61 protein-coding genes and 1 riboswitch (1 of these 62 running past the window's edge) are annotated in these 57,671 nt (G+C 45.8%); of the genes, 23 read left to right on the top strand and 38 right to left on the bottom strand.

Going from position 1 to position 57,671, the window contains the following annotated elements; all coding sequences use genetic code 11:
- The 3 genes from DFP81_RS14795 to alc form a co-directional block, all read right to left on the bottom strand.
- On the bottom strand, positions 1-3 hold the 5' portion of the coding sequence (locus DFP81_RS14795; protein ID WP_115898681.1) for an aldo/keto reductase. 897 nt of this gene lie to the left of the window's left edge; the window shows 3 of its 900 coding nt (coding positions 1-3); its start codon is at positions 1-3; its stop codon lies beyond the left edge, outside the window.
- Positions 4-128: 125 nt separating this feature from the next.
- Positions 129-656, bottom strand: coding sequence for an ureidoglycolate lyase (locus DFP81_RS14790; protein WP_115898680.1), 528 nt, complete (start codon positions 654-656; stop codon positions 129-131).
- Positions 657-664: 8 nt separating this feature from the next.
- The gene (gene alc / locus DFP81_RS14785; RefSeq protein ID WP_115898679.1) at positions 665-1,651 is read right to left on the bottom strand and encodes an allantoicase; all 987 of its coding nucleotides are present in this window, start codon (positions 1,649-1,651) and stop codon (positions 665-667) included.
- A 210-nt stretch (positions 1,652-1,861) separates the two neighbouring features.
- On the opposite strand from alc, the gene DFP81_RS14780 reads away from it, so the two are divergent.
- Both DFP81_RS14780 and aroA read left to right on the top strand, forming a co-directional pair.
- Positions 1,862-2,755, top strand: a complete 894-nt coding sequence (locus DFP81_RS14780; RefSeq protein ID WP_181903111.1) for a MurR/RpiR family transcriptional regulator — start codon at positions 1,862-1,864, stop codon at positions 2,753-2,755.
- A 61-nt stretch (positions 2,756-2,816) separates the two neighbouring features.
- Positions 2,817-4,094 (top strand): 3-phosphoshikimate 1-carboxyvinyltransferase, encoded by a 1,278-nt coding sequence (aroA, locus tag DFP81_RS14775; RefSeq protein WP_115898677.1) that lies wholly within the window; start codon positions 2,817-2,819, stop codon positions 4,092-4,094.
- Between the two features lie 81 nt (positions 4,095-4,175).
- On the opposite strand, the gene DFP81_RS14770 is transcribed toward aroA, so the two are convergent.
- Positions 4,176-5,081, bottom strand: coding sequence for a LysR family transcriptional regulator (locus tag DFP81_RS14770; RefSeq protein ID WP_220343014.1), 906 nt, complete (start codon positions 5,079-5,081; stop codon positions 4,176-4,178).
- Between the two features lie 115 nt (positions 5,082-5,196).
- Between DFP81_RS14770 and DFP81_RS14765 the strand changes: the two genes are divergently transcribed.
- Positions 5,197-5,616 carry a DoxX family protein gene (locus DFP81_RS14765; RefSeq protein WP_115898675.1) on the top strand — a complete coding sequence of 140 codons (420 nt, stop codon included), beginning with the start codon at positions 5,197-5,199 and terminating at the stop codon, positions 5,614-5,616.
- Between the two features lie 68 nt (positions 5,617-5,684).
- Here DFP81_RS14765 and DFP81_RS14760 read toward each other — a convergent pair whose 3' ends face one another.
- Positions 5,685-6,338 carry a GntR family transcriptional regulator gene (locus DFP81_RS14760; protein ID WP_115898674.1) on the bottom strand — a complete coding sequence of 218 codons (654 nt, stop codon included), beginning with the start codon at positions 6,336-6,338 and terminating at the stop codon, positions 5,685-5,687.
- Between the two features lie 141 nt (positions 6,339-6,479).
- Here DFP81_RS14760 and DFP81_RS14755 point away from each other — a divergent pair, with 141 nt between their 5' ends.
- The 3 genes from DFP81_RS14755 (at position 6,480) to DFP81_RS14745 (ending at position 10,685) form a co-directional block, all read left to right on the top strand.
- Positions 6,480-7,835, top strand: coding sequence for an FAD-dependent oxidoreductase (locus DFP81_RS14755; RefSeq protein WP_115898673.1), 1,356 nt, complete (start codon positions 6,480-6,482; stop codon positions 7,833-7,835).
- A 9-nt stretch (positions 7,836-7,844) separates the two neighbouring features.
- Positions 7,845-8,969 (top strand): mandelate racemase/muconate lactonizing enzyme family protein, encoded by a 1,125-nt coding sequence (locus DFP81_RS14750; protein WP_115898672.1) that lies wholly within the window; start codon positions 7,845-7,847, stop codon positions 8,967-8,969.
- 93 nt (positions 8,970-9,062) lie between these two features.
- A complete protein-coding gene (locus tag DFP81_RS14745; RefSeq protein ID WP_115898671.1) occupies positions 9,063-10,685 on the top strand; it encodes a BCCT family transporter in 1,623 nt (540 codons plus the stop codon).
- A 54-nt stretch (positions 10,686-10,739) separates the two neighbouring features.
- On the opposite strand, the gene DFP81_RS14740 is transcribed toward DFP81_RS14745, so the two are convergent.
- From DFP81_RS14740 to rsmI, 8 genes are all read right to left on the bottom strand, one after another.
- Entirely contained in the window at positions 10,740-11,219 is a 480-nt protein-coding gene (locus DFP81_RS14740) for a Spy/CpxP family protein refolding chaperone (protein WP_245959183.1), read from the bottom strand.
- A gap of 548 nt (positions 11,220-11,767) precedes the next feature.
- On the bottom strand, positions 11,768-12,193 hold the full coding sequence (locus tag DFP81_RS14735) for a secondary thiamine-phosphate synthase enzyme YjbQ (RefSeq protein WP_115898669.1): 426 nt from the start codon (positions 12,191-12,193) through the stop codon (positions 11,768-11,770).
- A gap of 119 nt (positions 12,194-12,312) precedes the next feature.
- A complete protein-coding gene (gene thiH / locus DFP81_RS14730) occupies positions 12,313-13,476 on the bottom strand; it encodes a 2-iminoacetate synthase ThiH (protein WP_115898668.1) in 1,164 nt (387 codons plus the stop codon).
- The gene (locus DFP81_RS14725; RefSeq protein WP_115898667.1) at positions 13,473-14,249 is read right to left on the bottom strand and encodes a thiazole synthase; all 777 of its coding nucleotides are present in this window, start codon (positions 14,247-14,249) and stop codon (positions 13,473-13,475) included. Before DFP81_RS14725 ends, thiH begins: the two co-directional genes overlap by 4 nt.
- A gap of 1 nt (position 14,250) precedes the next feature.
- Positions 14,251-14,460 (bottom strand): sulfur carrier protein ThiS, encoded by a 210-nt coding sequence (gene thiS, locus DFP81_RS14720; protein WP_181903110.1) that lies wholly within the window; start codon positions 14,458-14,460, stop codon positions 14,251-14,253.
- Positions 14,453-15,892 carry a thiamine phosphate synthase gene (thiE, locus tag DFP81_RS14715; protein ID WP_115898666.1) on the bottom strand — a complete coding sequence of 480 codons (1,440 nt, stop codon included), beginning with the start codon at positions 15,890-15,892 and terminating at the stop codon, positions 14,453-14,455. Before thiE ends, thiS begins: the two co-directional genes overlap by 8 nt.
- Before the next feature lie 7 nt (positions 15,893-15,899).
- A complete protein-coding gene (gene thiC / locus DFP81_RS14710) occupies positions 15,900-17,837 on the bottom strand; it encodes a phosphomethylpyrimidine synthase ThiC (RefSeq protein WP_115898665.1) in 1,938 nt (645 codons plus the stop codon).
- Between the two features lie 185 nt (positions 17,838-18,022).
- A riboswitch (TPP riboswitch) is annotated at positions 18,023-18,127 on the bottom strand.
- Between the two features lie 88 nt (positions 18,128-18,215).
- Positions 18,216-19,076 carry a 16S rRNA (cytidine(1402)-2'-O)-methyltransferase gene (gene rsmI / locus DFP81_RS14705; RefSeq protein ID WP_181903112.1) on the bottom strand — a complete coding sequence of 287 codons (861 nt, stop codon included), beginning with the start codon at positions 19,074-19,076 and terminating at the stop codon, positions 18,216-18,218.
- 32 nt (positions 19,077-19,108) lie between these two features.
- Here rsmI and DFP81_RS14700 point away from each other — a divergent pair, with 32 nt between their 5' ends.
- From DFP81_RS14700 to DFP81_RS14690, 3 genes are read left to right on the top strand one after another with little or no spacing between them, the layout of a single operon-like run.
- Positions 19,109-20,950 carry a penicillin-binding protein activator gene (locus DFP81_RS14700; protein WP_115898663.1) on the top strand — a complete coding sequence of 614 codons (1,842 nt, stop codon included), beginning with the start codon at positions 19,109-19,111 and terminating at the stop codon, positions 20,948-20,950.
- A complete protein-coding gene (locus DFP81_RS14695; RefSeq protein WP_115898662.1) occupies positions 20,901-21,290 on the top strand; it encodes a YraN family protein in 390 nt (129 codons plus the stop codon). The genes DFP81_RS14700 and DFP81_RS14695 overlap by 50 nt, the downstream gene beginning before the upstream one ends.
- Positions 21,291-21,295: 5 nt before the next feature.
- A complete protein-coding gene (locus DFP81_RS14690) occupies positions 21,296-21,889 on the top strand; it encodes an SIS domain-containing protein (RefSeq protein WP_115898661.1) in 594 nt (197 codons plus the stop codon).
- A gap of 86 nt (positions 21,890-21,975) precedes the next feature.
- Here DFP81_RS14690 and DFP81_RS14685 read toward each other — a convergent pair whose 3' ends face one another.
- The 8 genes from DFP81_RS14685 to zapE all read right to left on the bottom strand — a co-directional run bounded on the left by DFP81_RS14685 (position 21,976) and on the right by zapE (position 28,193).
- On the bottom strand, positions 21,976-22,359 hold the full coding sequence (locus DFP81_RS14685) for a ClpXP protease specificity-enhancing factor (RefSeq protein WP_115898660.1): 384 nt from the start codon (positions 22,357-22,359) through the stop codon (positions 21,976-21,978).
- Between the two features lie 181 nt (positions 22,360-22,540).
- Complete coding sequence (locus DFP81_RS14680) at positions 22,541-23,173, bottom strand: glutathione S-transferase N-terminal domain-containing protein (RefSeq protein WP_115898659.1); 633 nt, start codon at positions 23,171-23,173, stop codon at positions 22,541-22,543.
- Positions 23,174-23,274: 101 nt separating this feature from the next.
- Positions 23,275-24,045 carry a cytochrome c1 gene (locus tag DFP81_RS14675; protein ID WP_115898658.1) on the bottom strand — a complete coding sequence of 257 codons (771 nt, stop codon included), beginning with the start codon at positions 24,043-24,045 and terminating at the stop codon, positions 23,275-23,277.
- Between the two features lie 3 nt (positions 24,046-24,048).
- Complete coding sequence (locus DFP81_RS14670) at positions 24,049-25,284, bottom strand: cytochrome b (protein WP_181903109.1); 1,236 nt, start codon at positions 25,282-25,284, stop codon at positions 24,049-24,051.
- Entirely contained in the window at positions 25,284-25,868 is a 585-nt protein-coding gene (gene petA, locus DFP81_RS14665) for a ubiquinol-cytochrome c reductase iron-sulfur subunit (RefSeq protein ID WP_115898657.1), read from the bottom strand. The genes DFP81_RS14670 and petA overlap by 1 nt, the downstream gene beginning before the upstream one ends.
- Positions 25,869-26,100: 232 nt before the next feature.
- Complete coding sequence (rpsI, locus tag DFP81_RS14660) at positions 26,101-26,493, bottom strand: 30S ribosomal protein S9 (protein WP_115898656.1); 393 nt, start codon at positions 26,491-26,493, stop codon at positions 26,101-26,103.
- 14 nt (positions 26,494-26,507) lie between these two features.
- Positions 26,508-26,936 (bottom strand): 50S ribosomal protein L13, encoded by a 429-nt coding sequence (rplM, locus tag DFP81_RS14655; RefSeq protein WP_115898655.1) that lies wholly within the window; start codon positions 26,934-26,936, stop codon positions 26,508-26,510.
- 156 nt (positions 26,937-27,092) lie between these two features.
- On the bottom strand, positions 27,093-28,193 hold the full coding sequence (zapE, locus tag DFP81_RS14650; RefSeq protein WP_115898654.1) for a cell division protein ZapE: 1,101 nt from the start codon (positions 28,191-28,193) through the stop codon (positions 27,093-27,095).
- 129 nt (positions 28,194-28,322) lie between these two features.
- Between zapE and DFP81_RS14645 the strand changes: the two genes are divergently transcribed.
- Complete coding sequence (locus tag DFP81_RS14645; RefSeq protein WP_115898653.1) at positions 28,323-28,775, top strand: Z-ring associated ZapG family protein; 453 nt, start codon at positions 28,323-28,325, stop codon at positions 28,773-28,775.
- 51 nt (positions 28,776-28,826) lie between these two features.
- On the opposite strand, the gene DFP81_RS14640 is transcribed toward DFP81_RS14645, so the two are convergent.
- A complete protein-coding gene (locus tag DFP81_RS14640; protein ID WP_115898652.1) occupies positions 28,827-29,591 on the bottom strand; it encodes a Nif3-like dinuclear metal center hexameric protein in 765 nt (254 codons plus the stop codon).
- Positions 29,592-29,605: 14 nt separating this feature from the next.
- On the opposite strand from DFP81_RS14640, the gene DFP81_RS14635 reads away from it, so the two are divergent.
- Positions 29,606-30,673, top strand: a complete 1,068-nt coding sequence (locus DFP81_RS14635; RefSeq protein ID WP_115898651.1) for a S1C family serine protease — start codon at positions 29,606-29,608, stop codon at positions 30,671-30,673.
- Here DFP81_RS14635 and DFP81_RS14630 read toward each other — a convergent pair.
- The 9 genes from DFP81_RS14630 to DFP81_RS14590 all read right to left on the bottom strand — a co-directional run bounded on the left by DFP81_RS14630 (position 30,667) and on the right by DFP81_RS14590 (position 37,553).
- The gene (locus DFP81_RS14630) at positions 30,667-31,221 is read right to left on the bottom strand and encodes an SRPBCC family protein (protein ID WP_245959182.1); all 555 of its coding nucleotides are present in this window, start codon (positions 31,219-31,221) and stop codon (positions 30,667-30,669) included. The two genes, DFP81_RS14635 and DFP81_RS14630, sit on opposite strands and share 7 nt — an antisense overlap.
- A complete protein-coding gene (gene hisD, locus DFP81_RS14625; RefSeq protein WP_115898649.1) occupies positions 31,214-32,563 on the bottom strand; it encodes a histidinol dehydrogenase in 1,350 nt (449 codons plus the stop codon). Before hisD ends, DFP81_RS14630 begins: the two co-directional genes overlap by 8 nt.
- On the bottom strand, positions 32,564-33,208 hold the full coding sequence (gene hisG, locus DFP81_RS14620) for an ATP phosphoribosyltransferase (RefSeq protein WP_115898648.1): 645 nt from the start codon (positions 33,206-33,208) through the stop codon (positions 32,564-32,566).
- Between the two features lies 1 nt (position 33,209).
- Positions 33,210-34,472 carry a UDP-N-acetylglucosamine 1-carboxyvinyltransferase gene (gene murA / locus DFP81_RS14615; RefSeq protein ID WP_115898647.1) on the bottom strand — a complete coding sequence of 421 codons (1,263 nt, stop codon included), beginning with the start codon at positions 34,470-34,472 and terminating at the stop codon, positions 33,210-33,212.
- A 23-nt stretch (positions 34,473-34,495) separates the two neighbouring features.
- Positions 34,496-34,732, bottom strand: a complete 237-nt coding sequence (locus DFP81_RS14610; protein WP_115898646.1) for a BolA family protein — start codon at positions 34,730-34,732, stop codon at positions 34,496-34,498.
- A gap of 202 nt (positions 34,733-34,934) precedes the next feature.
- Positions 34,935-35,549, bottom strand: coding sequence for an MlaC/ttg2D family ABC transporter substrate-binding protein (locus tag DFP81_RS14605; protein WP_115898645.1), 615 nt, complete (start codon positions 35,547-35,549; stop codon positions 34,935-34,937).
- 9 nt (positions 35,550-35,558) lie between these two features.
- The gene (gene mlaD, locus DFP81_RS14600; protein ID WP_115898644.1) at positions 35,559-36,026 is read right to left on the bottom strand and encodes an outer membrane lipid asymmetry maintenance protein MlaD; all 468 of its coding nucleotides are present in this window, start codon (positions 36,024-36,026) and stop codon (positions 35,559-35,561) included.
- A 1-nt stretch (position 36,027) separates the two neighbouring features.
- Positions 36,028-36,810 (bottom strand): lipid asymmetry maintenance ABC transporter permease subunit MlaE, encoded by a 783-nt coding sequence (gene mlaE, locus DFP81_RS14595; protein ID WP_115898643.1) that lies wholly within the window; start codon positions 36,808-36,810, stop codon positions 36,028-36,030.
- On the bottom strand, positions 36,807-37,553 hold the full coding sequence (locus DFP81_RS14590) for an ABC transporter ATP-binding protein (RefSeq protein WP_425453669.1): 747 nt from the start codon (positions 37,551-37,553) through the stop codon (positions 36,807-36,809). The genes mlaE and DFP81_RS14590 overlap by 4 nt, the downstream gene beginning before the upstream one ends.
- 225 nt (positions 37,554-37,778) lie before the next feature.
- Between DFP81_RS14590 and DFP81_RS14585 the strand changes: the two genes are divergently transcribed.
- The 9 genes from DFP81_RS14585 (at position 37,779) to yjgA (ending at position 44,739) form a co-directional block, all read left to right on the top strand.
- Positions 37,779-38,741 (top strand): calcium/sodium antiporter, encoded by a 963-nt coding sequence (locus tag DFP81_RS14585; protein WP_115898641.1) that lies wholly within the window; start codon positions 37,779-37,781, stop codon positions 38,739-38,741.
- A complete protein-coding gene (lptC, locus tag DFP81_RS14580) occupies positions 38,741-39,307 on the top strand; it encodes an LPS export ABC transporter periplasmic protein LptC (RefSeq protein ID WP_115898640.1) in 567 nt (188 codons plus the stop codon). The genes DFP81_RS14585 and lptC overlap by 1 nt, the downstream gene beginning before the upstream one ends.
- Positions 39,291-39,809: a lipopolysaccharide transport periplasmic protein LptA gene (lptA, locus tag DFP81_RS14575; RefSeq protein WP_115898639.1), complete on the top strand. Its 519-nt coding sequence runs from the start codon at positions 39,291-39,293 to the stop codon at positions 39,807-39,809. Before lptC ends, lptA begins: the two co-directional genes overlap by 17 nt.
- Complete coding sequence (gene lptB, locus DFP81_RS14570) at positions 39,810-40,535, top strand: LPS export ABC transporter ATP-binding protein (protein ID WP_115898638.1); 726 nt, start codon at positions 39,810-39,812, stop codon at positions 40,533-40,535. It abuts the gene before it with no gap.
- A gap of 75 nt (positions 40,536-40,610) precedes the next feature.
- On the top strand, positions 40,611-42,089 hold the full coding sequence (locus tag DFP81_RS14565) for an RNA polymerase factor sigma-54 (protein ID WP_115898637.1): 1,479 nt from the start codon (positions 40,611-40,613) through the stop codon (positions 42,087-42,089).
- An 18-nt stretch (positions 42,090-42,107) separates the two neighbouring features.
- Complete coding sequence (locus DFP81_RS14560) at positions 42,108-42,557, top strand: PTS sugar transporter subunit IIA (protein ID WP_115898636.1); 450 nt, start codon at positions 42,108-42,110, stop codon at positions 42,555-42,557.
- Between the two features lie 11 nt (positions 42,558-42,568).
- Entirely contained in the window at positions 42,569-42,838 is a 270-nt protein-coding gene (locus DFP81_RS14555) for an HPr family phosphocarrier protein (RefSeq protein WP_115898635.1), read from the top strand.
- Between the two features lie 8 nt (positions 42,839-42,846).
- On the top strand, positions 42,847-44,199 hold the full coding sequence (gene mgtE / locus DFP81_RS14550) for a magnesium transporter (RefSeq protein ID WP_115898634.1): 1,353 nt from the start codon (positions 42,847-42,849) through the stop codon (positions 44,197-44,199).
- Between the two features lie 6 nt (positions 44,200-44,205).
- Positions 44,206-44,739: a ribosome biogenesis factor YjgA gene (yjgA, locus tag DFP81_RS14545; RefSeq protein ID WP_115898633.1), complete on the top strand. Its 534-nt coding sequence runs from the start codon at positions 44,206-44,208 to the stop codon at positions 44,737-44,739.
- 67 nt (positions 44,740-44,806) lie between these two features.
- Here the strand turns inward: yjgA and DFP81_RS14540 are convergent, their stop codons facing one another.
- The 7 genes from DFP81_RS14540 to DFP81_RS14510 all read right to left on the bottom strand — a co-directional run bounded on the left by DFP81_RS14540 (position 44,807) and on the right by DFP81_RS14510 (position 53,928).
- Positions 44,807-45,637 (bottom strand): carbon-nitrogen hydrolase family protein, encoded by an 831-nt coding sequence (locus tag DFP81_RS14540; RefSeq protein WP_115898632.1) that lies wholly within the window; start codon positions 45,635-45,637, stop codon positions 44,807-44,809.
- Positions 45,637-49,464: a YhdP family protein gene (locus DFP81_RS14535; protein WP_115898631.1), complete on the bottom strand. Its 3,828-nt coding sequence runs from the start codon at positions 49,462-49,464 to the stop codon at positions 45,637-45,639. The genes DFP81_RS14540 and DFP81_RS14535 overlap by 1 nt, the downstream gene beginning before the upstream one ends.
- Before the next feature lie 19 nt (positions 49,465-49,483).
- Positions 49,484-50,938, bottom strand: a complete 1,455-nt coding sequence (gene rng, locus DFP81_RS14530; protein ID WP_115898630.1) for a ribonuclease G — start codon at positions 50,936-50,938, stop codon at positions 49,484-49,486.
- Positions 50,931-51,539: a Maf family protein gene (locus DFP81_RS14525; protein WP_115898629.1), complete on the bottom strand. Its 609-nt coding sequence runs from the start codon at positions 51,537-51,539 to the stop codon at positions 50,931-50,933. Before DFP81_RS14525 ends, rng begins: the two co-directional genes overlap by 8 nt.
- 21 nt (positions 51,540-51,560) lie before the next feature.
- The gene (gene mreD, locus DFP81_RS14520) at positions 51,561-52,034 is read right to left on the bottom strand and encodes a rod shape-determining protein MreD (RefSeq protein WP_115898628.1); all 474 of its coding nucleotides are present in this window, start codon (positions 52,032-52,034) and stop codon (positions 51,561-51,563) included.
- Positions 52,031-52,816 (bottom strand): rod shape-determining protein MreC, encoded by a 786-nt coding sequence (gene mreC, locus DFP81_RS14515; RefSeq protein ID WP_245959181.1) that lies wholly within the window; start codon positions 52,814-52,816, stop codon positions 52,031-52,033. The genes mreD and mreC overlap by 4 nt, the downstream gene beginning before the upstream one ends.
- 68 nt (positions 52,817-52,884) lie before the next feature.
- Positions 52,885-53,928, bottom strand: coding sequence for a rod shape-determining protein (locus DFP81_RS14510; protein WP_115898711.1), 1,044 nt, complete (start codon positions 53,926-53,928; stop codon positions 52,885-52,887).
- 236 nt (positions 53,929-54,164) lie between these two features.
- Here DFP81_RS14510 and gatC point away from each other — a divergent pair, with 236 nt between their 5' ends.
- Genes gatC through gatB form a run of 3 tightly spaced genes read left to right on the top strand, consistent with a single transcriptional unit; the run spans position 54,165 to position 57,373 of the window.
- Positions 54,165-54,452 (top strand): Asp-tRNA(Asn)/Glu-tRNA(Gln) amidotransferase subunit GatC, encoded by a 288-nt coding sequence (gene gatC, locus DFP81_RS14505; RefSeq protein WP_115898627.1) that lies wholly within the window; start codon positions 54,165-54,167, stop codon positions 54,450-54,452.
- Positions 54,453-54,464: 12 nt separating this feature from the next.
- A complete protein-coding gene (gene gatA / locus DFP81_RS14500; RefSeq protein ID WP_115898626.1) occupies positions 54,465-55,925 on the top strand; it encodes an Asp-tRNA(Asn)/Glu-tRNA(Gln) amidotransferase subunit GatA in 1,461 nt (486 codons plus the stop codon).
- 2 nt (positions 55,926-55,927) lie between these two features.
- Entirely contained in the window at positions 55,928-57,373 is a 1,446-nt protein-coding gene (gene gatB, locus DFP81_RS14495; RefSeq protein WP_115898625.1) for an Asp-tRNA(Asn)/Glu-tRNA(Gln) amidotransferase subunit GatB, read from the top strand.
- The last annotated feature ends 298 nt before the right edge of the window (positions 57,374-57,671 follow it).

The raw sequence follows: 57,671 nt of genomic DNA, 5'->3' as shown, positions 1-57,671 counted from the left end.
CATAACAGAACTTCCTTTCTTATTTTTGAAAACATCCCTATATTCTAAGCCATCTCCTGTTCACCGCAAATGCCTACCGCCGATTCCTGCTCCTTTGAATACCTTACGATGCCACACATCAGCACACGTTATAGAGCCGCATCAATTGTAATTGGGTCATCATCTGGAAAGAAAAATTCATCACAATTAGGGCCGCCACCAATACGATCTACAACCAAAAAATCAGCATTATCGGATAACGCCAACAACGGATGATGCCAAGTCCCCTGATGATAATTCACCCCTTGTTTTGAACTCGCATAAAAGAGCCTTAAGCCCCCAAGGTCAGGCTTATCGTTCTCGCCCTGAGGGGCAACAACCACAAAATAAGCCTGGTCTTGTAACGGCATAAAGGCCTGCGACCCTTTCGGATGTCTTTCGAGCATCCCAATGGTTAACGGGAAAGTTCTAGCTTGCCCACGAAATACACTAATACCAACTCGGGCGGCTTCATGTCCGGCTTGCCCTTCCGCTTCGGCGGTCACCACCGCCAAATCATGAAAGCGTTCTGTGGTCCCACCATTAATTAGGAAAGACCTTGCAGCCTCATTGGCTTCAATGACATCCCCAAAAGGGGCAAATGCCTTCGCTGTTAATGGTTCTGGAATAAGTACCATCTCTCCCCCTAAAAAACTGGTTTACCGATCACACGAATCCGGCTAATCCCCCCGTCAGGGAAAATATTGACCCGTAAATGGGTAATTGGCCCAACTTTCGCTAACGCTTCCCTAAACCTGTGTTCTTGGTCTGCTCCTAGCTTGGACTTTGGTAATAACTCTTGCCAATACAAACTTTGCGCGGCCAAAGTCGTTTCTGGTAAAGCGCCAACATCGGCAACTTGAATAGAACAAGCGTCAGCAAAGTTACCTTTAAAATAAGCCGTATCGATAATAACCTCATCGATTTCACCCCGATGACCTAAGGCTAATATCACCCAATCATTGCCAGGCTCACGGCGGCGGCGAGTCTCCCAGCCATCCCCCATATTGATGCCTCTGCCAGGTAAATTAAGGTTATGCTTACTACCAAAATGCTCATCGTTCGCCTCAATGGCATGCCCTCCTACAGCCATCGCGAACAGGTCTACAGCTTGCCCCTCTAACCCTTGCCACTCCACTTCTGGTTGACCGTATACCCGTAACCGAGCCACGCCGCCATCAGGATAAATATTCAAACGGACATGGGTATAAACCTCATTGCTGGCAATATCCACCCACTTTTGACTGTTTCCTTCTAACGCAACCGTGTCAGTAATCGCGGTCCATTGGGTCTCTTCTGTTGGCATGCTAGAACAACGACAAGCCTCTAACATTGCCGCTGGGGCATAATTACCAGTAAAGTGGCGAGTATCAATCTCAACCTTATTAATCCGCCCGGATACGGCCAGCTGAACAACGCAATAATCATAGCCTTGCTCACGCTTTCGGCGAGTTTCCCAGCCATCCATCCATTTACCATTCTCATCGTATTTACCGGCGATAAAAACCGGATCACTGTCTTGCAACATCCTCTCTTTGGGGGCGAAAAAGTCATCATTGGCATACAGTGCTTTTGCACCCAGTCGCTCTGACGCTAGATTAACACCATGCCAAACGGCAACAGATTGAGACATGAACACTCCTTACAGACGCACAGAACAAACGCTATTCTGGACAAATTATGATTTAACAATATATTGATAATACATCTGTTTCAGAATAATAAAAGATAAAATTTTTGGATCTTTAAATGGCGAATCAAGCACTAACTTGGCGTAAAGACTTCCCTGTCGCCGCGTTTTCCTTCATTATTTGTTTATTCGCGAATTACTATGACTCAAAAGATGCAAGACCAATCTATAGAACAACGAATTAAGCTTATTTATGACCAGCTTTCGCCTACTCAGCAGAAGCTAGCGGCCTGCATTTTGAATCACCAGGGTGATATAGCAACGTATTCTGCTACTGAGCTTGCAAAGCTGGCTGATGTCTCTAAATCCGCCGTCACCCGCTTGTTACAGCGCTTGGGCTACAAAGACTTCAGCGAAGTCAAAAAACAAGTTCGAGCCGCCCGTCGCTGGGGGACCCCTATTGCTGAAAAACAGCCAGAAAACCGTTCGCTTTCAACGCTTTTTCAGGATTATGTGACCTGCGATCAAAGCAATATCCGTCGCACTTTGGAGTCCATTAATAGCCAAGATTACCAAACAGCCGTACGCTGGATTAGCCGTGCTGACAAGGTCTATATTATTGGCTATCGCAACAACCATGCATTGGGCTTACACCTTCGCCAACAACTCACTCAATGTCGCTCAGGAGTACAATTACTGCCGCTGCCTGGACAGACCTTAGGCGAAGAAATTGCAGGCTTTACTCGTGAAGATGTGATCATCATTATGGGCGTACGACGTCGCCCCTCTTGGTTAAAAAATGTCATGATTAGCCTACGCCAAAAAGGCCTCCGGTTACTCTACATTACTGATCACGCAGACGCTAACCCTCATGAAATCAGTGACTTACACTTTCCTTGTGTCGTACGTGGCGTTTCTGCCTTTGACTCCTACGCCAGTGTAATGAACCTAATCAGCATGCTCGCAAGCAGTGTTTATCAAGAAAGTTATGACAGCGCTAATGAGCGCATTCAAACGATCGAAAATGCCTATCAAACGCTCAATGAACTCGACATGGCAGCCCTTAACAATGGCGCCCTGATTGACGACTTTAGCGATAACGAATAAACAGCGGTGCGTGACCCATTGTCAGCACACAAAAACATGTAAACATCTAACGGACCTTATAATGAACTCAATCACACTTGGCCCCCTGTCTCACGCCAATGGCGAAATTCAAATTCCTGGCTCAAAAAGCCTATCAAATCGTATTTTGCTACTGGCAACCCTGGCCACAGGCACGACCAAAATCACTAACTTACTAGACAGTGACGACATCAAACACATGCTGGCCAGCTTAAAACAGTTAGGGGTTAACTATTCTTTAGAAGATCAAGGCACTAGCTGTATTTTGGAAGGGCTTGGTGGGCCAATCAAGGCAGACTTTGGTGATTTATTCTTAGGCAATGCTGGTACTGCCATGCGCCCGTTGACTGCGGCTCTTTGCTTAGGTGAAGGGGAATTTCATTTGCATGGCGAACCCCGCATGCACGAGCGTCCTATTGGTGATTTGGTTGACGCGTTACAAACATTAGGCGTCGACATTCGCTATGAAGGTGAACAAAACTATCCGCCTCTTTGCATTAAAGCCAATGGCCTAGCGGGCGGTGAAGTATCCATCAAAGGTAATATTTCTAGCCAATTCTTAACCGCTCTGTTGATGAGTGCACCACTAGCCAAAGGTGATTTAACCATTAAAGTCGACGGCGAGCTGGTGTCTAAGCCTTACATCGACATCACCTTGCATGCGATGAAACAGTTTGGTGTCGAGGTCGAAAACCAGAACTACCAAGCGTTTGTGGTAAAAGGCCAACAAACTTACCAGAGTCCAGGCGAAATAATGGTAGAAGGGGATGCCTCTTCTGCATCTTACTTTTTAGCCGCTGCAGCCATCGCAGGTGGCAAGATCAAAGTACATGGTGTTGGCAGTGACAGCGTTCAAGGTGACGTTAAATTCGCCGATGTGCTTGCTCAAATGGGTGCCAAGATCACTTATGGCCCCACTTGGATTGAAGCAGAACACAATGAGCTAAATGGCGTCGATATGGACATGAATCACATTCCAGATGCGGCCATGACGATTGCCACTACCGCCTTGTTTGCTAAAGGCCCAACCACCATTCGTAACATTTATAATTGGCGAGTAAAAGAAACAGACCGTTTGTACGCCATGGCAACTGAACTGAAAAAGCTCGGCGCCGATGTGGTTGAAGGGGAAGATTTTATTACAGTGACGCCTGTCGCCACCCTAAACCATGCGGCAATCGACACCTACAATGATCACCGCATTGCCATGTGCTTCTCACTGGTTGCTTTTTCTGACACGCCAGTCACCATCAATGATCCAGGTTGTACCTCAAAAACCTTCCCGACCTACTTTGAGTTGTTCAACACGGTAGCCAGCTAATAGTAAGCCGCCCGCACCTTAGAAAGGCTCGGGCGGCACACTACTTTAGTGACCAGCAAGCAACACCCACTTTTAGCTGTCTTAATTGGTTTCTGCTACCGCTGCAATTTCATTACGTAAGAAGGTCGCGGCTGGACCTATCGCTTTACTACGGCATTTTGCGACCACCGCAGCCACTTTGGCCATGCGATCAGAAGAGTCCCAACGAGCCGGCTTCAGCTCAACCAATTCACCTCGCTCAATTTCGGCAGCCACCATTGGCCTTGGCATACTTCCCCAGCCTATACCCGCCATAATCAAGTTATAGCGCAGACGTGATTCATTTACGCGCCATTGATTTACCCCAACAATACCAAACGCAGGGGAGTCACGTGACGACTTAGGGTTCGACACAATAATCTGCAAATGATCGCGCAATTCATCCCGTGAAATATCGGGGGGCAGCTGTGCTAATGGGTGCGTCGGAGCGACGACAGCAACCAGATCAATGTCTTTTATGACCTCATACTCTAACTCTGCTGGTAAGTTCTTATTGCCAAAAAACGCGCCTAAATCCGCTTCCCCATTGATTAGCTGCTGCACCGCGTCTTGAGCCCAAGCAGTGTTAATTCGTAACTGAACCTTTGGGAAGGCGACTTTAAATTTCTCTAACGCGGGAGTCATCACCGACAGAGATAAAAAATTGTCTATCACCAAGGTAAGCTCTGCTTCTACGCCTTGGGTCATGGTTTCTGTTTGCACTTGAAACTCGGCGAAATCTTCTAAAATTCGACTAATTCTAGGCAATAATGCATAGCCTGCTTCCGTTAAAGAGACCCGATAGCTAGAACGATCAAAAAGCACCACGCCACTTTGCTCTTCTAATTTTTGCACCGTATAGGTAATAGAAGACTGAACGCGATGTAACTTTCGTGCCGCCGCCGCAAAACTGCCCTCTTTCACCACCGTCATAAAAACAGAAAACTGATCCAATGTTATTGCGTTCATCTTGGTCATATTAATTGAATGTCTTATTCGAAAATATCCGATTTTTTTAAATGTAATGCCTTCGCATACTAGCGCCCATTGATACCAACTGAACCCACTTTACAGAGAAAAAAGCATGTCTAGTACAGCAATTACACCCAACACAGTTTCAAAACCATTAAATATCAGCATTTGGATCTTCCAGTTATTGGGTGCTGGGGTATTTGTTATGGCCGGCGTCATGAAAACCATGATTCCTATCGACCAACTATCGGAAATGATGCCTTGGACAGGACAATACCCTCTGTCATTTGTACATTTTTTAGGTCTCGTTGATTTTGCCGGCGGCCTAGGACTGATATTACCATCCCTCACACGCATTGCTCCGCGCTTAACCGTCATTGCGGCGGTCTGCGTTCTTTTGCAATTGATCGCCATCTGCTTTCATTCATCGCGAGGAGAGTTCAACGTACTGCCAGTGAACGCTGTGTATATTTCATTGGCTTTGCTCGTACTATGGGGACGAGGCAAAAAAGCACCTATCTCCTCTCGCTAAATAAAAAAGGCCCCAGAAAAGCCTATTTCATGGGGCCATTTAACGTTATTGAAAAGATGATAAAGTCCTTAACGAGACTGGATAGCTCGATACGCGACATCGGTAAGATAGTCATTTAATTGATGAGAAGCGGCTATCGCTTCTTCCACATCTGTATGGCACACCGCCTTTAATACCGCAGAATGCAGCGCTGCGCCTTGCTTCAAATCAGATGAATCATTCTTAAAAGCGAACCAAAATCGCCGAGACAACCCCTGCAAAGGCGCCATAGCCAATTGCAAATATTCATTTTGTGCCGCACTCACCAATAACTTATGAGTCTGCTTCAGTAAGTCTGCATATCGGTAGTCGTCTTTTTGTTCCGCACATTCTTGCAAACTCAGCGCGAGCATCTGCATTTCTTGTTTTTCAGCAATCGACGCTCGCGTTGCGGCGTATTTCACGCATAACGCCTCAATATCACGGCGTATCTCAAGAATCTTTAGCTGACTTTCTACTGAAATGAGCGGGATCTGTATGCCTCTACGCGCATGTATTTCTACCATTCTTTCGTAAGATAAACGCTGTAGCGCCTCACGTACCGGCGTCCTGCCTAAGTCTAAACTTTCTGCTAGTTGCTTTTCGCTGACCATGCTACCAGGCGTTAACTCACGGAAAATAATCATTCTTTCTAGCTGGTTATAAGCCACGTCGGTTTTATTTGTCTGGTTATTGACTTGCATTTTTATCGCCTAGCACCTTAGGTCATTCGACTTGTAAATGTCAGATTAAATATTGTACCACAGAAAATAAAGTGTATATTAACAAACATACAACTGATATATCAGTTGTATTTCACTGACATATTAAATTTAGAGGTCGTTATGAAAAACTGGAAAATAGTTCATCGTTATGAACAAAAACCAGACCTTCCAGTCCTTGCCAACCTCGATGTATTGGTTATTGGCGGCGGTGCAGCGGGAGTTGCTGCTGCCGTCACCGCAGGGCAAGCGAACAAATCTACTTGGTTAATTGAAAAATATGGTTTTTGTGGTGGCGCTGCCGTCGCCGGGCTCTCCGGTACTATTTGTGGCATGTACAAAGCCACCGATGATGCGCAAAAAGCGCCCGAGCAAGTCGTGTTTGGCTTTACGGAAACATTCCGCCGTGCTCTTAAAGCCAAGAATGGCGTTACAGAACCACAAAAGTACGGTAAAACCTTCACCGTCACCCATGACCCTTTAGTGTGGCGAGAAGTGGCCGACGATTTACTCGAAGCGGCAGGGGTTAATGTCCTTTTTCATACTGCCGTAGTGGGAGTCATCATGTCTGGAGAAACCTTCCAAGGTGTGGTCATTGAATCAAACGCTGGTCAAAGCATTATTATGGCCAACATGATTGTGGACGCTTCAGGTGATGCCGCGCTGATTGCCCGCGCCGGAATGGACTATTTTTATGGCGACCAAGGTAAGATTCAAAACCCTACTATGTTTTTCCGTGTCGGCGGCATCGACCTTGAGCGCTATTTGGATTATTACGGCGATGACACTATCTGCCCACCGAAAGTGACTGAAAACATTATTAAAGCCAACCAATCTAAAGAGTATGACCTTCCTCGCCATAAAATTTGGATGTTTCCAACCACTCGCCCTAATGAACTAATGGTCAATGCCACTCGACTAGCCGGACAAGATGGTCGCATGTTGAACGTCATCGACCCTCAAGATTTTACCGAAGCAGAAGTGTTTGGCCGTCGTCAAGTTCGTGAATACACTCGCTTCCTAAAAAACTTTGTCCCTGGTTGTGAAAATGTCTATGTGGTAGACACTGGCGTGGAAGTGGGGATCCGGCAAACTCGCTCCATTGTAGGGGTAGAAATGCTCACCAATAACGATGTTGTGAATTGCCGAAAACGCTCTGATAGCATTTGTCGTACACCTTGGCCCATTGAATTGCACGCTGGTGATCGTCCGAAATTACATTGGTTACTCGACGATTATTACGACGTCCCCTTCAACACACTTATCCCTATTGTGGGTGAAAACATTATTGTTGCCGGCCGTTGTTTAAGTGCCGAGCATGAAGCGCTCGCTTCTGCCAGAGTCACCGCTCAATGCTTTGAGTATGGTCACGCTGCAGGGGTCGCAGTCGTCAAGGCAATGAACGAAAAACGTCGCATCCGGGACCTAAATGGCGAAGAAATTGCGGCAGTAATGAAACAAAATGGCAGCGCGCTGTAAGGAGGAGTTATGAACAGCACAGTAATCAAACGGGTGGAACTTTATGCGGTAGCAGACCGTAATGCACCCCCTATTCCATGGGCAGATAACCAAGAACCCTTGTTGTATACCAATAATATTGTGCGCCTAATCACGCAAGACGGCATCGAAGGCGTTGGGGCCACCATTAGTTACACAGAAAATGATTTTGACCGCTGTATTATTGAAGCAATGAGAACCATAGTGCCAGGCTTAATTGGCAAAAACCCTCTTATGACAGAAGCGTTGAGCCAATGGCTAGGAGACCGCTGTTCATGGGGTGGCCTACCTGCTAAATCCCCCATTGATATCGCCGCTTGGGATATCAAAGCCAAAAAAGCCAACATGCCACTGTACATGTTATTAGGTGGGGCGCGTCATAAAATCCTGTCTTATGCCTCTTCCCCTATGTTCAGCACAGTCGAAGAATACTTCCCATTCATTGATGATTGCATTGCTCAAGGTTTCACAGCCATCAAATTGCATTGCTACTGCGTATATGAAAAAGATGTACAACTGGTCACTGAGATACAGCGTCTTTATGGGCATAGCAATATTCGCTTCATGCTGGATACAGCGACTTTTTATACGCCAAAAGAGGCAATGAAAATTGCCAAGTTATTAGAAAGTTATGATTGGGAATGGCTAGAAGCCCCTGTCTCCGATTATGACTATAAAACCTACCAACGCCTTGTTAAAAACACCGATCTGGAAATTTCCAGCCACGGTAACTGCTTGTTAACACTGCAAGAAGTCACTCACGCTCTGTCTAATGACCTATGGTCTGATGTCAGACAAGATGCCACTGTGTGCGGCGGAATCACCCAGCTTAATAAGTGTTTTGCTATTGCTGAAGGCCATTCTAAAACCTTAGAAATTCAGAGCATGGGTTACACCTTGACACAAGCAGCCAATTTGCACGTTGCCTTGGCACACCACAACTGCAAATACTTCGAACAATTTTACCCTTACGAGAGCTTTGAGCTGGCGTCAAAAACTACCATACGCACCGCAAAAGACGGTTATGTCTATGCGCCAGAGGGCAATGGCTTGGGCATTGAAATGGACTGGGAGGCAGTAAAAGAAGCGTCTATTGCACACTATGTTTTCGAGTAAAAAATCAAAACAAAAACAATAAGATCTAATGATCATTAAAAAACTAAGCACTGCTGCTCCAAACAGATATCAGTGCAACGTCGGAAAAACATTATGACAATTATAAAAAACAGTAATCTCGACCGCGTGGCGATTTTGGTTTCATTATTGATAGTCGGCGCCGTGTCCGCCTATTTTCTATCCCACCCTGATGCAGCGATTCATATCGCTGGACAAATATTCACCCTAGCTTCTGAAAGCTTTGGTGTACCTATACTTTGGTATGCTTTTGGTTTAGTTATGATTGCCGCATATTTTGTCTTCTCAAAATACGGCCATATTCGCATGGGCGATGAAAAACCTGAATTTTCAACCTTTTCCTACATTGCCATGATGGCGTTGGCTGGCGTCGGTTCCGGCACGGTATATTGGGCCTTTCTGGAGTGGTCCTACTATATTAAAACGCCGCCCTTTGCGATGCCCGCAGGCTCGGTTGAATCTGCCGAATGGGCCGTAACTTACAGCATGCACCACTGGGGCATTACCGCCTGGTGTATCTATGCGGTTACCGCCATCCCTGTTATGTACTCTTATTATATTCGCAAGCATCGCTCGCTGAAATTGAGCGACATAGTTATCTCGATGATCAAAAACCCTATCGTGGCTAAAATCATCGGTCGTACGATTGATATCGTTTACCCGATTGCCGTGGTTTTCAGCTTAATTATTGTATTGGCACTGGGCGCACCGATTATTTCAGCCGCCGTGGCATTACTATTTGGCATCCAAGATACGCTCACACTGAAACTGTCGATGATTTTTATTGTCGCAGTATTACTAATCTCAAGTTCATTTTTGGGTATAGAAAAAGGCATGCAAAAGATCAGTAGCTACGGTGCTTATTTTGTAGCAGGTCTTGCCGCTTATATTTTCTTTTTTGGCCCGACTCAATTCATTCTGGAAAATACCAGCTCGTCTCTAGCTATTTGGGGACAGAACTTTGTCAAGATGAGCTTGTACGCTGACGCCATCAATCAAGCTAAGTTCCCACAATCTTGGACGGCTTATTTCTGGGCATACTGGATGATATTCATCCCGTTAATGTGCATTTTCGTCACCAAGGTATCCAAAGGGCGCACCATTCGAGAAGTGATTATCTGCATGGTCGGTGGCGGCACTGCTGGTATCGCTTTGCTATTCTCTGTGGTGGGGTCATTTATGATGAAAACTCAACTAGATGGTAAAGTAGAGATTAGTAAAATGGTATCAGACGGGCAAGCCAGTCTCGCCATTGTGAATGCCTTAGGCACCTTGCCATTATCCTCCGTCATCCTTAGTATTTTTATCATTTCTACTTTTCTACTGCTCATTACCACTATGGATGGTTCTGTGTTTACCGTCGCCTGCAACACTCAGAAAAAACTGGATGACAATGCCAATCCTTCAACCCTGCTAAAAATATTTTGGTGTTTGATGATAGTCGCCATCCCTGCGGTGTTTATTAGTGTCAATGCCCCTGTTTCTTCAATGCAATCTGCGATCTTAATTTTCGCCATCCCGCTATTGATGCTTACCGGCTTTATGCTCTACAAGGTATTTGGCTATATGAAAGAAGATTATGGCCATCTAACGTCATTGGAAATTCAGGCAATGCACAAGCTAGCACAAACAAAAACCGTAGAAACAACAGCGGATGCACCTTCTGTATCTCCCTTAAACAAAGTCAAAAACGTCTAATCCAGAGACAAAAACGGCCTCATAAAGAGGCCGTTTTTAGCATCCGACTTACGACTAACTTTGTTTCGCGGAGTTAGGCGCTTGTTTACCATAGTTTTCCAATATTTTGATTTGCTTAGGCGTTAACAGTGCGTATAAATCAGCACGACTTTTAGCGTATTCAATGGTGAGTTTTTCGGTGATATTGCCACTTTCACTGGCCAATTTATCAACCTTTTTCATATAGCCTTTATCATTGGGTGACAGGCTATTTAACTCATGGCGTTTTTCACTTAGCTTCATTTGCAATTGACGAATATCTTGACCATCGGTCTTAAACAAGTGCGCGACTTTCTTTTCTGTTGCCGCATTCAAGTTAAGCTTTTTCGCCATATCAGACGCCATACTATCAGCAATTTGTTCAGTAGTTGGCGCGGCATTATGGGCTTTTGGCAAGGGTTTCTGTGTGTCTGCAAGAACGCTTGTTGCTGTGCCTGCCATGATAGCGGCACTCAAACCAATCACACCCAAGATACCCACTTTTCTACGATTCATCATCATGACTCCTTACGCCCTTAGTTACTGAATTAGTGCCTTTCATTATGGCGATAAATACGCCAAGCATTACCAAAGACGGAGGAAGAAGATGCTAATCTTGTCATTAGACTGTAAAAGACCGCTAGCAATAGCACAACGCAGAATATTAGCCGAACGCATAGATGGGCAAGCATTCAGATTCTGGCGAATAAGAGACATGTAACAGGTATCAAAAACCTATATACCACATAAAAAAAGCCCCGACCTTTTACAGCCGAGGCAACACTCAACGATTATCACTAAACATATCGTCTTTAAGACTCAACTGTTATCTGCATCATCCTCAGGTAACAGCCTTACACATATCATTGCATTGCTCTAGGGAAGAGAACAAACTTGCTAAGATGAAATCATTGTAGAACGACTTTATGTCATTGTGTGTCAGCGCGATGATATCACAGAGTAAATCTTGTCAGCCGGACGTCAGGGCGACTCCTTTATCTCACTTATTTCAATGGATTTTTAGCCATAGCGTCAGGATACAAGGGTTAGTAGAAGATAGACCTCTATAACGCTTCTCCTTGTAAGGTAATAAGAAGTGAGCGCTGACCACCATAATCTCTGTGCTCGCCCAGATAAACCCCTTGCCAAACCCCCATGTTGAAACGGCCATTGCTAATCGGTATCTGCACACTGGCACCAAGAAGGCTGCTCTTTATATGGGCAGGCAAATCATCATCACCTTCATAATTGTGGCGGTAATAGGATTCCCCTTCGCGCACCGTCCGGTTAAAAAAACTTTCAAAATCTTCTCGTACCGTGATATCCGCGTTCTCATTAATGGTCAAAGACGCTGAGGTATGCTGGATGAACACATGACACAGGCCGATTTTTATCGATTTCAACTCTGGAATCGCTCGGATAATATCCTCTGTGATGAGATGAAAACCTCTTGGCTTTGCTGGCAGAATAAGCTCTTTCTGATACCACATAATCAACCTTGCTGATGATGACTTAAGACAAAAAAATAACCCCACATACTGGCTTCATTGAGAGCAGTACACGGGGCTATCCTATACTATTACGCACCATGAATAAAAAAGCAGATGGCTCAATGACTCAATGCTGGGTCCCAATCTTTCCAAATGACCTCCCGCCCTTGGCGACGGATCATATTGGCAATCTCACTTACTGATCGCTCATCACTGATTTCAAATTGCTCTAATGCTTGCTGAGCATCATCGGCATAACCACCAGGTTGAGTTTTAGACTCTGCGCTCATGGTGGTAAACCCCATACGCACAGCATGGTCTCGAAATTGCGCCGACTCTCGCGTTGATAAACTCATTTCCAGATCGGCATCAAACAAACGCCAAGCCGCAATTAATTGCACCAGCTGACGATCAGAAATCACCGACTTAGGCTCTATGCCACCAGCACAGGGACGAATACGCGGGAACGCGACACTGAACCGACTGCGCCAATAACGTTTTTGCAAATGACGTAAATGCTTAGCCATCATCAAAGAGTCCGTGCGCCAGTCTTCCAGTCCCAATAAAACCCCTAATCCAATTTTATGGATACCTGCCTGACCGATACGGTCAGGGGCGTCGAGGCGATAATTGAAATCGGACTTATTACCCCGTAGATGGTGTTCTAAATAGGTCTTACGATGATAGGTTTCTTGATACACCAGCACCGCGTCTAAGCCGATTTCTTGCAGCCTCTTATACTCGCTAGACTCTAACGGCTGCACCTCCATAGAAAGCTGACTAAAGTGTGGCTTAATGAGCGGAACCATGCGCTCAAAATAGGGCATGGAGACTTTGTTTGTCTCACCTGTGACCAATAAAATGCTGTCAAAGCCTTTGCCTTTGATGGCCGCAATTTCATTGGCAAGCTGCCCTTCGTTGAGGGTCAAACGCTTGATCGCATTGCTCATGGAAAAGCCACAATAAGTACATTCGTTTGCACAAGTATTCGATAAATAAAGTGGCGCAAACAAGCTCACCGTATTACCAAAGCGCTGCTTTGTTAGTTGCTCCGATTTGGCCAACATCTGCATCAAATAAGGTTCCGCAGCCGGTGAGATAAGCGCGGCGAAGTCATTGATATCGAGGCGTGTCTTCGCCAACGCTCGCAGCACTTCAGGCTCCCCCATAGCGGTATGTAACTGGGTTGTTTGCTGCCATGACTGTGACGCTAACTCTGCACTAAATTGCCCCTCTACTTCTGGGCTTTGAGAGCAAATATGTATCGGGCTAGCATGACTCATGACAAGCTACCAATAAAATCGGTAAACGGACTGGAGGCGACGGCCTGCTGGCGTTTTTCCCCTAATCCAGATTCGTACGCCAGGCGCCCTGACTCGACCGCCATTTTAAACGCCAAACTCATTTGTGCTGGGTTTTGCGCCACCGCCATTGCGGTATTCACCAACACCGCATCAGCCCCCATTTCTAAGGCCAATGCAGCATCCGATGGTGCACCAATGCCAGCGTCGATAATCACAGGCACTTGGCTTTGTTCGATGATAATTTCCAAAAACGGCTTGCTGGCTAAGCCCATATTAGAGCCAATAGGAGACCCTAAAGGCATCACACACTGGCAGCCAACTTCTTCCAGTCGTTTACACAACACTGGGTCTGCATGCACATACGGCATAACCACAAACCCCTGTTTAACCAAGGCTTCAGCTGCCGCTAAAGTCTCGATCGCATCTGGCATTAAATAGCGTGGATCTGGATGAATTTCGAGCTTAACCCAGTTTGTCTGCAGCGCTTCGCGTGCCAGTTGAGCAGCAAAAATCGCCTCTTTCGCCGTTCGGGCACCAGAGGTATTAGGCAGCAATTTAATACCATGCTGCTGCAAGGGCTGAAGAATATTGTCACTTTGGTGCTTCAAATCCATACGTCGTAGGGACAAAGTGACAAGCTCACTGCCACTGGCACTGATCGATGCCATCATCGCATCAGCACTGGCGTATTTCCCGGTACCGGTAAATAACCGTGATTGAAATTCATGACCTGCAATCATTAAAGGTGACATGCTAACCTCCTGCGATGGATTCAAAAATAAACACATTCATATTGTCTGCCAACAAAGTCGTCGCCCATCTGCTTTTTGGCACGACCTCGTGATCAATGGCCACAGCAATACCTTGAGTGGGCTTATCAAGCTGCTCCAGTAAATCGGCTAATGTTGTCCCAACCAACGACAAGGGGTGATCGTTGACATAAAGCGTTATCTCGTTATTCATGCACCAGCGCCTTTTCTGTTTGATACAAAGACAATAACTCCCGGGTAGCTTGCTCTGGGTTGGCCGCTTTCGTTATAGCGGTGACCAAGGCCACACTATCGACCCCGGCTTTGTGCACTGGCGCCACTCGCTGGGCACTGATACCGCCTATGGCTACCGTTGGGTACCGCCCTTTTAACAGAGCCGCATACAAAGCTAAACGCACCAAACCCTGTGGCTGCGAAGGCATGTCTTTGGTTTGGGTAGGAAAAATATGCCCTAAGGCGATGTAACTGGGATTGATCTTCATTGCATTGGCAATTTCAAAATACCCATGAGTACTGATACCGAGCGCCAAGCCTGCTTGAGCAATGGCTTCCAAGTCTGCCACTGCTAAATCTTCTTGACCCAGATGAATACCAAAAGCACCGTGTTCGATGGCCTTCTGCCAGTAATCATTAATAAATACCTGAGCCTGATACCGTTGACCGAGTGCGACCGCTTCTTTGATCTGACTGTCTAGGGTCAGCTCATGAGGGTCTTTGATGCGCAATTGCGCAGTGGTCGCGCCGTTTTCTAACACCAGCTGCAACCACTCAATGGAATCTACAACCGGGTACAAGCCGAATTTCTCAAGATCAATGGCCGCAAATGATAAGCTGGCACACTTATCTTCCAAGCAAGGCGTCTCTATTGTGCTGATAACCGGCAAATAGTGCGTGTTATTTGGCCATGAGGCTGACTCATCAAGATGACTTGCCAGATAAGATTGCGCCATCGTAATGGCATCCAACTCATCGTAACCATGGGCTAAAAAACACACCAGCGATAACAGGCGTATATTCTGATCTATTGGCGTAAGGAACGAAGCCTCAGCACAAAGTGAAAAATTAAGAGCTTGATGCTGGCTAATAAAGCCAACACCCGGCAGCTCATCCAGCAACAACCAAGGGGCTTTTGATAAAGAGAACATCGGTTGTAAAGCACGCTGTATCGCCTTGTCTGATGACCCTTCTAAATTATCAAGCCATTGTGCTAAATGGTCTTTTTTCGTGACTACTAGATCCGCACTAGCGCTTAACTCTGAGACAAAACACGCCGCGGTTGTTTGTGTTTGCTCCGCAAACGCGGCATCAAGCCTTAATATCACCTTGATGCTCGGCAGTTGGGCTTTAATATGTCGTAGCCATTTAGCGCAACACACCACAAGCTCGCGGGACACTAAGCCATGCACATAAATAACATCTGGCATAGCGCTCATCAGTAAGCTTTGCCACTGGTCATCAAACTCGGCAAATGAGCAAGCGGTGACGCCACTGTCGGTGTGTTGAAAAGCATGAATCTGCTTCATCACACAACCTAGCCCCTTCTCTGTCGCGTTTAAGGCCGCTAATAAATCACCAGCGGCAGGCTGGCATGAGCCAACCTGCCAAATCACTGGAAGTGAATTCATAACACTCCTACTTCTGAGAAAGCTTATCTGTGGTTAAATAAACATCACTACCTAGCTCACGAAACTGGTCTGACATCTGCTGCATTCCTGTTTGCGCATCCAGCTCTGCGGCTTGCTCCTCAAGCCCTTTTGCATAGTCACGGACTTCTTGGGTGATCTTCATCGAACAAAACTTAGGCCCACACATTGAGCAAAAATGCGCCACTTTACCGGACGCTTGTGGCAATGTTTCATCGTGATAGGAACGCGCGGTTTCTGGATCAAGCGCTAAGTTAAATTGATCTTCCCAACGGAACTCAAAGCGTGCCTTAGAAAGGGCGTTATCACGTATTTGTGCACCTGGATGACCTTTGGCTAAATCCGCCGCATGGGCGGCAATTTTGTAGGTAATCAAGCCTTCTTTTACATCTTCTTTATTGGGCAAACCCAAATGCTCTTTGGGTGTCACGTAGCACAACATGGCACAGCCGTACCAACCTATCTGCGCAGCACCGATACCCGAGGTAATATGATCGTAGCCTGGGGCAATGTCTTGGGTTAATGGCCCTAAGGTGTAAAACGGCGCTTCGTGGCAGTGTTCCAACTGCTCCGTCATGTTTTCTTTAATCAACTGCATAGGCACATGACCAGGCCCTTCGATCATCACCTGCACATCGTATTCCCAAGCGACCTTGGTCAATTCTCCTAAGGTGCGTAATTCTGACATCTGAGCTTCATCATTGGCATCCATGATCGACCCGGGACGCAACCCATCGCCCAACGACAAAGACACATCATAAGCCGCACAGATTTCACAAATGTCGCGAAAACGCTCATACAAAAAGCTTTCTTGGTGATGCGCCAAGCACCACTTCGCCATGATAGAACCACCTCGAGAAACAATGCCTGTTAGACGCTTCGCCGTCATTGGTACAAAACGCAGCAACACTCCAGCATGAATAGTAAAGTAATCCACGCCTTGCTCTGCTTGCTCAATCAAGGTGTCTTTAAAAACCTCCCAATTCAGGTCTTCTGCCACACCATTGACCTTTTCTAACGCTTGATAAATAGGCACGGTACCGATTGGCACAGGAGAATTGCGCAAAATCCACTCACGGGTTTCATGAATGTTTTTGCCAGTGGATAAGTCCATCACAGTGTCGGCGCCCCAGCGCGTAGACCAAACCAGTTTTTCTACCTCTTCTTCAATCGAAGAAGTGACCGCTGAGTTACCAATATTCGCGTTCACTTTGACCAAGAAGTTACGCCCGATAATCATTGGTTCACTTTCTGGGTGGTTGATATTGGCGGGGATAATAGCGCGACCGGCGGCCACTTCATCTCGAACAAACTCAGGGGTAATACGAGTTTGAATATTAGCGCCAAAACTTTGCCCTGGATGCTGTTTAAGTAACAACTCACTTTTTATGGCGTCCAGATTCTGATTTTCACGCAGGGCGATGTATTCCATTTCTGGCGTCACTATGCCTTGCTTGGCGTAATGCATTTGCGTCACACATTGTCCCTTTCGGGCTTTTCGTACTGTGAGTAGATTCTGAAAACGCAACGACTCTAACGCAATATCACTTAAGCGCGATTTAGCAAAGTCAGACGATACTCCCTGTAATTCTTCGGTGTCAGCACGACGCTCTATCCACGGTGCTCGCATTGGAGGCAAGCCTTGGTGTACATCAATCGTCGCTTCAGGATCAGCATAGGGACCAGAACAATCATAGACATAAATCGCTTCATTTGGCTCGAAAGTGAGATTGTCTGGGTCTGAGCCAATGGGCGTATCGGTGAGATTAATTTTGCGCATAGGTACGCGAATGGTGTCATCTGACCCTGTAATGTAAATGCGCTCAGAAGCTGGGAAAGGCTTAGCTTGTAACGATTCGATAAAGGTTTTTGCATCAAGACGGGCTTGATCGCGGCTCTTTTTAGTGACTTTCTGTGATGTTGACATAAGCAGTTCCTACTACAAAAAATAGAGAAGTGCTTGTCTGGGGTGCTTGCTCACGACACAAAACTGAACGCTTCAGTTTGGTATATCGCAAATAAGATGAATCCTGTGGCGTGTTTAGAAATGACGAAAAAATGCAGCATCAAAACAACACATGACACAGGAGTTCATTTGATGCAGATAAGAAAAATAGAGACTTTCTTGTTTCCTACGCGGGTGTTAACCCGATCAGGTTCTGCGGATCCCGCATTTAATAATGCGATCTCAGCCAAATGGCACTCCGACAAGTGCCGCTGAGTATACTCAGTCTTAGTCTAATGTAAACAGTCTTCGCTAACATTAGACTTGACCATTTGGTTAATCTAAAGCGCAGTTATCAAGCTAGTCAGCCTGCATTTCGAGCGCCATTTTATAGAGATAATTCTTCTTCTCACCCGTCAGTTTCGCCGCCATTGAGGCCGCTTGCTTCACCGGCAAATCTTCCAACAATATGGTTAAAATACGCATGGCTTCGAGCTCTTTTTCGTCACCGCTTTCTTGTGTGAAGCTTAGCATTACGACAAATTCACCACGCATCTGGTTAGCGTCAGCATCAAACATCGCCAAGATTTCAGTTGCCGTACCAGACAAAAAGGTTTCAAAGGTTTTACTTACTTCTCTGGCAAGAACCAGCTGAGCATCATCGCCGTAAACACTCGCAACATCCTTAATTGAATCATAAATACGATGGGTTGATTCATAAAACACCACAGTGCCGGCTTGCGTCTTCCAAGAATCAAATAGATCACAACGAGCTTTCGACTTCGCTGGCACAAAGCCTGCGAAGAAAAATTGATCGGTGGGTAAACCTGACGCACAAAGGGCTGCAATCAGAGCACATGATCCTGGCACAGGCGTCACCGTTAGACCTCGTGCGCGTAAAAAGCTCACAATATGGTAGCCTGGGTCAGAAATAAGTGGCGTACCCGCATCCGAAACCAGGGCAACATTTTTACCCTCTTCCAATAAAGTGGCGACGTATTCGGATTTGTCTTTCTCATTGTGATCGTGAATCGAAAACAGTTTCGCTTCAATACCAAAGTGGTTCAATAATCGACGTGTATGGCGTGTATCTTCCGCCGCGATATAGTCTACTTCGCGTAAAGTTTTTTCAGCTCTGCGGCTAAAATCTTCAAGATTGCCTATTGGGGTGGCAACTATGTATAGCGTCCCCCTCACATCATCTGAACTATGTGCTACCATATTGCCTCTTTTATCTGTCATTTTATGAGCTTATGAGCCTAATTAATCTTCGCATCATATCATTAACCGTCTGTACATTTCTGCTAAGTGCTTGTAGCTCGACGAATTTAAATAGGTCGCAAGGCACTTTACCGGAATATATACCGCCTAGTAGCCAAGAAAGCACAGTTCCAGACAGTATTTACCACCCTTATAAGGCCCCAGAAGAATTGCTGTCGGCGTACGACAACGCTCTGCAATTTTACAAACAAGGCCACTATCAACAAGCTCACGATAGTTTGGGTGATAAAATCCTTACCACATCATCACGGATTCAATTTAAAGCGTTACTATTGGCAGCTTTGATCGCCGCAAAATTAGACGATCCCCTCCAGGCCATGGCACTATTAGGGCAAGCAGATCAACTTGATTCAGCTAGAGAACCTGGTTATCAAATTCAACTGAATGAAACCAAAGCCGTGGTTTTGGAATACACAGGGCACTGGGCTGAAGCCATTACCCTGCGTTTATCATTAGAAAATACGCTTAGCGGTGATGACAAAACCTACAACCAAACCGCGTTATGGTCTTCTATTCAAAACCTAACAGACACACAACTTGCAAAACTGAAACAGAACCCACAAGCTGACTTAGCGGGTTGGCTCACTATCAGTAGTATTTTGCGTAATCAAACCCTATCAGTTGAGCAGCAACTTACTCAGTTCCAACGCTGGCAGGCGCAATTCCCTGAACACCCGGCTGCAATCAGCCCTCCATTAGACTTTAGCGTCATTGCCAAACTTGGCGAAATGGCGCCACAAAAAATTGTCCTAATGCTGCCAATGGGCAGCAAACTAGAACGCGCCTCTCAAGCTATCCTCGACGGTTTTTTCTCTGCTTATTACCATCAAAAAACCAAACGTGCAGATATAGAGATCATCAATACCGACGCTTATCCGAATATCACAGACGCATTGGCCACTGCCAACAAGCTGAATCCCGATGTTATTATAGGGCCGCTTAAAAAGAGCAATGTAGCACGCCTTAGCTTGTCGACCTTGCCGCACCCAGTGATTGCACTCAATCAACTGGCCAATAACAGCTATCGAGAAAATCTCTTTCACTTCTCTTTAGGCTCTAGCGATGATATTCATGAACTGATCCATTTCGCCAAACAAGCCGGCGCCAAAAAAGCCGCTATTTTGAGCACACAAAGTACTTGGGCGTTAAGACAAAGTGATGAGTTTTTACAAGCCGCGAAACAAGACAAGATAAGCGTGACAGCAAACTTATCCTATAAGAATGCGTCTCGGGATCGCCAAAACGCAGTACAAAAACTGTTACTGGTCAACGAAAGCAAACGCCGTATTGCACTGGTACAACGCTGGACAGGCGAGCGCGTTGACAGTGTTGCAAGACCCAGACAAGATCTAGACTATGTGTTTTTTGTTGGCAAACTCAGTGATGCAAAGCAGGTTCGCCCTCTTTTAGATTATTACTTTGCGAAGCAGATCCCCATGCTGGCCAGCAGCACATTGAATGACACACCACCTGAGCGCAATATTAATTTTAACGATATTGAGCGTATTTTATTCACGGAAATTCCTGCGATCGCTCAGAAAAGCAGCCTGCTTGACGAAGTTTCAAATGACAGAGATTCCAATATTTTACGCCGTCTGTATGCGCTCGGTGCTGACGCCTATTTGCTCGCCAACCGCTACCCTTTGTTTGTTCAACTAAAAAGTACACGACTTTCTGCTAATACAGGCATTATTACCATGGATAAAAATGGTATATTCCATAAACGACCTGAGATTATGACTTACCGAAAAGGAAATTTGGTTAATGCCGTCAGTACTCAATTTTTTCACCAGGAAGAAACGGAACTCCCCTAAAAACAATGGAGAGAAAGCCGAACAAGCTGCAGAAGACTATCTTTTGCAGCAAGGACTACGACTGATAGACAGAAATTTTCACAGTCGTATGGGAGAGATTGATCTCATTTTCCTAGACAATAAAACCTATGTGTTCGTTGAGGTGCGCTTTCGCGCCAACGCATCACACGGCAATGCCGCAGAGAGCCTTAGTGAGTCAAAACTAAGAAAAATCAGACTCACTGCGGATTACTGGTTACAACAGAATAATAAATCAACAAATGCCTGTCGTTTCGACGCCATATTGTTTGATCAAGCAATAGACACTCAACATTTAACTTGGCTTAAAGCAGTATTTTAACCACTATGGATTTTCAAGAAGCGATCTACACACAATTTGCCCAAAGTTTTGAGGCTCAACAACAAGCATTAGAAAGCTTGCCACCTTATATTGAGCACGCCGCTCGAGTTATTTTCTCTAGCGTCGCCGCCGGCGGTAAGGTCATTTGTGTAGGCAACAGCACAGGCTCACACCTCGCCCAGTATTTTAGTACACTGATGCTAGACAGAATGGACAGGGAAAGACCGGGGTTACCTGCCATCAATCTCAGTGGAGACGGCGCTGCCTTGCTCGCTATCACCCATAGCGACAGTTACCATGACGTTTTCTCTAAGCAAATTACTGCCATCGGCAATCCTGGAGATATCTTGTTTGTGATTGCCAATCGAGGCAATACCTCTCCGATTATCCAAGCGATTCAAGCGGCCCATGAAAGAAAAATGAACATAGTCGCGCTCACCAGCCCAGAAGCCAAAAACGTGTCTTCTTTAACCTCTCGCGACGACACCGAAATTAAAATTAATTTATTAGGCACAGCACGTGTTCACGAATGCCAAATTACCGTCATTCACACCTTAATTGATTTACTTGAACGCCAGCTGTTTGGCTACGAAGAGTAATAAACACCAACAAAAAAAGAGCCCTCAGGCTCTTTTTTTGTTTTACAGTGCATCGATCGATGCTGCACCTTAATCCCATTCTCAGGTTATTTTACAACCTTTAATGTGAAGGCTTTCTTTTCTGGTTTTGGTGGCGTAGGTTCTGTCGGGCTATCCGGAAACTCTTCGTCAGGAAAAACAAAGCCATCACCATTTTCTTTCGCGTATAACGCCAATGCCGCTTTCATCGGCACATATACTTGCATCGGCTTACCACTAAAGCGAGCCTCAAAAGAAACCGCCTCTTTGTCCATAATCAAATGTCGCACCGCAGACATACTAATATTAAGCACGATCTGCCCATCTTGAACAAATTCTCTTGGAATCACCGTACCTTCTTGCTCAGCATCAACCAACAGATATGGCGTCATGTCATTATCAGATACCCACTGATACGCCGCATTCAGCAAATAAGATCTTTTAGGTAACATTACAACTCCTACATCTTTCACCTTAAATAATAAGGCCAAAGTAATACGCGTTTTTACTTTATTTCCAACTCGGCCAGCCCGTCACAGACAGCTTAACCAAGACTAATCTATGCTACTTTCGCACACAGCTGATACAAAAAAGGAGCCACAACAGCCCCTTTTTTCATCTACATCAGACACATTAGTCTAGACGCATTTCCTGCTCTGCTTCAGACAAGCTCTCTTTGAATGATTCACGAGAGAAAACCAAGTCCATGTATTTATGCAAAGAAGCCGCTTGATCTTTTGGAATATCCACACCCAACGCTGGCAAACGCCATAAGATAGGTGCAAGACAACAATCAACAATGGTAAATTCTTCACTCATGAAATACGGCTTTTCTTCAAAGATTGGAGACACGCTGATTAAGCCTTCTCGCAACTCTTTTTGTGCTTGCGCAACCGCTTCTTTGTCTTTACTAGAAAGAATCAAATCAACCAATTTCGCCCAGTCACGTTGTATACGGTACATGTACAAACGACTTTCCGCACGAGCAACAGGGTAAACAGGCAATAGAGGCGGATGAGGAAAACGCTCATCTAAATATTCCATCATTACGTTTGGCTCATAAAGAACCAAATCACGATCCACTAATGCTGGCAATTCATTGTATGGATTCACATCAGCCAATTCATCTGGCTTATTGAATGGGTCCACATCAATGATGTCAACAGTAACGGCTTTCTCAGCCAGCACGATACGTACTCGATGACTGTAGTGATCTTCACCATCGGAGAAGAACGTCATTGAAGAGCGCTTAGCAATAACACCCATGTATAACCCCTATCTTAAAAACAACACAGACCCAACCGGGCCAACGATTAAAATGACCAACCAAGCCCGCTTCAACAAAGCCCCTTGATCAGTCGATAATTTTATTCAAGATCCCGCCAAAACTCTCTTTTCAGCAGATACGCAAAAAGCGTAAACAAACCAATAAAAAGCAGCACTTTCAATCCAAGTGACTCCCTTTTAGACCTTGAAGGGTCTGCAGTGTAAGTCAAAAAATTGGCGATATCATACGCTACTTTTTTAAATTCTTGGTCTGTTAATTGACCTTTTATTTCGCCATCAACAATAACACAGTTCGAATCACCCAATGTAACGGATGTGGCATGCTTACCATCAAAATCGCGCGCTTTGTCTTTACAACGCAACCAACGCTCTCCCTGCAAATGCTCTAACACATTTGGCATCATTGAATTCGGGAGGACTCGGTTATTCACGCCAAAAGGACGCGATTTATCTTGATAGAATCCCTGCAAGTATCGGTAAATCCAATTAGGATCATGGAGACCTGCTGCCAGCGTTAAATCTGGCGGAACCACACCAAACCAAGCTTTCGCCTCGGACTTTGATATTGCTGATGTAATTTGGTCGCCCATTCTAGCATATTTTGGCAATAAATTTTCGGCAAATAATGATTTAGGAATAGTTAAATCTTCCGCAATTCGATTATATCGGACATATTCCAGTTGATGGCAAGAAGAACAGTAATTTGAATACAGTGCGAAACCGCGCTGTAACGACTCAAGATCCTGCAAATCCGGCACTATTTTAGTCACCCCCTCTCCTTGCGCAAACAGCATCGGCGATAAAATCACTAGACCGAACCAGCATACGTAGCGATGCCATAAAATGCTCATCCATTAAATCCTTTCCGGTACAGGCCGAGTCACTTCATAACGGGAGTACCAAGGCATCAGTAAAAAATAAGCAAAATAGAAGACACAGCAGACCTGAGCAAGTCGCGTTGATGCCAGCGATGCAGGCAAGCTCCCTACCACCCCCAAGACCACGAAACTTAAGCAAAACAGCACCATAAACAACTTACTTAAACGCCCTTTATAGCGAATAGAAGTAACGGCACTGCGATCCAACCAAGGCAAAAAGAAAGGCATTAAAACAGCTAGCATCATCACTAAAGCCCCTAAAAATTTTGCCTCGAAGCCAAACAAAGAAAAAGTGACGGCACGCAGCATGGCGTAAAAAGGCGTGAAATACCATACCGCAGAAATGTGTTCTGGGGTCTGCAATCTATTGGCAGGCTGTAAATTTGTCGGCTCAAGAAAATACCCTTCCATAGTGGGATAAAAGAACACCACACAGCAAAATAACAACATAAAGACGCCGATAGCCACGAGATCTTTTGTGACGAAATACGGATGGAACGCCACACCATCTAAAGGCACACCATTGTGGTCCCGATACTTTTTGATATCGATTCCTGCAGGATTATTGGAGCCCACATGACGCAAGGTAGAAAGATGCAAAAACAGTAATGCCAACAACAATAACGGAAAGGCAATGACATGCAAGGCGTAAAATCGCTGCAAAGTCGCCGCAGAAACATAATAGTCCCCACGAACCCACTCTTGTAAGCCTGGACCAATAACAGGAATACTGCCAAAAATTGAGGTGATAACTTGAGCTCCCCAATACGACATCTGTCCCCACGGCAACAAATAGCCTAAAAAGCCCTCAATCATGATGACAAAGTAAAGCGTCATACCAAATAACCAAACCAGTTCTCGCGGCTTTTTATAAGAGCCATACAATAGGCCACGCAAAATATGCAGATACAAGACGATAAATAAGGCCGAGGCACCTGTGGTATGGAGATAGCGTATCAACCAACCATATGGCACATCACGCATAATATATTGGATCGAGGCGAACGCCTTCTCTGGCGATGGCTGGTAACTCATGGCCAACCAGATCCCACTAAACAGCTGATTAACCAATAATAACAGCGCCAACACCCCAAACACATACATGATGTTGAGGTTTTTAGGTAGATAATAGTCTGTGAAATGTTTTTTATAGAATGACTTAATCGGGAGCCTGTCATCCAACCAAGTAATGAATTTGCCCAGCAATGCCATCAACCATTTACCTCGCCATCGATACCAATCTCAAGCAGAGTCTCGCTTTTATAATAATAAGGCGGTACAACCAAGTTCGATTGAGCAGGAAAATGCTTATACGCTCTACCTGCCAAATCAAACTTCGAACCATGACAAGGGCAGATAAAACCACCACGCCACCCCCCATCAAGGTCTTGAGCGGAGTGCTCTGGGTGATAAATTGGCGAACAACCAAGATGGGTACACACCCCTACCAAAACAGAAATCTCAGGCTTAAGTGAGCGATATAGGTTTTGTGCGTAACTGGGCTGCTGAGCTTGTTGCGAGAAAGGGTCAACCAAATACGAGGTCAAATCAGACAATTCGGAAACACTCTGAGCACTCCTTCTCACCACCCAAACCGGTTGCCCTTGCCACTCCACTGTCATCTGCTGTCCAGGCTCTAGCTTGCTAATATCCACCCGAAGCGGCGCGCCAGCGGCTCGACTTTGACGACTTGGTTGCCAAGCCGCAATAAATGGCGTCGCAATACCAACACCCCCTACCGCGGCTAACGTACAAGTAGAACCGATGAGAAATTGACGACGCTTTTTGTTCACCATTCTTGTCACTAGCAGCACACTCTTTATCAGTTTTTAAGCTATCACCGACTCCAAAAAACGCTCTGCACATCAGAATCGAGCCGATAGTTAGCACAACAAAGCCATAGAGCTAAACGCATTTTATGCAATAAAGGCACTTAACTCTATGTCTTCTTAGTTTGCCACTAAATTTTAAGCAAAAAAAACGCCTGGTGCATAAACACCAAGCGTTTTGATAATCTGAAAACGAAAATTAACGTTTTGAGAACTGAGGACGACGACGTGCTTTGCGTAGACCCACTTTTTTACGTTCAACTTCACGAGAGTCACGAGTAACGTAACCAGCAGAACGTAGAGTGCGACGTAGTGTTTCGTCGTATTGCATCAATGCACGTGTGATACCGTGACGGATCGCACCAGCTTGACCAGAGATACCACCACCTTTAACAGTGATGTAAACATCAAACTTTTCAGTAGCTTCAACAAGCTCAAGAGGCTGACGAACAACCATGCGAGCAGTTTCACGACCAAAGTACTGATCAATTGAACGGTTGTTGATAACTAGGTTACCAGTACCGGCTTTAAGGAACACACGAGCGGTAGACGTTTTACGACGACCTGTACCGTAGTATTGAGTAGCTGACATAATGATCTTCCGTATTAAATGTTAAGGGCTTGAGGCTGTTGAGCAGCATGTGGATGCTCAGTACCAGCGTACACTTTCATTTTCTTGTGCATTGCGCGGCCCAAAGGACCTTTTGGCAACATACCTTTTACGGCGATTTCAAGAACGCGCTCAGGAGCGTGATCAATCAACTTCTCGAAATTCATAGAACGCAAGCCGCCTGGGTAACCAGTGTGGCGGTAGTATTGTTTCGCAGCTGCTTTGTTACCAGAAACGTGAACTTTCTCAGCGTTAATAACAACGATGTAATCACCAGTGTCAACGTGAGGAGTGTATTCAGCTTTATGCTTACCGCGTAAACGACGAGCGATTTCGGTAGCCAAACGGCCTAGAGTTTTGCCTTCAGCATCAACCACGAACCAGTCGCGGCGTACTTCAGCAGGTTTAGCTGTAAAAGTTTTCATCAAAAAACCCTTTCAATACGCGTATTCGGTAAATACGCTATACCTATTATTATTGGTTATTAAAGCACTTTCGTTTTTTAATAACGTACACTTACCTTTAAAAAGGCGTGCGAAGTATATACCAACGCAAGCTAAGAATAAAGGCGAAAGACGCTTTTATGGGCGATGCTCTAAAGACAAATACTCTTCAGATTGCATTTCCAATAAACGACTCACAGTTCGGTCGTACTCAAAAGCCAAACGCGTACCAGTATAGATGTCTGGAATAGCAACATCCGCAGTAATAATCACCTTCACATGACGGTCGTAAAACTCATCGATAAGGTTAATAAAACGGCGCGCCAGATCATCTCGACTGGCATCCATTTGTGGCAAATTTGCAATCAAAACGGTTGAGTAGAGCTTGGCAATTTCGATGTAGTCTACCTGACTACGCGGCCCGTCACACAAGGCTTTAATATCAAACCAGGCCATCGTTTCACAGCTTTTAACGAAAGGAATTTGGCGTCCTTCGATCTCCACAGCGCCATTCTCTTCAATGTGTGAGGCATCTGAAATCAAACTCATAAAGCGAGTCGCCAGCACGTCATCGGATTCAACAGTCAGCGGGTAATGGTAAAGCTTAGCCTGCTTCAGGGTTCTCAAACGATAATCAACGCCACCGTCAACATTCAATACCTTGGTGTGCTTATTCACCAGATCAATCGCTGGCAAGAAGCGCGCACGCTGCAAACCGTTTTTATACAAGCCATCTGGCTCAATATTGGAGGTGGCCACTAGGGTGGTGCCATTTTTAAACAACACATCCAGCAGTCCAGCTAAAATCATCGCATCGGTAATGTCGGTCACAAAAAACTCATCAAAGCACAATACTTGGGCTTTCTCAGAGATCTGCTTACCGACAATTTCTAATGGATTTTTTACATGCTCAAGCTTGCGCATTTCTTGGTGCACCATCTGCATAAAGCGATGGAAATGCAAACGCATTTTCTTCTCAGTTGGCAGACACTCAAAAAAAGTATCCATCAAATAGGTTTTACCGCGCCCTACTCCCCCCCAAAAATACAAACCCGTTTCCACTTCAACGTCTTTTTTCTTACGAAACAGTCCAAACAAACCACCTGAAGAAGTCTGGTTTTGCTTTGCTACCAATCGATCAAACAAGTCCTGAAGTGCTTCTACTGCTTCTTCCTGTGCTGGGTCGTAATGAAAATCTTCTTTTTCTAAATCCTGCTTATATCGAGTAATAGGTGTCATCGTTGCTCTTTCGTTGCAATTGAATTAATAAATCACATTCTATCAAATAGAGACTTAAACAACACCTAGCAAGGTGTTATCGTAAAGAGGATTTCGGCTATAATAGCCTCTGATTTTTGGGAGTACATCATGAACTTGGAAGAATTCAACGTTATTGTTTTCGTCACTGGCGCCATTGTCGGCTTTGCCATTGCACTTGCGTTAAAAAGCATCACTTCGAAAAGCACAGAGAAAGATTCTTCCTCTAGCTCGAATGCCATTACAATTAAATCTTTGCAACAAGAACTCGATAAGAAACAAGTCATCATTGACAACTTCTTTTCAGACAGTAATGAGCATTTGCTAACCGCTGAAAAACGCTTAGCTGAGTTAAGAAAAAACCTCTCTTCAGGTGCCAGCCAATTAAGTCACATCGACATACCGGCTTCTATTAACTCACAAAGCACCAATGTTGTCGAAGAAGACATTACCGAACCACCGCGCGACTACGCACTGAAAAGTGACGCGGAGCAAGGTATGCTCAGCGAAGACTTCGGGTTAAAAAACAAACCCGAATCAGTAGAACCCACCAGAGCAATTTAATAAAAAAAAGAGGCGAATTAATCAGCCTCTTTTTTTTTCATTCCAGCCATCTTACGCTGGGTTATCAATATCAATAAATACCGCGTCCAAGCCATATTCTTCGCGTAACAAGAGCGCCATGGATTGCGCCCCAAAACGCTCAGTTGCGTGATGCCCAGCAGCAACGAAATGAATACCCAATTCACGGGCGATGTGAATCGTCTGCTCCGACACTTCTCCAGTAATAAAGACATCAGCCCCTGCTTGATAAGCCTGTTCAATGTAACCTTGCGCACCGCCAGTACACAAAGCAACGGTTTTAATCGGCTTGTCAGATACCTTTTCTAGCAACACTTGACGACTCACCGCTTTTTCTACTCGCAGCTTAAATGCATGTGCATCCATTGCTTGATCCAGCTCGCCAATCACACCAATGGCTTCTGCCAACGGTAGATGTGGCTGCAAAGGTCGGCGCTCGACCGTTAACCCTATCGCATCCGCGAGCCCGGCATTATTACCGTACACAGGATGCGCATCTAACGGCAAATGGTAACCAAAGAGGTTAATGTCGTTTTTGATTAAGGCAGAAAGGCGGCGATATTTCATGCCGGTTATTTCTGGCGCTTCGTTTTTCCAAAAGTATCCGTGGTGCACAAAAATAGCGTCAGCACCATGCTCAATAGCCGCATCTATCAGCGCCTGACTTGCCGTCACCCCAGTCACCACTCGCTCAATCGTATTTTTCCCTTCCACCTGAAGGCCATTGGGCGCATAATCTTTAAAAAGGTGCGGACTCAACGTACGATCTAATAACAGCTTAAATTCACTTCGCAGCAAAACAACCTCTATCTATGAATCAGAAAAATCAGTGGACACCGCTTATTATCGCCATTCTCTTTGGCACTTGTATAGGACTTACCACCTTACTTATTCAAGAAAAGAATAAAGTGGCAGAAAACAGCTATGCCGCTCCAGTGGAAAAAGCAGCACCTTCGGTTGTTAACATTTACACTCAGGTACAAGCTAAAAACACGCCACTGCAAGACAACCCACTAAAAGATCATTCACACCTCCAAACCGTCAACCTAGGCTCAGGGGTGATCGTCTCCAAGAATGGCTTTATACTAACCAACCACCATGTCATTCAAAATGCCCAACGAATTGTGGTTGGCCTACATGATGAACGTCAGATTGAGGCCAAGCTTATTGGCTCGGACCCCTCAACCGATCTAGCCGTACTCAAAATAGATGAGCCAAACCTTACCCCCATCAAACTGGGTAGCAGCCATGCCATTTCCGTTGGCGATAAAACCCTCGCCATTGGCAATCCTTTTGGTATTGGCCAAACCGTTACTTCCGGCATTATCAGCGCAAAAGGCCGTAACAGTATCGGCCTAAACACCTACGAGAACTTTATTCAAACCGACGCCGCGATCAACCCTGGCAACTCAGGTGGTGCACTCATTAATTTGCAAGGTGAGCTAATTGGCATCAGCTCCGCTATTTATTCCAGCAGTGGCGGCTCTCAAGGAATCGGCTTCGCCACTCCTATTGATGATGCGGTGCAAGTGATGCATGACTTGATAAAGCACGGCCGAGTGGTACGCGCGTATTTGGGAATGGACGCTAAGAAGATCACCTCAACAATGGCGAAAAGCCTCGCCCTACCCGTTGAGCATGGTTTAATTGTGAGCGAGATTACGAAAGAAAGCCCTGCCGATAAAGCAGGTATAGAAATAGGCGACATTATTGTCAAAATCAACAACGCCACCAGCGACAACCCATTTAAAACACGAAATTTGATTGCCTCAATGAAACCTGGAACGACCATCTCACTATTGGGTTACCGAGGAAGACAGTCGTACCAAGCTAATATCAAGCTAGAAACACAACCCGCAATGCAAAGCATTGATTATTGAGCTATTTCAACTTTTTCTTTTAAACGCTGCAAACTCGCTTCGAAATTACTGCCGGCAATTCTATTTGCAAAAAAGGCCAGATAAGGACTTAGAAAACCCGCCCTTAGCTGCCCTTCTATTTCCCAATCGACATTGGTGCTAGCGTCATCTCCGCTCACGTAAATGGTATTGCGAACCAGATCGACACCCGCTTTAGGCTGCACATCAAAAGCAATCGTATTGGTGGTTACTGTAGTAAACGTCAAACTTCCCTTATCGGCTGAATCCGCATAGGAAATTGACACACTATCGCCGGGCTGAAAAAGGCCCTCATGTTGATCAACTTTACCACCACTAATAAACATCCAGTCAGGCAAAGAATGCCCACCAAGCAAAGCATTTACCACCACATCATGCGGCTTATTAACGATAATGCTGCGCTCTACACGATAGTCAGTTGGCAAGAAAAACCCTAGCACCACAACCGCCAAGATCACTAACGCAGAAACTCTAGTGACCTTACGAAGCTGATACAACGCCTTAGGGTGAGAAGAAGACTTCTTACTCACCTTTTGCCTCCTGCGCACTTTTCTCAGCACTAACAGCATCTGCTAAAATACGATATTCTGCTGACATGGCATGGGCTTCTAGTGACTCACCACGAGCCAATGGCGAAGCTATTTTTGCCAAATCACTGGCCCCTTGAGGAGAGCAGTTGATCAACGAGCTGCGCTTTTGAAAGTCATACACACCCAAAGGCGATGAGAAACGCGCTGTTCCTGATGTTGGCAACACATGGTTTGGACCCGCACAATAATCACCCAGTGCTTCTGGCGTATGACGACCCATAAAGATGGCACCAGCATGACGAATTTTTTGCGCCCATTTTTCTGGCTCATCAACCGACAATTCAAGATGCTCTGCTGCGACAATATTGGCAATGTCCATGGCTTCATCCATGTCTTTAACATGAACAAACGCACCACGGTTTTCTAAAGAAACCTGAATAATGGCGTTACGACTTTGGGTCTCAATTAAACGCTCCATTGAAGCTTTAACCGCTTTAATAAAGTCCAGATCAGGCGAGATTAAGATAGATTGCGCATCTTCGTCATGCTCAGCTTGCGAGAACAAGTCCATCGCAATCCAATCAGAGTTGGTCTTGCCATCACACACCACCAAAATCTCAGAAGGTCCAGCAATCATATCAATACCCACAGCACCGAATACCATTCGCTTGGCTGTGGCGACAAAAATATTGCCTGGGCCAACAATCTTATCCACCTTAGGAATGGTTTCTGTACCGTAAGCCAAAGCTGCTACGGCTTGCGCACCACCTATCGTAAAGACTCGATCCACGCCAGCAATGTAAGCTGCCGCCAATACAATGTCATTGACCACACCATCTGGTGTTGGCACAACCATAATGATTTCACTAACCCCAGCCACTTTCGCCGGCATTACATTCATCAACACAGACGATGGGTAAGCCGCCTTACCACCTGGAACATAAACCCCTACTCGGTCTAAAGGTGTTACCTTTTGCCCCAGTATGGTTCCATTACTCTCTTGATATTGCCAAGATGGCTGCTTTTGATGCTCATGGTAATCATTAACACGCTTAGCAGCAGCCTCAAGGCTAGCGACCAATTCATCACTCACACGCAATTTGGCCGCGGCCATTTCTTCACGTGAAATTTCTAATTCACTCGCCGCGCTCACATCGCGACGATCAAAGCGGTTGGTAAACTCAATAACCGCTTGATCTCCTTTTTTACGCACCTGAGTGACGATATTTGCGACACTCTCTTGCACAGTAACATCCGAAACGGAGTCCCAAGCAAGCAAGGCTTCAAACTCGGCTAAAAACCCTTCTGACTGCGTTGTAAACTCTCTAATATTTAACTTCAACTACTTGCCCTCGTTCTCTTCGACAGCCCCACGCAACATTTCGATGATGGGCTCAATTTGAGCATATTTCGTTTTATAAGCCGCTTTATTGACCACTAAACGGGTACTAATGTCCGCAATAAAGTCTCTTGGCTCCAAACCGTTTGCTTTGAGTGTGTTGCCAGTATCTACAATATCAACAATCAAATCAGCCAAGCCCATAATAGGCGCCAATTCCATCGCACCATACAACTTGATCACATCCGCTTGAACGCCCTGCTCAGCAAAATACGCTTTCGCAGTTTTGGTAAATTTAGACGCCACCTTCAAACGGCGTTTTGGCAACTCAGCACCCACCGCGCCTGCTGTCATCAATCGGCATTTAGCGATTTTCAAATCCACCAGCTCGTACAGGTTTTTTGTGGATGCCTCCATCAATACATCTTTACCGGCAACACCAAAATCCGCCACACCATGCTCTACATAGGTAGGCACGTCTGTGGCGCGCAAAATCACCAACTTTATGTGCTCATGGTTAGTATCAAAAATTAGCTTACGACTTTTATGGATATCTTCAGCCGGAATAATATTGGCTTTTTCCAGCAGTGGTAATGTCTCACCTAAAATACGCCCTTTTGAGAGCGCGATTGTTAATGTGTTACTCATGCTAATTTAATACTCGCGAAATTTTTGCACCCAACGCACCGAATTTTTCTTCGATACACTCATAACCACGGTCAATGTGATAAATACGGTCAATCTTAGTATCGCCTTCTGCGACTAGGGCCGACAATACTAAGCTGGCCGAAGCGCGAAGATCAGTGGCCATGACTGGCGCCCCTTTCAGAGAATCACAACCACGCACAATCGCCGTGTTGCCATTCACCTCAATATCCGCCCCCATACGCAGCATTTCATCCACGTGCATAAAGCGATTTTCAAAGATATTTTCCATCACTCGTCCGACCCCTGTGGCCACCGAGTTTAAGGCAACAAATTGCGCTTGCATGTCAGTCGGGAATGCTGGGTATGGCGCGGTACTAATGTTTACCGCTTTCGGGCGACGCCCTTCCATATCCACTTCAATCCAATCTTCACCGCAGCTCACTTTTGCCCCGGCTTCTTCTAACTTGGCCAATACCGCTTCTAACGATTTAACATCCGTATCAATGACTTTTACCTTGCCGCCAGTAATGGCCGCGGCCACCAAAAAGGTGCCGGTTTCGATACGGTCAGGCATCACTGGGTAAGAAGTACCGTGCAGTTTCTCCACCCCTTCAATGGTAATCGTATCTGTGCCGTGACCTTCAATCTTAGCGCCCATTGCAATCAAACACTTGGCAAGATCCACCACTTCTGGCTCTTTCGCGGCATTCTCTAGTACCGTTTGCCCATCAGCTAAGGTCGCAGCCATCAATAGGTTTTCAGTACCTGTAACCGTCACCTTATCGAAGAAGATTCTTGCACCTTTAAGACGACCATCGACACTGGCAACAATATCACCACCTTCTACAGATATAGTCGCACCCATGGTTTCCAAACCACGCAAATGCAAATCCACTGGTCGGCTACCAATCGCACAACCACCAGGCAAAGACACGGTTGCCTTACCAAAATGACTGACCAATGGGCCCAACACCAAAATAGAGGCGCGCATGGTTTTCACCAATTCGTATGGTGCTTCAGAGTTATTCAAGGTAGAAATATCCAGTTGAACACTCATTTTCTCATCGACAACAACACCACAACCCATGGAGCCAAGCAATTCCAGCATGGTAGTAATATCATGAAGATGCGGCAGATTTTTAATTGTAATCAGTTCTTTTGTCAGCAAGGTGGCAGCCAAAATAGGCAGCGCAGCATTCTTTGCGCCTGAAGCACGCACAACACCCTTCAGTTTCGTACCACCGGTAATCAGTAGCTTATCCATATATGTAATCTCTTCTAATTTTTTTATAGCGTGCTGAATTGTTCTGGGGTGTAAGTTTTCATGGTAACGGCATGGATCGCCCCGCTGGAAATCGCGTCTTGAAGATGTGAATAAACCAGTTGCTGCCTTTTAACCGTAGACATTCCTTCAAACTCAGAAGAAACAACAACAATTCGAAAATTACAACCTTCACCTTCTGCCGTAACTTCGCAATCATTGATAGTAGATTCTAAAAGTGCCTTCACTTCACTCGCGTTCACAATCGCTCCAATATTAAATATTCATAGATTTCATTATTCTACCTTAGTCGCGTCAACTTCTTAACACCCATTCACTCAACTCACCGTAAAAAAAATGTCTGTTTTGTCGTTCGTACGACTTCCTTAGCACCATTCTGACAAAAAAAAATCCGAAGCGAATAAGTCAGCTTCGGATTTTTTGTCTCGCTTAGCCAATAATAGCTTAAGACTTTTTCTCTAAAGAAAGTTTCCAGGCATCGATCGCGGCATCAATTTTGTTCTTATTCTGCTGCATCATAACAGCAAATTGCTTTCTGAATGTAAGCCCAAAATTAATATTATTAATCACCACATTGCTTAATTTCCAATTGTCACTACCGTAGTCTTCCATAAAGAAGTTCAGGTTCAATGGACTGCCGTCGGCCATTTGAAAATCCACATCAACCTTTACTTCGCGGCCTTTACGTTGAGGCCCTAACGGCAAAATTTTAATTTTGTCTGGATCAAGCTCCAACAAAGAGCCGCCATAGGTTTTTAATAAGGTGTCTCTGGTGACCGTGGCAAAACGTTCCCGCTGATCTGGTGTCGCTCGACGGTAATATTTACCCATCACTTTTTTAGCAAAGTCATCAAAATCAATCACTGGCGTTAAAATTTTGTCGATGCGTTGAGCCAACAGTTCAGGGTTGTTTGCCAATTCTGCTTTATCGGCAATGATATCGGTACGAAACGAATCCACCACACCAACAACCGTATCTCGGGCTGCTTCTTCCCCCGCCCATAACGCCGAGGAAACCAAGCCCCCTAGCATCACAATAACTTTTATTAGATTCGACATACTTAACCCTTATTTATCTGAACCACTTGTTTTATTAAACAAGAATTGGCTAATCAAATTTTCCAACACTAAAGCAGATTGAGTATCGTGAATTTCATCACCGTTTTGCAGCATTCTGTCTTCTGCTCCAATGGAAATACCCAAATATTTCTCCCCCAACAGACCACTCGTCAATATAGCAATGGAGCTATCATCAGGAATATTCTTCACATCAGACTCAATATTCATGGTCACTTTCGCCATGTACAAATCTTTGTCGTAGCTAATAGAGTCGACACTGCCTACGGTAACGCCCGCAATCGTCACTTTAGCTCGCTCACTCAAACCACCTATATCATCAAATCGAGCCACGATCTGATAAGTGTCTTTTTGACTGCTAAAGCCCAATCCACTTACTTGTACCGCAAGATAAACAAAGGCGGCCAAGCCCAACACAATAAAACACCCAACCAATAATTCAGCGCGCTTACTTCTCATCCTAAAAATCTCCAAACATCGCAGCGGTTAACACAAAATCCAATGCCAAAACGGCCAATGAGCCTAATACGACCGTTCTCGTTGTCGCTTTACCTATGCCTTCCGATGTCGGAACACACTCATACCCTTGATAGACTGAAATCCACGTTATGGCGACAGCAAACACCAAGGCTTTAATCAAACCATTTAGTATGTCAGTGTCAAAATACACAGATTGCTGCATTAACGACCAAAAAGAACCGTCACTTACTCCCAGCCAGCCAACTGACACTAACACACCACCAATAATACCCGCGGCTGAAAACACCATACTAAGCAGAGGAAGACAAATGACACCCGCTATAAAACGCGGTGCAATAACACGACGTAACGGGTCGACTCCCATCATTTCATAACTGGATAATTGCTCCGTTGCCTTCATCAAACCAATTTCAGCGGTCAATGAAGAACCGGCGCGACCAGCAAACAAAAGCGCAGTCACTACTGGGCCCAATTCACGCAGCAATGATAATGCCAGCAACTGCCCTACAGAATCTTCTGAGCCGAACTTTGCCAAGATACTGTAACCCTGCAGCGACAAAACCATGCCTATAAAGGTTCCAGAAACAATAATAATAACCAGAGATAACACCCCAACCGAATAGAGTTGGCGTACTAACAAGTTAACGGCCTCACCCCAGCGCACAGGCAAACGAAACAGGCTCTGAAACAAGAAAATGCCTGCGCGACCAATGGCTTCGAGCCAATCGAAGAACCAAGCCCCAAGAGAAATCAAACCTTTCATTGCGACACCCCACCTTGTTCCAAGCCAAGATCCTCTGGATAATGAAATGGCACAGGCCCATCTGGCTCGCCATGTAGAAATTGTTTTACTTGCGCATTCTCAGAACGCCTTATTTGATCCGGGGTCCCCTCTGCTATCACACGCCCACCGGCTAAGATACAAACATGGTCTGCTATTGACAGTGACTCTTCCACATCATGGGAAACCAACACTGAGGTAATTGCGTCGGCAGCATTAAGTTTACGAATCAACTCAACCAGCACCCCTTTCGATATTGGGTCTTGACCCGTAAAAGGCTCATCAAACATCACCAACTCAGGATCAAGAGCAATGGCCCGAGCCAAAGCTACCCGTCGCGCCATCCCGCCAGACAGTTCTGAGGGTTTTAATGCGGCCGCACCACGCAAGCCAACACTATGGAGTTTCTCTAATACAATTTTTTTAATTTCATTCGCATTCAGTGTTGTGTGCTCTTCAAGTGGAAACGCCACGTTTTCAAACACTGTCATGTCACTAAATAACGCACCACTTTGAAACAGCATGCCAATTTTCTCACGAACTTTATACAAAGCCGAACGCGATAAAGTGTGTACATTTTGCCCATCCACCTGGATTTCACCGCCATCCGGGGACAACTGTGCCGCGATCAATCGCAGCAAGGTGGTTTTACCTGTTCCACTGGGGCCCATTACAGCAGTGATTTTTCCCCTAGGAATGGTCAATGAAACATCTTCATAGATCACTCTATCGCCCCTAGAGAAGCTTAGATTCTGCACTTTTATATACACATCTAGCACTGATTCACCTTCTAGTCCTTATTAAAGTATCGCCGGATAGTACCATTCGCTTTTAACAAAGAGAATCTCGGCGCAACTAGATGCGAAATTGTTTCAAAGATCAAGTCTTGAATTTAACCCGTAAACCTCATTAAATGGGGGCTCATTTAATTTACGAGTAAATTCAAGGTTATGCTGCTGTTTTCCGCTGCTCTTATTGTAGGATTAGTCCTACTCATCCTTAGTTCTGACAAATTCATTGAACACGCGGCGCTGGTTGCCGAAAAACTCAATGTTAACCCTATGATAATTGGTGTAACTTTAGTTGCCTTTGGCACCTCAGCACCTGAAATGGTGGTTTCCGGTATCGCCGCTTTCGATAATGCGCCAGAAATCGCCATTGGTAACGTTCTTGGCTCCAACATTGCCAATATCGCCTTGGTTTTTGGTGTCACCTTATTTTTCTCAGCCATCCCGGTGACAAAAGGACTGGCCACCAAAGAAGTCCCTTTGGTAATTGGTATCACCTTACTTGCTGGTTGGTTATTACACGACCGCTATTTAAGTTTCAGCGACGGCGTCATTCTTCTAGTTGCTTTTGTGATTGTGCTATACACCTTATTGCGCAGCAGCAAAAACCTAGAAGAAGAATTAAAAGACGAACTTCCTAGCGACGATGACAGCCCAATCTGGAAATCACTGATCATTGCCCTCATTGGCTTGGCTGTATTAATCGGCAGTTCAAAGCTGCTTGTCTGGGGCGCCATTGGTATTGCAAAAGGACTGGGTGTCAGCGAATTAGTGATCGGCTTAACCATAGTAGCTGTTGGCACTAGTTTGCCTGAACTGGCCGCGTCGATTAGTAGCGTGCGCAAAGGACTCCACGACATAGCCATTGGTAATATCATCGGCTCTAACATTTTTAACTTAGCAACAGTCTTGCCGCTGCCTGGACTAATCGCTCCTGGCCTCATTGACCAAAATGCAGCTGGTCGTGATTATTACTGGGTCTTGGGCTTGACCCTTGCCCTTTCATTATTAATCTTTGTTTACAGCAAATCCAAACACGTCAGTGTGCCACGCTGGGTAGGTCTTCCGCTGGTCGGCTCCTATGCCTTGTATTTGTTCCTTGTTAGCACAGGAAGCGCCGCCTAATGATGTCACTCAACGCCAAAAACATACTCATTGGCGCTTCCGTCATTGCGCTTGCTTGCGGCATATTCTTTGCTGACAACCCCTTAACGCAATCATTAGTCCCAACGGAAAAGCTCAGCAGCACTCCAGACTATTTCATCACCAATATTAACGCCAAAGAGTTTGCTGAAAATGGCATGATCCAAGAGACACTGACCGCCACACAAGCTTTGCACTACAGCCAAGAATCCCGAACTTTATTGGACAATCCAAAAGTAAAACGGCATGAAGCCGCAGGGTCTTGGCATGCCAATGGAAAAAAAGGAATAATAGAGGACGGCAGTCATGATATCCTGTTAACCGATGATGCCGTCGCGGTTAAACAAGCCATAGGATCTCCTGACATTATTCTTAACGCTGACAACATTCATTACTTAGACAGCAATCAATCATTAACAAGCAGTGGTAATGCCGTTTTGCATTCAACCCAAGGCAAGACAACCGCAACGACCATTGTTACTTACATTAATTCAGAAGAAGTCGTCATGACAGGATCCGTACGAGGACAGTATGAAACAACTCATTAACTTCAGCGCACTACTGGCCAGCTTAATCATAAGCCAACACGCTTTTGCTCTGCCTGACGACTTAACAAAGCCGCTGACGATACAGTCAAACGAAGCCTTCCTAGACCAAAAAACAGGCGAGGCAACTTATAAAGGCGATGTGTTCGTAAAGCAAGGCAGCATCGAAATCCAAGCCCAATACCTAAAAGTCACCAGCGACCCTAAAACACGCAAATTCAGCAAATTGGTCGCCACCGGTGGACCAGCCAAGTTCAGTCAACAAATCGATTGGAGTGGCAACATGATGATCAGTCGTGGCGACAGAATAGATTATCAAGTCACCACTTCTAAGCTGGAAATTTTCGGCAACGGATATCTCAACAAGATGGACGATAAAATTACGGCTGACTACATTCTTTATAATATTGATTCCGGCACTTTTAACGCCCAGAAGAAAGGCACAGGCCGAGTCTCTATGACACTACAGCCAGCAGACAACGAAAAAACAAGCAAAGAGAAGTAAATGGCCCTTTTAGAAGCAAAAAACCTGGCGAAAAGCTACAAAAAAAGACAAGTCGTTAAAGACGTTTCTCTTGCGGTAGAGTCTGGTCAAGCGGTGGGCTTACTTGGCCCCAATGGCGCCGGCAAAACCACTTGCTTTTACATGATAGTTGGCATGGTAGCGAACGACGCTGGCGGGATTTTTATCGATGGCCAAGACATCACTAAAAACGCCATGCATACACGCGCTCAAAAAGGCATAGGCTACTTACCACAAGAAGCATCTATTTTTAGAAAAATGTCCGTTGAAGACAACATTTACGCCATTTTAGAAACGCGTAAAGAGCTATCCACAGCTCAAAAAAAAGAACGTTTGGAAGGATTGCTAACAGAATTTCATGTCACTCACATTCGCAGTAATTTAGGAATGGCGCTGTCTGGCGGCGAGCGACGCCGCGTGGAAATAGCCCGTGCGCTGGCGATGAACCCCAAATTCATCTTACTAGATGAACCCTTTGCTGGGGTTGACCCAATCTCAGTAGGCGACATCAAACTAATCATCAAGCACCTGCAAGAAAGTGGCATTGGCGTGCTCATCACCGATCACAATGTGCGCGAAACATTAGACATTTGTGACAAAGCCTATATCGTAGGTAATGGCAAAATAATTGCTTCAGGTGACGCCGACACTGTGATAAACAATGAACAAGTAAAAAAGGTTTATTTAGGAGACGACTTCCGTCTATAACCTCTTATCTTTGCAGCCGAAAGGGAGTAGTATGCATAACTCGTTCCAATTATCTTTTATTAGAAGCGTTTCTTTATGAAGCAGTCTTTGCAACTCAAAATCGGTCAACAGCTGACCATGACTCCCCAGCTGCAACAAGCAATTCGATTGCTGCAGCTGTCTACGTTAGACCTGAAACAGGAAATTCATGAATTTCTAGAATCTAATCCATTACTAGAAATTGACGATGAAGACTACACCCATTCAGAGTCGACAACGAGAGATGAGGATGACCCGGCCAACAAGAAACCAGAGCCAAACGCCAGCGAAGAAGCACGCGTCGAGTCTGAATGGACAGATAGCATCCCTGAAGAACTCTCTATCGATAGCAACTGGGATGACACCTATCAGAATTCCGCTGCCGCCAGCAGTGGTTCAAGCAACAACTTCGAAGGCGAAAGCGACTACGAAAGCCGCAACGCTCCGGCTGAAAGCATTCAAGACCACCTAATTTGGCAACTAAACCTTACTCACATGTCCGATCGTGACATTGAAATAGCCTACGCCATTATTGAATGTGTTCAATCTGACGGCTACTTAAGCATCACCCCTGAAGACATTTGGGAATCACTAAGCAGCGAGCTAGAAGAGCTGGAACTTGATGAAGTCATCGCCGTGCAGCACCGCTTGCAACGTTTTGACCCCGCGGGAGCCTGCTCCACTGATTTACGTGATTGCTTACTTGTTCAACTCGAAGCATTCCGCGACCACCCTCTCTATAAAAGCACTTACAACCTAGTGGATAATCACCTCGCCTTACTCGGCACTCGTGATTTCGCACAATTAGGCCGCAAGACCAAGCTGAAAGAAAACGCCTTAAAAGAAGTGATTGACTTGATCCAACAACTCAATCCTCGACCCGGTTCTATTATTGATGCTGATGACACCGATTACGTGATTCCAGATGTATCAGTGAAAAAGCACAATGGTGTTTGGCAAGTTGAGCTAAACAACGACGCTCTGCCGCCGGTCAAAATAAATGAAACCTATTCTGCCATGGCAAGCACCGCCGCCACCTCCGAAGACGCCACCTACATAAAGAATTCATTGCAAGAAGCCAAATGGTTTATGAAGAGCCTACAAAGCCGCAATGAAACCTTGCTAAAAGTAGCTAGCTGCATCGTAAATCGACAAATAGATTTCTTTGAGCTGGGTGAAGAAGCCATGAAACCAATGGTGTTGCATGATGTCGCAGAAGAAGTGGGAATGCACGAATCCACTATCTCACGCGTCACAACACAAAAATACATGCATACCCCTAAAGGCATTTTCGAGTTAAAATACTTTTTCTCAAGCCATGTGAATACCGCATCAGGTGGGGAATGCTCCTCTACTGCCATCAGAGCCATGATTAAAAAACTGGTTGTAGAAGAACCGGCAAAAAAACCCCTAAGCGACAATAAACTAGCAACCATATTGGCCGACCAAGGCATACAAGTAGCACGGCGAACCGTGGCAAAATATCGCGAGGCAATGAACATTCCTCCTTCAAATGAACGCAAACGATTGATTTAATACGGACAACGACCTTTTATGCCATTAAAATCATTATTAAAAGCAGACCTTGTTTTTGCAAAGCAAGATGTTGTTAGTAAAAAACGCATCCTTGAAAGCGTGGCTGAAGTTGCAGCCAATCGCCTTCACTGCAACAAAGAAGCTATTTATGAAGCATTACTAGGACGCGAAAAATTGGGCAGCACAGGCATAGGCAACGGCATCGCCATTCCCCATTGCCGTCTAGAAAGCGCAAATCACACAGCTGTCGTTGTTCTTTCATTACAATCGGCCATTGATTTTGATGCAGTGGACAGAAAACCGATTGATCTCGTCTTTGCACTAATTGTGCCGCCACAAGAATGTGATGCGCACTTAGCCACACTGGCAGAAATTGCTGAATTGGCGCAGTCCGAAACCCTATTAAACGCGCTTAGAGAAGCCGACAGCAATGACGCCCTCTATGCTAAGCTAAACTCATTACTATAAAGGAAAAGAGTATGTTGGAAGAGCCCGTCACAATTATCAACAAACTTGGCCTTCATGCTCGTGCAGCAGGAAAACTGGTAGAAACCACATCGCGCTTTTCTTCTGACATTACTATCGAGAAAGATGGTCGTAATGTTGACGGAAAAAGCATTATGGCCATGATGATGCTTGCCGCCGGTAAAGGCACGGATATCAAAATTAAAACCAATGGAGAAGATGAAGAGGAAGCCTTAAAAGCGGTTATCAGCTTGATCAATGATCGCTTCGGCGAAGACGAGTAAGGATAGCCATGCCAGAACAAACCACTTTAGCTCACCTTCAAACGGTCACCGACTCACTCGAGTCCGGTGCCACCATGCAAATCCGCTATCTTTTGAATGGCGCCTTACCCGCACAAGATGTTGCCCGCTTACTTGAATCCTCCCCACCGAAAGAACGTAAACTACTGTGGGATTTAATCGACTCAAAAAATGAAGGTGACGTCCTCCAATACCTAAGCGAGGACATTGGTGTTCAGTTCATGCGAAACATGAACACAGAACGCTTAGTAGCGGTATCTGAACACTTTGAAAGCGATGACCTTGCCGACCTTTTACAACACTTACCAGAGACAGTTGTAAAAGAAGTCCTGGCTTCCATGTCGAGCCAAGACCGAATGCGTGTGGAAGCGCTGCTCAGCTATTCAGAAGATTCTGCTGGCGGCTTGATGAACACGGACACCATCACCATACGTCCGAACATCACAGTGGATATCGTGTTCCGCTATTTACGTCGCCATAGCACCTTACCCGACATGACGGACAACTTATTGGTGGTAAGCCGCTCTGATCGCTTGCTCGGCTCACTGCCCCTCACCAAATTATTAGTCGCTGACGTCAACGCCACAGTCCGCGATATTATGGAAACCGATAACACGGTAATAGAAGCCGAAACCCCTGCTAGCGAGGTCGCTCAGCTGTTTGAAAAAATGGACCTGGTTTCAGCGCCGGTTATCGATGGTAAAACTCGAAAGCTACTCGGCCGCATCACGATCGATGACGTGGTAGATGTAATACGAGATGAAGCGGAACACTCCATGCTAAGCATGGCGGGTCTGGACGATGATGAAGATACTTTTTCCCCCATTTTAAAAACCACGCGACGACGCGCCGTGTGGCTTGGCATTAATCTAGTGACCGCCTTTATTGCTTCTTATGTAATTGGCCTCTTTCAACACACCTTAGATCAGGTCGTTGCGCTCGCCATATTAATGCCCATTGTCGCCAGCATGGGAGGCATTGCAGGCTCTCAGGTACTCACCCTAGTGATACGCGGTATCGCCTTAAATCAGATAGGTGCCACCAACACAAAGTGGCTATTAAATCGTGAATTGATCGTTGGTCTGCTAAATGGCTTGCTATGGGCGACGGTTATTGCCGCTTTAACTGCAGTTTGGTTTGACAACATAAAGATTGCCTATATCATTGCAAGCGCGACAATCATAAATCTGTTTTTTGCCGCCCTCACTGGCACACTGCTCCCGATATTTCTTAAGAAACTGGGCATTGACCCAGCGCTAGCCGCCAGTGTAATTTTGACCACTGTGACCGATGTTGTTGGCTTTTTAGCCTTCCTTGGTCTCGCCACTCTCTTTTTAGTATAGGTTCCCATGACAAACTTTGATCAATTTGATGACGACGAAAACTTTAAAAGCAAAACGCAGATCAAGCGTGAAATGGAAGAACTCCAAGAGCTGGGTAAGAAACTACTAGGCCTTAGCAAAAATCAGCAGAAAAAAGTTGAGATGTCTGAGACACTAAGAGAAGCTTTGGCTGAAGCCGATCGCATTAAGCAGCGTGAAGCCATGCGCCGCCACATGCAATACATTGGTAAAGTGATGCGCACAGAAGACCATGAATCCATCGCGCGCCGCGTTGCCATGTTCGACACAACCTCAGCAGCCTACAACAAGCTTTTTCACCAACTAGAGTTAAAACGAGACACGCTTATTGGAGAGAACAGCAAAGAAGCACTTGCTCAATACCTAGAAGAACACCCTGAAGTGGAAGACATTCAGCTACTACGCCAGCTTATTCGTCTATCCCAAAAGGAAGTCTCACAGCAAGGCAACACCACAAATAGAAAAAAATTATTCCGTTTCTTGAGAGAAACTGAAGAAAAGAAATTAGGCCTGATGGATTAACCAAAAGCCAAATCTAATAATAGACATAGCCCCATGAAGCTGACGCCTCATGGGGCTTTTTTAGGACTTATAGGCGACGGTGAGAGAGACAAGGCATTTTTTCTCGACACTCAACAAGTGACGACTCATCAATCTCAAAGACAAAATAGCCTGGCTCTTCTTCGAGAGCGGACAACAGATCCCCATTGGGCGCCAGCAATTCACTATGACCATAAGTTTGTCGCGTCTCATTATGCCAACCACATTGGTTAACACCCAGCACAAAACACTGATTTTCTATCGCTCTAGCCGCTAACAAGGTTCGCCAATGGGCCTTCCCCGTCACATAAGTAAAGGCGGCCGGCACCAACAAAAGATCTGCACCAGCCTTAGATAAAGCTCGATACAACTCCGGAAAACGCACGTCATAACAAATAGTTAAACCAACCTTAAAGCCGTCCACCTCGATAATTGATGGATGAATGTCACCTGGCTCAATAACCGCTGACTCTTTATAAGTGCCCGCTTTGTCTTTGACCGTCACGTCAAACAAATGAATTTTATCGTAGCGCTTGACCAACTCGCCGCTCGGCGAAAATACCAAGCAAGATTGACGCACCCGATGCTGATCAACCAATTCACCATCTGGTCGATTGATCAAAGGATGGGACCCCACCACCAGATAAATAGCGTGTTTTATCGCCATTTCTTTTACTGTCTGTAGGATCTCTTGCTGAGCATCAGACTCCGCTAAACTGCGCATCGCCTTCCCGTCAAAGAGAAACACATTTTCAGGTAAAACAACCAAACGCGCGCCATCTTGTGCCGCCGCAGCGACCCATTGCTCAACCATGGCGATGTTTTCTTGCCAATTAGCCACACTGGTTAATTGAATTGCCGCAACACGAAGTGATTTCATCAGCGCTCCACCCTTTTCGCAGGTTTATGTTTAATTGGAGTAATAATTGGCTCATCGAAAGACCCTTGAACCTTGTATTGGGCACTGGTTACTTTCGAAATTTTGTCACCAATTAACTTGTCTGTTAGATACAAAATACCAGCCAACTGAGGCGTTCCCCACAACAAGCCCGCCAGCGGAAGCGAACGACTAATAGGCAGAGTGGCGGTCAATACTTCATCAAGCGTTTCATGGGTAATATCCGCACTTCCCTCTAACGACACCTCAGCCGTTGGCGACAGTACATGCAAAGGCTTGGTTGTCGTCAACACCCCTTTCTCTATCTTAAAGGCGCCATCAAAGCGGTCGTAAGTTAAACCCGGTTTATAGAGGTCAGAGAAATCCAATGTTAACCGGCGCTTTAATGCTTCAACATTGAAAATACCAAATATTTTCATAAAGCCAGGCAGCTCATCCACCTGTGAGAAGTTTCCGTCTTTAGCATCAAACACAATCGAGCCAGACAAAGAAGGGCGATCAAAGTAGAAAGGGTTACCGTACCAATTTAACACCACATCAATTTTATAATTCTTAGAGGTAACAAAGCCTTTTGAAGAAAACTTACCGGTCAACTCCGCTAGATCTTTACCACTAATGGCCATGGTTAATTTGACACTCGGTGCGCTTTCATCATCACGCCAAACCAAGTGACCATCAAAGCTGCCTTGCTTTAGGTCAGAAGAGAATGGGTCAACCCTAAGCAAATTCCCTTGCTGCACTATATTCAAATCCCAATCACCGTAGGGCGCCTGATTAATGTAAAGCTGATCCACTATGAGGTGCATGCTGGGTATTTGATTCGCATGGAATGGAGGATTGTCCGCCTCCGCCTCCACTGAGCGCTTTTCGGTATTCCAATTTAGATAACCAAAATGCAAGCGAGGCTTGCCCTGCTCATGATCATACTTCACATTCAACTCATCAGAACTCAGCATCAGCGTTTCAGGAGCCGTGCTTCTAGCATAATTCAACTTAACATTATGTAAGGTATTCTGCTCATTTAGAGCGACTTGGTCGACCAGCAAATCCAAGCCACGCAACCAAGTCGGCACCCTAAATTCACCGTTTGTTTGATGGGACGGCTGCCCCTCAGCCCCAACCTGCGAGGCATTTGCAACCACAGGCAACCACTGAGCCACATTTAACGAGTCCAACTGCCCTTCAACAGCAAAGCCGTTAAAGATCTGCTGCGGTAACGCCTTCTGCGAATTCAAATAAAGATCACCGCCAAACAATGTGCCCGATCGCACCAACAAGCGCGATTTAGCCAAGCTACCTAGGCGGCTTTGGACAACAACATCCTGCTGGTGAGCCATAATTTTCAACTCTAAAGAAAGTGCCTGTGCAGCAGACTTGGAAAAAGGCGCAGGAAACGCAACCTGCGCACCTTTAAGGTCACTATCAATTAATAAATCAACCTGATCTTGTTGCGACTTATTTACGCTCAACGCACCTTGATACGAAACCTCTCCAGAAAGATTGTCTACAATAACATCCGGCCATTTTTGCCAACTTGCAACCTGACGCAGATCAACACTACCAGAAAGCTGTCCCATAACACTTAGGCGGCCGTCTTGCTCAAACTCTGAGGAAAGCGTCAAATGCGACACACCCGATAACGCCTTAACATCAAAATAAGAGTCGGTGATGCCCTGCTTCGATGAGAAATGAAATTGCCCTTGCTCTACTTGCCCTGCTAAATTCACATCACCAATATAAATTGGGTTGTCTTTGAAGCTTAACGCCAAGATAACCTTCGGCGCCAAGCTCTGATCATTTAACGGCACAGAAACATCAAACTGAGCCCCTACATCTCCAGCGATCGTCCAAGATTTGAAAGGCGCAAGCACACTGTCATTCAAAGGTGTGCTACGCAATAATTTGAGCGCTTCAGCAGCGTCATGCTGTAACGCACCTGAAATGTTAAGCCAATCCGCTGCTCCCTTATCAATCGGCACATCGACCGACACACCCGACACAGCAACACCAGCTAAAGAAGCAGACTTCACCGCCACATGGACACCGGATTTATCCAATAAGAAGGTGCCATTAACAGACTTTGCGGTTGGCCAGCCCGGGCTATAGTTCAACTGCGCGTCCTTCACATCCATTTTAAGGCGCACATCTGGCGTTGCCCCATCGGCCAACTCAGACTGCACAATCAGGTTAAGATTATTCACCTCTCCCTGATCCGCAAGGGCGCCATCGATCCAGTCATGTAAGGATTTGTTGAGCGCATTCTGTGGCACATACGTAAGGCGATCAGCCACGGACACATGCTGGCCACGGATGCTTAATGACAACCAATCTGGCGCCTCTTTGCGAGACTCAAAACGAAATCCACCCTCAACATCTGCACCATTTCGATGAACTTTTAAGTCGCGCCCAGTCACCACCAAGGTATTCTGCACTTGCTGCCAATCAACTAACCCGGATGACGCACTGACGCGCCACTTGTCTTGATACAAAGTGGGGAAGGCTAAAGTGCCATGCTTTTGCTTAAATTGAATATAGCCATCACCATCGGTAAGGCTAAACACAGCATCCACATGATCCACATCCGGTATTCCTTGATAACCGGTCACCGCAGCCTGCTGCAAATTACTAATAAAGTGGTAAGAGACATCGCCATCCTTATCCCCTATCCGCAAAGACGCATTCGAGACAAGACCTTGCGGTGCCAGCCCAGCCAGCAGTCTTGCCACATACCATTCTGGCTTTAGAAAATGATTGGCCACACGATAAGCTACACCTAGATCCATTTGATTAAATGATAGGTAGGACTGGCGTGAGGCAGGCGACCATTCAAATGACAGGTTCGTAGATGGATAAATCTTACCCGCTTCATCTTCCAATGCTAATTGGTGCGCCTCAACAAACACCCCACCACTTTTCTGGCTGTAGCGCACCCGCACAGCGGGTGCGGCGGCATAAGTCTCACCATTCTTGAAAGCGAGCATGAAACGAGAGGGCTTCGCCTGCAAAGCAAACCCCTCTCCCACACGATAATTAAGCCAAAGCTTACCAGCAAAATCCACTTTGGCCATCTGCGCAGCCCAGGGTGCTGTTTGTTTATCGAGTGGAACCGAGATAATGGGCACATTCAGACTGGCATCCAACTGATACGCACCGAACACACCAAGCGACTGATAAATCTTGGCATTAACATCAAAAGGCGTGGTATTACCATCGAGATAAATGGCTGATTTGATCCAAGATGAGCCGCCATGCTGGAAAACATACGCTGAGGGCACTACCACCGAGTGGTCGCCAAATTGCTCGCTCACTAGATCAATATTGGCCTGCAAAATAGAAAAGCGTTGCTGCGCGGTGAGATAGCCTAATATTCGCTCAAAACCAAGACTGCCTTTGCTATCAGATGAGACCGTGCTCCCCTTTAACGACCATTGGCCTGCGGTTTCTTGAAGAGATAATGAAGGCTTTACAAAACGCACATAAGTAAATTGAGGGGACAGGGAAAGCAAGGACTTAATAACATCAATACGCACGCGTATTTCCGCCACACTGGCCGCAGGCTTACCATTAACCGAGACGAGCAAACCATTGGCCGAGACCGTAGGGTCGATTCCTTCCAGGTGCCCACCCACGCTCTCTAAGGTCACCTGATAACCAGTCAAATGACTTAAATTACTTTCAATTTGCTCACGGTAATCATTAAGACAAGGCAACAACAGCTTAACCGCAACAATCAGTATGGCGAAGAATGCGACCACACCAACTAACAACCAATAACCACCGCAGATACATCCTTGCAGTTGCTTTTTCATCCCGAGCACCTACAAATTATTATCGAAGAACAACGTCATATTGATCTTGAGTGTAAACTGGGTCAACCTGGAAACGAATGGTCTTACCGATAAAGTCCTCCAGTTCAGCAACCGCCACACTCTCTTCATCTAAAAATCGATCTACAACCGAGCTTGCCGCCAATACCGTATAGGTTTGTGAACCATACGCCCGATCGGCTCTTAAAATCTCTCGGAACACTTCATAACATACGGTTTCTGGAGTTTTCACTAAACCACTACCACGACATGAACGACAAGGCTCACATAAGGTTTGGCCTAAGCTCTCGCGCGTTCGCTTACGCGTCATTTCTACCAAGCCCAGCTCAGACACACCGGTAATTTTCGTTTTGGCATGATCAGACTCTAGCGTTTTCTCAAGCATTCTCAACACCTGACGCTTATGTTCTTCATCTTCCATATCGATAAAATCAATGATGATGATGCCACCCAAATTACGCAAGCGTAACTGTCGACCAATGGAGGTTGCCGCCTCTAAATTGGTTTTATAAATGGTCTCTTCTAAATTACGGCTACCAACAAACGCGCCCGTATTCACATCAATGGTAGTCATTGACTCGGTTTGCTCAACAATCAGATAGCCTCCTGATTTGAGCTGAACCTTTCGATCTAATGCCTTTTGGATTTCATCTTCGACGCTATAAAGATCAAAAATTGGACGTTCACCCGGATAATATTCAATACGCTCCGTTAACTCAGGCATAAAATCTTCGGCAAAAGCCCGCAACTTGGTATAGTTTTCACGCGAATCGATGCGAATCTTTTCTGTCGTTAAACTCACCAAATCCCGCATAGTACGTAGATGCAGAGGTAAATCTTCATAAATAACAGAAGGCGCCTTCGCCACTTTCATGCGACGTTTAACCGATTGCCAAAGGCGTGTTAGGAACTTGATATCCGCGAGAATTTCGTCTTCCCCCGCTCGCTCTGCAGCCGTCCTTAGGATATAGCCATTGGTCTCATCCGCGTCTTTTAACGCTTCTGAAATAAGCGATTTTAATCGTTCTCGCTCTTCTTCGTCTTCAATCCGTTGACTGACCCCAACGTGAGATTGATCTGGCATGTAAACAAGGTAACGCGAAGGAATCGACAAATGGGTGGTTAACCGCGCCCCTTTAGTACTAATAGGGTCTTTAGTCACTTGCACAACCAGCGACTGACCTTCTCGCAAATAATCTCCGATCTGGTCGCTTGGGTTGACCGCATCGCGATCAGCCACTTCAGAAACATGAATAAAGGCGGCCCGCTCCAGACCTATATCAACAAACGCAGCTTGCATGCCAGGCAGCACTCGAACCACTTTTCCTTGATAAATATTGCCGACAATCCCTTTACGGCTAGATCGCTCAATATACACTTCTTGCAGCATACCGTTTTCAACCAAGGAAACTCGAATCTCCATTGGCGTCACATTAATTAATACATCTTCACTCATGGGACATCTCCTCTAGTGAATGAATGCCAAATAAAGCAAGCAACTGAGAAGTTTCATATAGCGGCAAGCCAACTACGGCTGAATAAGAGCCAGATACAGAACGAACAAAAACAGCACCCAAGCCTTGAATAGCGTAAGAACCCGCTTTGTCTTGGGGCTCTCCACTGCGCCAATATTGGGCTATTTCAACATCAGAAATAGCTCGAAAAGAAACATCACTCACTACATTAGTTAATTGTAAATGCTCTCTCATAGGGTCATAAAGACACACCGACGTCATCACTTGATGATCTCGATCAGATAGCATTCTTAGCATGGCTTTAGACTCTTCAAAGTCATTCGGCTTGCCTAAAATCTTGCCCTCAACCACCACACTAGTGTCGGAAGCTAGAACAACAAAAGGCGTATCCGCTAATTGGCCTTGTTGCAGCTTGTTGGTTGCCGCAAGCGCCTTTTCATGGGCCATACGCAGAACATAATCGGACGCACTCTCATCCTGATAAGGCGTCTCATCAATGTCCGCTGGACAAACCTCAAAATGGCGAACCAGCTGCCCCAAAAGTTCTTTTCTTCTTGGCGATGCAGAAGCCAAAACAAGCATAAACACGTCCTAATCTTACGTTTAACGAATGGCGTAAATACGACGCACACTGCGCAATATAATAAATGACCAAGGCCACAATAAGCCTGTCACTATAGCTGGCATAAAGATCATCAGGGTCGGCTCGGCATTGCCTAGGTAATGATCAACCCAAAAGCCAATCAACTGATTAATACTAACCAACAAGCAAACAAAAATGCCCTGTTGCCAGCGATGGTACATTCTTAGGCGCTTATAAAAAATTGCACAGGAGAAAGCAATCAGAACATAAGTAAGCGAATGTTGTCCTATAATGCCACCCTGCAGCAGATCGACCATTAAGCCAAGAAACCAAGCCACCCCTACACCAACGCGAAATGGCAAGGCAATAACCCAGTACAAGATAACCAACAAAGCCCACTCAGGGCGATACCAAACCAAGGACTCTGGAAGCGGCATCGCCTCTAGCATTAACGCAGCCAATAAGGTTACAACAAAAACAAAAAACGATTTCATTGACGCTCCGACTTAGGCTTTTCAATTAACATCACATGACGACTGCGACCCAGCTGCGCCAACGGCACCACATCCACATCGGCATATGGTTTACCAGGCACATGCTTCACCGCGCGTACTACCCCGACAGGATAGCCACTTGGAAAGCGTTTACCCAAGCCCGACGTTGTTAAAATATCACCTTTTTTGACGTCCGCTGAATGCGGCACACTCATCAACTTCATATGCTTTAAATCCCCAACACCACGCAACACACTTCTAAACCCTGTGCGTGACAGCTGGACTGGCAAAAAGTGACTGGCATCTGCGATCAATAACACGCGACTTGTATAGGCGGATGTTTCGACCACTTGTCCGAGCACGCCTGTGGCATCTAATACCGCTTGCCCAATATAAGCCCCTGAAGAAAAGCCTTTATCAATCAAAATTTTATGGCTATATGCATTTTGGTCAAAGCCAATTACTTCTGCCATTACTATCTTTTCGTCAACCCGTTGAGAAGCATCTAGCAACTCCCTCAAGCGTACGTTTTCTGCTTGTAGAGATTCCAACTTTTGCAATCGGCTATGAAGAATCAATATTTCTTGGTTGAGCGCCTGGTTTTCTTTCACCAAGCCTTCACGACTCGCTAAGTGGTCACTACTCCAATAGAGTATCTTTTGAGGGGTATTTACAACTACTTGAATAGGAGCAACAAGCCAAGTGAGGTAAGGTCGAATGGGGGCAAATAAGGAATAGCGAACATCCGCTATAATCATGGCGATAGATAAGATAACCAGCACAACAAAACGTGTGCCGGATATCTTGCCATTAAAATAAAGCAAATTATTAATGGTGTGGCTCCTAGCTATTACTCATTTTCAGCAGTAAAAAGCTCTGTCGCATGCTTATCCATCATTTCTAGTGCCATACCACCACCTCTTGCTACACAAGTTAGTGGATCATCTGCGATGATGACAGGCAGGCCAGTTTCTTCGCTAATCAAGCGGTCAATTTCGCGCAACAAAGCGCCACCACCAGTTAACACCAAACCTGTTTCACCAATATCAGCGGCCAATTCAGGTGGAGATTGTTCCAACACACCTTTGATGGCTTGAACAATTTGCGCAAGAGGCTCTTGCAGTGCATCTAAGATTTCAGTACTGCTTAATGTGAAAGAACGCGGGATGCCTTCAGCCAGGTTTCGACCACGCACATCAATTTGCAGCTCTTCTCCTGTATGGTAAGCCATACCGATCTCTGTTTTGATTCGCTCAGCTGTCGCATCACCAATCAAGCTGCCGTATTGACGACGAACATAGGTCGTAATCGCTTCATCGAAACGGTCACCACCTACTCGAATAGATTCTGAGGTAACAATACCATTCAACGAGATAATCGCGATTTCAGTGGTACCACCACCGATATCAATTACCATAGACCCCGACGCTTCTGCGACTGGCAAACCTGCGCCAATTGCCGCTGCCATAGGCTCTTCAATAATATAAACCTCACGAGCCCCTGCACCTAGCGCAGATTCTTTAATAGCACGACGCTCTACTTGCGTTGACTTGCAAGGCACACATACTAGGACCCTAGGGCTTGGCTTAAGCATGCTATTTTCGTGAACTTTAGAAATAAAATACTGAAGCATTTTTTCGGTGACGTGAAAGTCAGCGATAACACCGTCTTTCATTGGGCGTATAGCGGTAATGTTGCCAGGCGTACGCCCCAACATCCGCTTTGCATCCATGCCGACAGAGGCGACTGTTTTTTGATTGCCGTTATGACGAATAGCCACAACAGATGGCTCATCAAGTACGATGCCGCGATCGCGAACGTAGATAAGGGTATTTGCTGTCCCTAAGTCAATTGACAAGTCGCTAGAGAACATTCCCCTAATTTTTTTAAACATGTAATCCCACACCCTAATGAATACGATACGAACAGCGTCAAAATGTAACAATCGCTTGCACATTCGGCAAGCCGAATCCGTGCAAATATGCAAAAACTCTTTAGGTATTTCATTGTTTATACGAAAAATTTTGATTTCAGCAAAAACGAGGCGCTTTTTCCCACTCGCCGCTTTATAGCAAACCAACTAAGGGATACAATAGAAACCATTTTTGACAACCAAGTATCAGGTGGAACATGTCCATAGACAAACAAGACGTGCAAAAAATAGCGCACTTGGCTCGCCTCGCCCTTACCGAGGAAGATGCCGTTCAATACCAACATTCTCTATCCAGCGTACTGTCACTGGTAGAACAAATGCAATCGGTTGACACCGACGGTATCACCCCTCTTTCAAACCCACTTGAAATGACCCAACGCTTGCGTGAAGACGAAGTAACCGAAACCAATCAGCGTGACGCTTTCCTAGCTAACGCGCCGCAAACAGAAGCCGGTCTTTTCCTAGTCCCACAAGTGATTGAATAACGAGAGCCAACCATGTTTGAACAAAGCATTGCCACCCTTGCGCAACAACTGCGCAACAAAGAGATTTCCAGTGTCGAATTGACGCGCCTATTTTTACAACGCATCCAGGCCCTCGACCCTCAACTAAACAGCTTTATCACAGTGAGCGACGAACTTGCACTACAGCAAGCAAAAGCCGCAGACCTTGCCATTGCAAACGGCGACAGCAGCAGCTTAACCGGCATTCCAATCGCCCATAAAGACCTTTTCTGTACGCAAGGCACCCTCACCACTTGCGGCTCAAAAATGCTAAACAATTTCGTTCCGCCTTACGAATCAACGGTAACTCAGCGCCTTCAACAAGCCGGCGCCGTAATGCTAGGAAAAACCAACATGGACGAATTTGCCATGGGTTCTTCTAACGAAAACAGCCATTTTGGCGCAGTAAAAAACCCTTGGGATGTAAACAAGGTCCCTGGTGGCTCTTCTGGTGGTTCTGCAGCCGCTGTTGCAGCAGGCCTGACCGTTGCTGCCACAGGCACAGACACCGGCGGCTCGATTCGCCAGCCTGCTTCCTTTTGTGGCATCACAGGGCTAAAGCCAACCTATGGCCGCATCTCTCGTTTTGGCATGATCGCTTACGCATCCAGCCTTGACCAAGGCGGCCCAATGGCCAAGAGCGCAGAAGACTGTGCCCACCTAATGCAAGCCATGGCTGGCTTTGATGACAAAGATTCCACTTCTTCAGAAACCCCTAAAGAAGATTATCTAGCCAACTTAAACGCACCGCTAGCTGGCCTTAAAATCGGCTTGCCAAAAGAGTATTTTGGCGAAGGCTTAGACGCAAAAGTTGCCGACACCATCATGGCCGCAGTCAAAGAATTTGAAAAGCTTGGTGCGACCGTGAAAGAAGTGTCTCTACCAAACCTTCAGTTGAGTATCCCTGCTTATTACGTCATTGCGCCATCAGAAGCATCATCAAACCTGTCTCGTTTTGACGGAGTTCGTTTTGGCCATCGCTGCGATGACCCAAAAGACCTGCTCGACATGTACACTCGCTCACGCGCCGAAGGCTTTGGCACCGAAGTGCAAAAACGCATAATGGTCGGCACCTACGCACTGTCTGAAGGCTACTACGACGCCTACTACCTGAAAGCACAAAAAATACGCCGACTAATCAAAGAAGACTTTGTCAACGCGTTAAACGAAGTCGACGTAATTATGGGCCCTGTCGCGCCAACCACAGCCTTTGAGCTTGGCAGCAAAACCAACGACCCAGTGGCCATGTACCTAGAAGACATATACACCTTATCCGTCAACCTTGCGGGCATTCCTGCCATGTCTGTTCCAGCAGGCTTTGTTGACAACATGCCAGTTGGCCTACAAATCATGGGCAACTATTTTGCTGAAGCCAAGCTGCTAAACATCGCACACCAGTATCAACAAAATACTGATTGGCACCTACAAACACCCACTATGGCAAAAGGAGCATAAGCATGAACTGGGAAGTTGTTATTGGCCTTGAGATTCATACTCAGCTCTCTACCAAATCAAAACTGTTTTCAGGCGCAGCCGTTGGCTTTGGCGCTGAACCAAACACACAAACCACACTGGTTGATTTAGGCATGCCAGGTGCTTTACCGGTATTTAACAAAGAAGCGCTGCGCATGGCTGTTATGTTTGGTCACGCCGTGAACGCCGAAATTGGCATGACGTCTGTTTTTGCCCGCAAAAACTACTTCTACCCTGACCTACCTAAAGGCTACCAAACCAGCCAGATGGATCATCCAATCGTTGGCAAAGGGTATTTGGACGTTACGCTTGATGATGGCACCACAACCCGCGTTGGCATCACTCGCGCCCACCTTGAAGAAGACGCAGGCAAATCTTTGCACGAAGACTTCCAAGGCATGACAGGCATTGACCTTAACCGCTCCAGCACACCTCTACTGGAAATCGTTTCAGAACCAGACATTCGCTCTGCAAAAGAAGCGGTCGCTTATGTAAAAATGATCCACTCGATCGTCACCTATCTGGGCATTTGCGATGGCAACATGGCAGAAGGCTCAATGCGCTGCGACATAAACCTGTCATTGCGCCCAAAAGGCCAACAGGAATACGGCACTCGCACCGAAATCAAAAACGTCAACTCGTTCCGCTTTATCGAAAAAGCTATTTACACTGAGATCGAACGCCAAGCTGACATTCTTGAGGACGGCGGCCGCATCATACAAGAAACTCGCTTATACGATCCTGAGAAGAACGAAACTCGTAGCATGCGCTCCAAAGAGGACGCCAACGACTACCGCTACTTCCCATGCCCAGACTTGCTCCCCGTAGTCTTAACTCAAGAATACGTTGACCAGATCAAAGCCAACTTGCCAGAACTGCCTAACCAAAAGGCAGCGCGTTTTCAAAGCGAATACAAGCTAAGCGAGTATGACGCTCAAGTACTGTCTGCTTCACGCTCGATGGCAGAGTATTTTGAAGTCGCCAACAAGGTCAACCAAGACCCTAAACTCACAGCCAACTGGGTAATGGGAGAGCTCAGCAAATTGCTCAATCAATCCCAACTAGAAATCACCCAATCTCCTGTCACAGCCAACGCCTTTGGTGAGCTTCTAGCACGCATCAAAGACAACACTATTAACGGCAAGACAGCAAAAGATGTCCTACAAGCCATGTGGCAAGGTGAAGGCTCAGCAGATGAAATCATCGATGCTAAAGGGCTTAAGCAGGTTACAGATACGGCCGCCATTGAGAGCATGATCCAATCAATTCTAGACGCCAACTCAGCACAAGTTGAACAGTATCGCGCCGCCGAGCCTGACAAGCAGAAAAAAATGATTGGCTTCTTTGTTGGTCAAGTAATGAAAGCCTCCCAAGGAAAAGCAAATCCAAGCATAGTTAACCCTATCTTGGCTAAGATGCTAAAAGGCTAATAAAGATCAGCGCCCCTTCCTATAGGGGCCTATTAGCCACACAAGTGTGACACGCCTGAGCCGTCACAAGCATAATCGAGTAGGGTGAGGCGTTACCGCCTCATCCCTCTCACAGAACCGTACGTACGGACCTCGTATACGGCTCATGTAAACGTCCATTCAGCATGTACGCTGAACACATACCCCGTTTTCACTTCTTCAAGATTTACTAAACCTTGTTCATCGAACCATTTGTTTGGCATCGCGTGACTGGCTAACGGACTCGCCGCATTCCTCCAACTCGTCATGGATATATACT

It is taken from the genome of Marinomonas pollencensis (assembly GCF_003387375.1).
Lineage (GTDB): Bacteria > Pseudomonadota > Gammaproteobacteria > Pseudomonadales > Marinomonadaceae > Marinomonas > Marinomonas pollencensis.
Note: the sequence above shows the minus strand (reverse complement) of the source record. Positions and strands in the feature narration are given on the sequence as shown.

Coding starts and splice junctions, on each gene's coding strand:
- DFP81_RS14790 (WP_115898680.1), bottom strand. CDS start 656: ATGGTACTTATTCCAGAACCATTAACAGCGAAGGCATTTGCCCCTTTT.
- aroA (WP_115898677.1), top strand. CDS start 2,817: ATGAACTCAATCACACTTGGCCCCCTGTCTCACGCCAATGGCGAAATT.
- yjgA (WP_115898633.1), top strand. CDS start 44,206: ATGACAAACTTTGATCAATTTGATGACGACGAAAACTTTAAAAGCAAA.
- thiC (WP_115898665.1), bottom strand. CDS start 17,837: ATGTCAACATCACAGAAAGTCACTAAAAAGAGCCGCGATCAAGCCCGT.
- DFP81_RS14740 (WP_245959183.1), bottom strand. CDS start 11,219: ATGAATCGTAGAAAAGTGGGTATCTTGGGTGTGATTGGTTTGAGTGCC.
- DFP81_RS14540 (WP_115898632.1), bottom strand. CDS start 45,637: ATGAAATCACTTCGTGTTGCGGCAATTCAATTAACCAGTGTGGCTAAT.
- gatC (WP_115898627.1), top strand. CDS start 54,165: ATGTCCATAGACAAACAAGACGTGCAAAAAATAGCGCACTTGGCTCGC.
- murA (WP_115898647.1), bottom strand. CDS start 34,472: ATGGATAAGCTACTGATTACCGGTGGTACGAAACTGAAGGGTGTTGTG.
- mreD (WP_115898628.1), bottom strand. CDS start 52,034: ATGAAATCGTTTTTTGTTTTTGTTGTAACCTTATTGGCTGCGTTAATG.
- DFP81_RS14565 (WP_115898637.1), top strand. CDS start 40,611: ATGAAGCAGTCTTTGCAACTCAAAATCGGTCAACAGCTGACCATGACT.
- rsmI (WP_181903112.1), bottom strand. CDS start 19,076: ATGGTAGCACATAGTTCAGATGATGTGAGGGGGACGCTATACATAGTT.
- thiS (WP_181903110.1), bottom strand. CDS start 14,460: ATGAATAACGAGATAACGCTTTATGTCAACGATCACCCCTTGTCGTTG.
- DFP81_RS14670 (WP_181903109.1), bottom strand. CDS start 25,284: ATGGCATTGCTGGGCAAATTCATTACTTGGTTGGATGACAGGCTCCCG.
- DFP81_RS14525 (WP_115898629.1), bottom strand. CDS start 51,539: ATGCTTGTTTTGGCTTCTGCATCGCCAAGAAGAAAAGAACTTTTGGGG.
- gatA (WP_115898626.1), top strand. CDS start 54,465: ATGTTTGAACAAAGCATTGCCACCCTTGCGCAACAACTGCGCAACAAA.
- zapE (WP_115898654.1), bottom strand. CDS start 28,193: ATGACACCTATTACTCGATATAAGCAGGATTTAGAAAAAGAAGATTTT.
- mlaD (WP_115898644.1), bottom strand. CDS start 36,026: ATGAGAAGTAAGCGCGCTGAATTATTGGTTGGGTGTTTTATTGTGTTG.
- rpsI (WP_115898656.1), bottom strand. CDS start 26,493: ATGTCAGCTACTCAATACTACGGTACAGGTCGTCGTAAAACGTCTACC.
- DFP81_RS14735 (WP_115898669.1), bottom strand. CDS start 12,193: ATGTGGTATCAGAAAGAGCTTATTCTGCCAGCAAAGCCAAGAGGTTTT.
- DFP81_RS14760 (WP_115898674.1), bottom strand. CDS start 6,338: ATGCAAGTCAATAACCAGACAAATAAAACCGACGTGGCTTATAACCAG.
- DFP81_RS14695 (WP_115898662.1), top strand. CDS start 20,901: ATGCCGTCAGTACTCAATTTTTTCACCAGGAAGAAACGGAACTCCCCT.
- lptC (WP_115898640.1), top strand. CDS start 38,741: ATGATGTCACTCAACGCCAAAAACATACTCATTGGCGCTTCCGTCATT.
- lptB (WP_115898638.1), top strand. CDS start 39,810: ATGGCCCTTTTAGAAGCAAAAAACCTGGCGAAAAGCTACAAAAAAAGA.
- rng (WP_115898630.1), bottom strand. CDS start 50,938: ATGAGTGAAGATGTATTAATTAATGTGACGCCAATGGAGATTCGAGTT.
- DFP81_RS14675 (WP_115898658.1), bottom strand. CDS start 24,045: ATGAGCATTTTATGGCATCGCTACGTATGCTGGTTCGGTCTAGTGATT.
- DFP81_RS14755 (WP_115898673.1), top strand. CDS start 6,480: ATGAAAAACTGGAAAATAGTTCATCGTTATGAACAAAAACCAGACCTT.
- DFP81_RS14685 (WP_115898660.1), bottom strand. CDS start 22,359: ATGTTACCTAAAAGATCTTATTTGCTGAATGCGGCGTATCAGTGGGTA.
- DFP81_RS14770 (WP_220343014.1), bottom strand. CDS start 5,081: ATGAACGCAATAACATTGGATCAGTTTTCTGTTTTTATGACGGTGGTG.
- DFP81_RS14750 (WP_115898672.1), top strand. CDS start 7,845: ATGAACAGCACAGTAATCAAACGGGTGGAACTTTATGCGGTAGCAGAC.
- mlaE (WP_115898643.1), bottom strand. CDS start 36,810: ATGAAAGGTTTGATTTCTCTTGGGGCTTGGTTCTTCGATTGGCTCGAA.
- petA (WP_115898657.1), bottom strand. CDS start 25,868: ATGGTGAACAAAAAGCGTCGTCAATTTCTCATCGGTTCTACTTGTACG.
- DFP81_RS14605 (WP_115898645.1), bottom strand. CDS start 35,549: ATGTCGAATCTAATAAAAGTTATTGTGATGCTAGGGGGCTTGGTTTCC.
- lptA (WP_115898639.1), top strand. CDS start 39,291: ATGAAACAACTCATTAACTTCAGCGCACTACTGGCCAGCTTAATCATA.
- DFP81_RS14535 (WP_115898631.1), bottom strand. CDS start 49,464: ATGAAAAAGCAACTGCAAGGATGTATCTGCGGTGGTTATTGGTTGTTA.
- DFP81_RS14725 (WP_115898667.1), bottom strand. CDS start 14,249: ATGTCACCTTTAATGATTGCAGGTCATGAATTTCAATCACGGTTATTT.
- DFP81_RS14560 (WP_115898636.1), top strand. CDS start 42,108: ATGCCATTAAAATCATTATTAAAAGCAGACCTTGTTTTTGCAAAGCAA.
- thiH (WP_115898668.1), bottom strand. CDS start 13,476: ATGAGTCATGCTAGCCCGATACATATTTGCTCTCAAAGCCCAGAAGTA.
- gatB (WP_115898625.1), top strand. CDS start 55,928: ATGAACTGGGAAGTTGTTATTGGCCTTGAGATTCATACTCAGCTCTCT.
- DFP81_RS14645 (WP_115898653.1), top strand. CDS start 28,323: ATGAACTTGGAAGAATTCAACGTTATTGTTTTCGTCACTGGCGCCATT.
- alc (WP_115898679.1), bottom strand. CDS start 1,651: ATGTCTCAATCTGTTGCCGTTTGGCATGGTGTTAATCTAGCGTCAGAG.
- DFP81_RS14585 (WP_115898641.1), top strand. CDS start 37,779: ATGCTGCTGTTTTCCGCTGCTCTTATTGTAGGATTAGTCCTACTCATC.
- DFP81_RS14745 (WP_115898671.1), top strand. CDS start 9,063: ATGACAATTATAAAAAACAGTAATCTCGACCGCGTGGCGATTTTGGTT.
- DFP81_RS14635 (WP_115898651.1), top strand. CDS start 29,606: ATGAATCAGAAAAATCAGTGGACACCGCTTATTATCGCCATTCTCTTT.
- rplM (WP_115898655.1), bottom strand. CDS start 26,936: ATGAAAACTTTTACAGCTAAACCTGCTGAAGTACGCCGCGACTGGTTC.
- hisG (WP_115898648.1), bottom strand. CDS start 33,208: ATGAGTAACACATTAACAATCGCGCTCTCAAAAGGGCGTATTTTAGGT.
- DFP81_RS14765 (WP_115898675.1), top strand. CDS start 5,197: ATGTCTAGTACAGCAATTACACCCAACACAGTTTCAAAACCATTAAAT.
- mgtE (WP_115898634.1), top strand. CDS start 42,847: ATGCCAGAACAAACCACTTTAGCTCACCTTCAAACGGTCACCGACTCA.
- DFP81_RS14510 (WP_115898711.1), bottom strand. CDS start 53,928: ATGTTTAAAAAAATTAGGGGAATGTTCTCTAGCGACTTGTCAATTGAC.
- DFP81_RS14780 (WP_181903111.1), top strand. CDS start 1,862: ATGCAAGACCAATCTATAGAACAACGAATTAAGCTTATTTATGACCAG.
- thiE (WP_115898666.1), bottom strand. CDS start 15,892: ATGAATTCACTTCCAGTGATTTGGCAGGTTGGCTCATGCCAGCCTGCC.
- DFP81_RS14690 (WP_115898661.1), top strand. CDS start 21,296: ATGGATTTTCAAGAAGCGATCTACACACAATTTGCCCAAAGTTTTGAG.
- DFP81_RS14680 (WP_115898659.1), bottom strand. CDS start 23,173: ATGGGTGTTATTGCTAAGCGCTCTTCAATGACGTTCTTCTCCGATGGT.
- DFP81_RS14700 (WP_115898663.1), top strand. CDS start 19,109: ATGAGCCTAATTAATCTTCGCATCATATCATTAACCGTCTGTACATTT.
- DFP81_RS14555 (WP_115898635.1), top strand. CDS start 42,569: ATGTTGGAAGAGCCCGTCACAATTATCAACAAACTTGGCCTTCATGCT.